Source organism: Delftia sp. (assembly GCF_059499305.1).
On record NZ_JCABYI010000022.1, the window covers coordinates 56,805 to 112,784 of the forward strand.

Consider the following 55,980-nt stretch of genomic DNA (forward strand, 5'->3'; position numbering starts at 1 on the left):
TGGAGCCGGCGGATTCCAGAGAACGCGCCTGCGAAACCGCCATGGCTTGATCCAGGGTCTTGACCCTGCCCCTTGGGGCAAGGCGAACATGGCCGCCATGTTTCCAAGCACCACGCACCCCCATCATCCCCAGCGCATCCTGATCATCCTCGGCCACCCGTCGGCCGGCAGCCTGTGCGCCGGCCTGGCCGATGCCTACGCCCAGGGCGCACGCGACAGCGGTGCCCAAGTGCGCACGCTGCGCCTGGGCGAACTGGAATTCGACCCGCTGCTGCGCGCCGGCTATCGCCAGGATCAGCCCCTGGAGCCTGACCTGCAGCAGGCCCAGGCCGACATCCTGTGGGCCAGCCACCTGGCCTGGGTCTATCCGACCTGGTGGGGCGGCCTGCCGGCCTTGCTCAAGGGCTTCATCGACCGCATCTTTCTGCCGGGCTTCGCCTTCAAGTACCGCAAGGGCTCGATGCTGTGGGACCGGCTGCTGGCCGGCCGCACCGCCGATCTGCTGGTGAGCATGGATTCCCCGCCCTGGTATTACCGCTGGCTGGCGCACATGCCGGGCCATCACCAGATGCGCCGTGCCATCCTGGAGTTCAGCGGCATCCGGCCCGTGCGCATACACAGTTTCGGACCCGTGCTCGGCGCCGATGCCGCACGCCGCCAGCAGTGGCTGGAGCAGGCGCAGGCAGCGGGCCGGCGCACGGCAGCACGTCCGGTCAAGGCCGCGACTTGAGCAATGCGTCAATGGCGGCTCGCCCCACCGACGGGTCGTCGGTGAAGATGCCATCGATGCCCGTGCGCAGGAAATCGTCCATGTCGGCGCGCGCATTGCCACGCCGGGCGCCGTCCTGTGCGGGCGGAGATTTCAGGCTCAGGGGAAGGAAGGCGTTCTCGGGCCGCAGCGTCCAGGGATGGACCAGCAGCCCCGCGCGATGGGCATCGGCCACCAGCGCAGTGGGCGCGGCATTCGCACCCTGCACCACAGGGATCACCATGCTTTTGCTCGGCCCGATGCCGTTGGCGTAGCGCGCAATCTCGGCCAGGCCTGCGGGCGTGACCATGTCGGCATAGCCGGGGCCCGTGCCGCGTGCCACGCTGTCATAGGGCTTGCCCTTGGGCGCCAGCAATTGCACCAGGCGCAGGCTGCTGCGCGCACGGATCCAGCGCAGGTTCTCGACCTCGAAGGACTGCACGAACACCGGCGCCTGCGCATGGTTCCAGCCGTTGTCCGCGAGCAGCTTGAGCAGCGCGGGCTCCAGCGGCAGGCCGATGGACTGGAAGTAGCTCGGGTGCTTGGTCTCGGGATAGATGCCGATGGTGCGGCTCGTGCGTGCGCTCTCGGCTCGGGCCAGGTCGATGACCTCCTGCAGCGTGGGCACCTCGAAACGGTCATTGAACTGCACATTCGCCGGGCGGATCGCCGGAATGCGTTCGCGCGCACGCAGCGTCTTCAGCTCGGCCAGCGTGAAATCCTCCACGAACCAGCCCGTGATCGCCTGCCCGTCGATGGTTTTGGTGGTCTTGCGCGCCGCGAACTCGGGGCGGTCGGCCACATTGGTCGTGGCCTCCTTGAGGCTGCCGTCGGCCGCGAGGATGGCGATGGCGTTCTCATGCCGCGCCACCAGCACGCCATCGCGCGTGATGACCAGGTCGGGCTCGATGAAGTCGGCGCCCGCGCGTATGGCCTCGCGGTATGCCTCCAGCGTGTGCTCTGGCCACAGCGCCGATGCGCCGCGATGGGCGATCAGCGCGGGCCGGGGCGGCCAGTCGGCAGCGGCATCGCTTCGGGCGGGCGCCTGCGGTGCGGCGCAGCCGGCCACCAGCAGGCCGGCGGCCGCGCCGGCCAGGGCCAGCGCGCGGCGGCGTGGGAGGTTGTCCATGTCTGTCTCCGGGGTCTCGGGGCATTCGATTGTGCGCGCCGGGGATGACACGGGCATGGCCCGCCTGCGCTCAGGCGTGCTCGAAATGGAAGACCGCCGTGCCCGCCATGAGATTGGGCAGGGTACGCACGCTGCGGCCATCCTGCAGGCCGAAGGAGTCCAGTATGCGCAGCCGGTTCCGGGTGGCCAGCACCTCGAAGTCCTTGTAGGTGCCCACGCGGATGTTGGGCGTGTCATACCACTGGTAGGGCAGGCGCCGCGTCACCGGCATGCGCCCGCGCAGCACGGACAGGCGGTTGGGCCAGTGCGCGAAGTTGGGGAAGGCGACGATGCCCGCGCGCCCTATGCGCGCCGTCTCCTGCAGCATGGTCTCGGCATTGCGCAGATGCTGCAGCGTATCGATCTGCAGCACCACGTCGAAGCTGTTGTCCTGGAAGATGGCCAGGCCGTCCTCCAGGTTCAGCTGCAGCACGTTCACGCCCCGGCGCACGCAGGCCAGCACGTTGGCGTCATCCAGCTCCACGCCGTAGCCGGTGCAGCCACGCTCGCGCTGAAGGTGCGACAGCAGGGCGCCATCGCCGCAGCCCAGGTCGAGCACGCGCGAGCCCTTGGGGATCAGGCGCGCAATCGCCTGCATGGTGTTCAGCTCGGTCATGCGGCCTCCTTGGCGACTGTCGTGGTTTCCTGGGCGATGCCGTCGAAGTAGGAGCGCATCACGTTCATGTAGCGGGGGTCGTCGAGCAGAAAGGCGTCATGGCCGTGGGGCGCGTCGATCTCGGCATAGCTGACGTCGCGGTTGTTCTCCAGCAGCGACTTCACGATCTCGCGGCTGCGTGCGGGCGCGAAGCGCCAGTCGGTGGTGAAGCTGACCAGCAAAAAGCCGGCCTTGGCCACCGACAGCGCCTGGGTCAGGTCGCCGCCATGCGTGCGCGCCGGGTCGAAGTAGTCGAGCGCGCGCGTGATCAGCAGGTAGGTATTGGCGTCGAAGTAGCTGCTGAACTTCTCGCCCTGGTAGCGCAGGTAGCTCTCGATCTGGAACTCCACGTCCTGCGTGCTGTACTTCAGGTCCAGGCCCTCCCTCAGCTGGCGGCCGAACTTCTGGTTCATCACGTCGTCGCTCAGGTAGGTGATGTGGCCGATCATGCGGGCGATGCGCAGGCCGCGCGCCGGCACCACGCCATGCTGGTAGAAATGCCCGCCATGGAAATCCGGATCGGTGACGATGGCGCGCCGCGCCACCTCGTTGAAGGCGATGTTCTCCGCATTGAGGTTGGGCGCGCTGGCCACGACCACGGCATGGCGCATGCGGTCCGGATGGCGCAGCGACCAGGACAGCGCCTGCATGCCGCCCAGGCTGCCGCCCAGCACCGCGGCCAGCTGCGCTATACCCAGCCGGTCCAGCAGCCGGGCCTGGGCGTCCACCCAATCCTCCACGGTGACTACGGGAAAGTCGGCGCCATAGATCCTGCCGGTGTCCGGATGCGCGTGCATGGGGCCCGTGGAGCCAAAGCACGAGCCCAGGTTGTTCACGCCGATCACGAAGAACCGGTTCGTGTCCACGGGCTTGCCGGGGCCGATCATGTTGTCCCACCAGCCCTCGCTCTTGGGCTGGCCCTCGTACACGCCGGCCACATGGTGGGAGGCGTTGAGCGCATGGCAGACCAGCACGGCATTGCTGCGGTCGGCGTTGAGCTGCCCGTAGGTCTCGTAGGCGAGGTCGTAGTCACGGATCGAGCCGCCGCCCTGCAGCGGCAGCGGCTCGTCGAAGTGCATGGATTGTGGTGTGGCGATGAAGGACATGAAAAAACCCGGCATCGCTAAAAACGAGGCCGGGTTCTCTGGTGTCGTCTTTAGCTGGATTTATAAAGCGCCCGCAAGCAGAAGCAAATCGGCGCATGAAGAATCATTATGCCAAAACGCCTGCCCCCGGAAGGAACAGGGCCAGCACGCCCAGCACCAGGAAGATCACGGCCGAGATCACATGCACCAGCCGGATGGGCACGCGCTTGACCAGCTTGTCGCCCAGCCACACCACGGGAGCGTTGGCCAGCATCATGCCCAGCGTGGTGCCCGCCACCACCCACAGGTAGGCGTTGTACTTGGCCGCCAGCATCACAGTGGCAATCTGCGTCTTGTCGCCCATCTCGGCCAGGAAGAAGGCCACCAGCGTCGTGCCGAAGACGCCCCAGCGCGAATGCCCGGAGACCTCGTCCTCGTCGAGCTTGTCGGGGATCAGCATCCAGACCGCCATGGCGATGAAGGACAGGCCAAGAATCCAGCGCATGGCGTTCTCGCCAAGATAGCTGGTGATCCAGGCGCCCACGGCACCGGCCAGCGCATGGTTGACCAGCGTGGCCACGAAAATGCCCGCAACGATGGGCCAGGGTTTGCGAAAACGCGCGGCGAGCACCAGCGACAGCAGCTGGGTCTTGTCCCCCATCTCGGCAAGCGCGACGACGGAGGTTGAAATCAGGAAGGCTTCCATGGTGTGGGGATTTATCCGGCCGGATAGAGCACGCATTGACCACGCTCCGACTCCGGCCTTTGGATCGGTGCGCGGTCAATGGTCTCGATCGGTCACACGCAGCATTGCACTGCGCGCCGCATACGCCATAGGCCAGCGAAGGCCCAAGTTTGTTGACGCATGCATCCGGCTGCTGAGCCGAACGATCTACTCCCCAAAGACTGAGCCGGCGATCATAGCAGCCCTCGGATCTGCATGCCGGCCCCCACTGCCGCCAAGGCACTTGCTTATGCGCTGCCGCAATTTCAGGGTAACTCCCAGGGGCATTCTGTGGCGGGCACGACGAATTTTTGCGAAACAGTAATAACGTGCGAAAACTTCTGCCACATAATGGGCGAGCTTTCGTTCGGGCTTCGGCTCAATGAGTGCTAGTGCGTTTGCGTCTCTAACGTTGTCATCCCGTGTTGACTCCCTAGGGCTCCATCGCGTTTTCCAGTTTTTTCAGGAGTCCTCCATGGGCAACAAGCTTTACGTCGGCAACCTGCCGTACACCTTCCGTGACAGCGATCTGGAGCAAGCCTTCAGCGAATTCGGCGCCGTTAACAGCGCCAAGGTAATGATGGAGCGCGACACCGGCCGTTCCAAGGGTTTCGGCTTCGTCGAAATGGGCAGCGATGCCGAAGCACAAGCTGCTATCCAAGGCCTGCACGGCCAAAACCGCGGCGGCCGTGACCTGGTGGTCAACGAAGCCCGCCCGATGGAGCCCCGCGCTCCCCGTAGCGGCGGCTTCGGCGGCGGCTTCGGTGGTGGCGGCGGTGGCGGCTTCGGCGGTGGCAACCGCGACGGCGGCTACGGCGGTGGCCGTCGCAACAGCTACTAAGCTCTCGCTTAGAGCATGCGTTAGCAAAAAAAGGGGCCCTCCGGGCCCCTTTTTTGTTGCCAAACGTTATCAGCTTGTGTTTTCGAGCATTTATCTTTTTGATTTTTGTGCTTCATAATTTAGTTTCGGGCAGACCCGTTCGAACGCTATGTGTTTAGGAAGGTTGGCCAGGCTCTTGTATACAAGGAACCTGATGTCTGTGCGTCCTGAAGCCGAGCGCAAACCAGTGAGCATTGAGGAGTTGAGGAGTTTTTGATGGGCAATAAGCTTTACGTCGGCAACCTTCCCTATGGTGTGCGTGACAACGACTTGGAGCAGGCATTCAGCCAGTTCGGCGCTGTCACCAGCGCCCGGGTCATGATGGAGCGCGACACAGGCCGCTCCAAGGGATTCGGGTTTGTCGAGATGGGCAGTGATGCCGAGGCTCAGGCTGCCGTTCAGGGCATGAATGGCCAGCCATTGGGCGGACGCAGCCTCGTGGTGAACGAAGCACGTCCCATGGAGCCTCGTCCCCCGCGTTCGGGCGGCTTTGGCGGCGGTGGCGGCGGCTATGGCCGTGGTGATGGTGGCGGCGGCGGCGGTTACGGTGGCGGTGGCCGCGGTGATGGCGGTGGCTACGGACGCGGTGACGGTGGCGACCGTGGCGGCTATGGCCGTGGCGACGGCGGCGGTGGCGGCGGCTACGGCGGTCGTGGCGACGGCGGATTCCGCAGCCCTTATGGCTCCGGCCCCCGCAATGGTGGCCGTGGCGGCGGCTGGGGAAACAACAATAACAACGGGGAATGAGATCCACGGTTCTCAGTGTTACCCCGAATCAAAAAGGCTCCTTCATGGAGCCTTTTTTACGCACAAGATGCGTGCATGAACATATTCAGAACGGCAATGGGCATCAGGGATTTTCCAAATGCCGATGTTTGCGCTTCCGTCCTACAAGCAGCCTGTCGAATATCGCGTTGGGGAGAATTTTCATCAACCGCCCCACCCAGGCCATTTGCCATGGAATGATGACCAGACTGCGGCGAGCTTCAATGGCACGCCAGGCCCTTGCGGAAAACTCCTGCGGCTCCAATAGGAATGGCATGCCATAGCGGTTACCACGCGTGAGGGGTGTATCCACATAGCCAGGAAGCAATGTCGTGACTTTTACGCCACTACTGCGCAATTCACCGCGAAGGCTTTCGCAATAGGCAATGACTGCAGCCTTGCTGGCGCAATAAGCGCCGTGTCCTGGCAGGCCGCGCAGCCCGGCCACACTGGAAATTCCGACCAGTTGCCCGCTTCCACGCTGCACCATGGGTGCGATGAAGGGGTGGAAGCTGGCCACAACCCCCATCGTGTTGACGGCCAGCACCTGCTGCATGGTGTCGAGGTCCTCGCGCATCGAGGTGTCCACGCCCCAGCTGACGCCAGCATTGGCGATCACGACATCGGGCAGGCCCTGCTGCTGCTCGCAGCGCCGGGCGGCGGCGATGATGCTGTCAGGCACGCCCACATCAGCCTCGTAGAGGGCGAAACGCGAGGAGTCCAGGCCCTGTTGCGCAGCCCATTGCGCCATCACGTCGCCGCGCCGAGCCACCAGCGCCAGCGACCAGCCTTGCTGGTAGGCGTGCCAGGCCAGGGCCTGGCCTATGCCGCTGGATGCGCCGGTGATGAAGGCCAGGGGTGCCGGGCTGCGCGAGGATGTCGTCATGGCTTGTTCTCCATCGGCACGCCTGCGCTTGCGCTGGCGCCTTACTTGGTCCTGGAAGGCTGCAGGGTGCCGCGCACGCGGCCCTGCAGTTTCATGACCAGATCCAGGTTGCTGTACTGCATGCTGTCGGCCGTGAAGCGGTCCTTGCCACGGGTCAGCACCACGGGCTGGTTGGAACTCACGCGCTCCTCGTTGGGCCAGGCGTGCAGGAATTCGCCCTGGAATTGCAACTGCGGCTGCGGCTGTTTACCTGCTGTCACAAATGGCTCGCGCGTGACGATGGCATTGCCGAACATCTGCACCTCGGAACCATCGGCATTGCTCAGCGCCCGGTTCGCACTGCCGCGCGTGATGCGGCCTTCGGGCGAGACCGCGAACATGCGGACGTTGTCGATTTCAAGCGTGTCGGTATCGGGATAGTGGCGGCCCATGCTGCCCTCGATCTGGCTCTTCAGACGCCCCGTGGCATCGAAGCTCTTGATCGAGAAATCCTTCATGAAATAGTCGGGCTCGTGCGCCACGGCCTTTTCGGTGCCGCTGGCCAGGGGCTGCGGCGCATTGCGCACCAGCCACCAGGTGCCCAGCGCCAGCAGGCCCATCAGCAGCACGGGCAGGTACAGGGAAAGCCGGTCACCGACGCGGCGCCAGGCCTGGGTCATGATGCGTATTCCGCCAGCAGCCCGGCATAGGCGCCACGCGCGGCCAGCAGCAGGTCGCACAGCTGGCGCACCGCTCCTTCACCGCCGCTGCGCGGCGTGACCCAATCGGCCACGGCCAGCACTTCGTCATGGGCGTTGGCCGGTGCGCAGGCGAAGGCGGAGCGCCGCATCACGGGCAGGTCCGGCCAGTCGTCGCCCATGGCTGCCGCCTGGTGCCATTGCAGGCCCAGCTCCTTCAGGATGGCCTCGGCGGCAGGCACCTTGTCTTCCGTGCCAAAGCGCGCATGCGTGACGCCCAGATTGCTCAGCCGCAGGCGAAGCGCGGGCGAATCGCGGCCCGTCACCACGGCGGGCGTGATGCCAGCCTTTTGCAGCAGTTTCAGACCATGGCCGTCCAGCGTGTTGAAGCGCTTGAGCACTTCGCCTTCGCCAGAGAACAGCAGGCCGCCATCGGTCAGCACGCCATCGACATCGAAGAATGCCACCCGCACATCCTGCGCCAGCAGCAGCAGTGGTGCGTCCCAGTTCTGCACGGGCGTCAAGGGAGCGCGTGCCATCAGATTACCTTGGCGCGCATCAGGTCGCGGATATGGACCACGCCGCGCAGCTGGTGCTGCGCATCGGCCACCAGCACGGCGGTGATGCCGTGCTCCTCCATCATGCTGGCGGCGTCGACGGCCAGCGCGTCTTCGGCGATGGTGCGGGGGCCCTTGTGCATGACATCGCCGGCCTGCAGCGCGCGCAGGTCGGTGCCGGCCTCGACACGGCGGCGCAGGTCTCCGTCGGTGAAGATGCCTTGCAGCACGCCTGCCGCATCGACGATGGCCGAGCAGCCCAGGCCCTTGGCGCTCATCTCGCGCATCAACTCGACAAAGCTGGCATCGGCCCCGACCTTGGGCAGCTCTTTGCCGCTGCGCATGACATCGCGCACATGGGTCAGCAGCTTGCGGCCCAGCGCGCCGCCCGGATGGGAGCGCGCAAAGTCCTCGGCGCCAAAGCCGCGTGCATCGAGCAGTGCCACGGCAAGGGCGTCGCCCATGGCCATCTGCGCGGTGGTGCTGGCCGTGGGTGCCAGGTTCAAAGGGCAGGCCTCGCGCTCCACACGGGTGTCCAGCACCCAGTCGGCATGGCGGGCCAGCGTGGACTGCGCGCCGCCGGTCATGGCCACCAGGGGTATGCCCTGGCGCTTGATGGCAGGCAGCAGCACGGTGAGTTCATCGGCCTCGCCGCTGTTGGACAGCGCCAGCACCAGATCGATGCCGGTCACCATGCCCAGGTCGCCATGGCTGGCCTCGCCCGGATGCACGAAGAAGGCGGGAGTGCCCGTGGATGCCAGGGTGGCCGCCACCTTGCGCCCGACATGGCCACTCTTGCCCATGCCCATCACGACGACGCGGCCGGACAGGCTCAGGATGCGCTGCACCACTTCACCGAACACGCCATCCAGGCGCTGCGACATGGCAAGAAGGGCATCGGCCTCGATGCCCAGGGTGTCGCGGGCCAGGCGCAGGACCCTGGACGTATCCAGCGCATTCAAGGTGGCAGCATCAGAATTCATCTGGAAGATTTTAGGCGGTCTGGCTACCCGGCGGCGGCGGCCCCCATCGGGCGTCTGGGTACACTGGCCCGTTCTTTCCAGCCCCCGATCCAGCGCCATGCACACCACCCTCAGCGTCAACGACTACCTGCGATCGCACATACGCACCGTGCCCGACTGGCCGGCGCCCGGCGTGCAGTTCCGCGACATCACGCCGCTGCTGCAGGATCCCCAGGTCTTTCGCGTGATGACCGACGCCTTCGTGCACCGCTACATGCAGCGCGGCATGCGCCCCGACGTGGTGGCAGGGCTAGATGCACGCGGCTTCATCCTGGGTGCCGTGGTGGCCCACGAGCTGGGCGTTGGCTTTGTGCCCATCCGCAAGAAGGGCAAGCTGCCGTTCACCACGGTGGAGGAAACCTATGAGCTCGAATACGGCAGCGCCACGGTGGAGCTGCACACAGATGCCGTCAAGACCGGCGATCGCGTACTGCTGATCGACGACCTGATCGCCACCGGCGGCACCATGATGGCCGGCAAGAGATTGCTGGAAAAGCTGGGCGCCACGGTGATCGAGGGCGCGGCCATCGTGGATCTGCCCGAACTGGGCGGCTCCACCCTGCTGCGCGGTGGCGGCCTGCCGCTGTTCACGCTGGTGGATTTCGCCGGCCACTGAATCAGGCCGGCGCCCGGTCAGCGCAGTTCGCCGTACTGGGTGACACCCAGGTCCAGATGGTCCAGCGTGCTGTGGTGAAAGTCCGCGCCGCGTTCGCCTGCGCCCGGCCCGAGCAAGGGGCCCGAGCGGCGCACGCCGGCGGGCGCCGCAGCTGCAGAGCCCGCACCACGGGCTGCAGCGGGCATGGCCGCCACGGCCATCTTGAAGGCGGCCATTTCCTGATCGTCTATGGGCTCGAACGGCGCCGTGTCCTGCCTGCGGCGCTGGGGCGCCACGGCCTCCATCGCAGCCACGGCGGGGACGGCCACGGGCTGGACGGGACGCGGTGTGCGCACGGCCACGGAATGCACCTGGGCCTGGGCGGCGGCGTTCTGGTCGCTGACCCGCCAGTACACGGCTGTCACGACCGCGCCCATGCGGGCCTTGGCCGCCTGGGCCAGCATGGCCTCGATCTCGCTGAGCCGAGCGGTTTCGCTGGCATAGGCCCGTGCCAGGTCCATCATCACCACGAAGCGCTGGCCCACGCTGTCCAGCGAGAGCACCTTGAACTTGTAGCTGGCCGACAACACCCCGGCACGCACCATGACATCGCGCACCACGCCGTAGAGCTGCTCACGGCGCTCGGACCGCTCGCTGCGGCGCCCGGCCGCGACGGCATCACGGCGTGCCGCGGGGTTGGCCTGGCCATCGTTTCCAGGCGAACCACGGCCCTGTTCGGGCAAAGGCTTGCGGGAAAACCAGTTGAACACAGACATGGGGGCTCTCATTGTCACGAATAGTCACAAACTCGCGGCATTGTGCCTGCAACTTGGCGACATTTTGAGCACAGGTGTTGCAAAAACCGCTGTATCAATTTGTCGCAGAGCAAAGCCCGGTCTGTAATCCCACCCGGCCCCCCGAGAGCCTTCGCCCAAGTGCCGTTCAGGTGCTGCTCAGGTGCTGCTCAGGTGCTCGCCACCCGGCGGCGGCTGTCCACCGCGCGTCGCGCCAGGACCTGGCCGGCGGCCATGACCAGGGCCAGAGCCACCCCGGGCTGGCGGTTGCTGAGTTCGGCGAAGCGCATGGCCGTCAGGCACCACAGGCGCCCCGGCGCGGCAGCCTGCACCGTGGCGTGGCGCGCGCGGTGCGCAAAGAAGGCGCCCTCGCCCAGGATGGAGCCCGGACCGACGATGGCCAGGCGGATGCGCTCCTTGGCATCCTGGTAGTGCACGCTGAGGCTGCCGGACTCCACGAAGTACAGATTGCGGTCCAGCGAACCTTCGGCAAACAGCAGCTCGCCCGCGGCCAGAGTGACGGGCACCAGGTAAGGTGCCAGCAGATCCCACTGCTCCGAGGTCAGCGCGTTCTGCACACCGTCGACAGCCACGGCCGACGACATGGCCTGGGCCAAGGGCCGCAAATCATTGTGGGAGGAAGAAGACATGGCGGATCCGGTTCGAAGTGGGCCGCGTACCCGCTCCGGGACGGCACCCGGCGACAGGCAGCGGCAAGGGCCGCTGCGGCACGCCGCATGCTAAGCGACGGCAGCGGGCACGCCAATGCCGGCGCGTGGGTTTTCGACGGCAAATTTTGTAGCAAAAGATAAATATTGCCGCCATCCCATCAGCCGTGCTGGGCATGCCGCGCTCAGCCCGGATCCCCTCCGTCACTTGCCAATGCAAAAGCTCGAGAAGATCACACCCAGCAGGTCATCCGAGCTGAATTCCCCGGTGATGGAGTTCAGCGAGACCTGGGCCAGGCGCAGTTCCTCGGCCAGCAGGTCCAGATGGGCGGCCTGGGCCGCCAGCTGCAGCTCGGCCTCTTCCAGGCGCGCGGCCACGGCCTGCAGCGCCTCCACATGGCGTGCGCGCGCCAGGTACAGGCCTTCGGGGGCGGACTGCCATCCGGCCACATCCAGCAGGCGCCGGCGCAGCGCATCCAGGCCGTCGCCGGTGCGTGCCGACAGCGCCACGCTGCCTTCGCGCCCGCCATGCGCCTGCAGCTGGGCCGGCTCGGCGCGATCGGTCTTGTTCCAGACATCGATCACGGGCACCTGGCCCGGCAGCTTCTGGGCCAGGGTTTCGGCGATGGCCGCGTCTGCGGCCAGATAGTCGTTGTCGCCCATGCGCGTGAGGTCGTGCAGGAAGAGCACGGCATCGGCCGCAGCGATCTCCTCCCAGGCGCGGGCGATGCCGATGCGCTCGACTTCGTCACTGCTCTCGCGCAGGCCGGCTGTGTCTATCACGTGCAGCGGCACGCCCTCGATCTGGATGGTCTGCTGCACCTTGTCGCGCGTGGTGCCGGCGATGGGCGTGACGATGGCCAGCTCGGCACCGGCCAGCGCATTGAGCAGCGAGCTCTTGCCCGCATTGGGCTGCCCTGCGATCACGACCTTGATGCCTTCGCGCAGCAGCGCACCCTGGTGGGCGCGCGACAGCACCTGGTCCAGCTTGCCGCGCAGCCGCGCGAGCTGGCCGCTGGCATCGGCCTTTTGCAGGAAGTCGATCTCTTCCTCGGGAAAGTCCAGCGTGGCCTCGACCAGCATGCGCAGGTGCACCAGCGCATCGCGCAGGCCATGAATCTCCTCGGAGAAGGCTCCCGACAGCGAGCGGCTCGCGCTGCGCGCGGCGGCCTCGGTGCTGGCGTCGATCAGGTCGGCAATGGCTTCGGCCTGGGCCAGATCGATCTTGTCGTTGAGAAAGGCACGTTCGGTGAATTCCCCAGGCTGGGCCAGGCGCAGGCCAGGCAGTACGCTGCGATGGCCTTCGAGAGGCTCTTGCGCCGCCTCCAGGCAGCGTGCCAGCAGCAGCTGCAGCACGACCGGGCCGCCGTGGGCCTGCAGCTCCAGCACGTCCTCGCCGGTGTAGCTGTGCGGCGCCGGGAAGAACAGGGCCAGGCCGTGGTCTATGGGTCCGCCTGCGGCATCGCGCAACGGCAGGTAGGTGGCCTCGCGCGGCTTGAGGTCGCGCCCGCACAGCACCCGCACCAGCGGCGCCACCCCCTTGCCGGAGACGCGCACGATGCCCACGGCGCCGCGCCCCGGAGCGGTGGCGATGGCGGCAATGGGGTCGTTGTGGCGGGGCAGCATGGATGGAGCTTTCTTGGGAAGGGATTTCAGGCCGCCGATGATAGGCCGCCCATGAAAAAAGCCCGCCGAAGCGGGCTTTGGAGCCAGGGCCTTCGCAGGCTTACTTGGCAGGCTTGGTCTTGCCGAAGTTGGGCAGATTGAACTGCGGCGGCACGCCCATGCGGGTGTTGATGATCCACTGCTGGGCAATGGACAGGATGTTGTTCGTCAGCCAGTACAGCACCAGGCCGGCCGGGAAGAAGAAGAACATCACGCTGAAGACCAGGGGCATGATCCACATCATCTTGGCCTGCATCGGATCCGGCGGAGCGGGGTTCAGCGCGGTCTGCAGCAGCGACGACAGGGTCATCAGCACGGGCAGGATGAACAGCGGGTCCTTGGCCGACAGGTCGGTGATCCAGCCGATCCAGGGCGCGTTGCGGATTTCCACGCTGGACAGCAGCACCCAGTACAGCGCGATGAATACCGGGATCTGGATGATGATGGGCAGGCAGCCGCCCATGGGGTTGACCTTTTCCTCGCGGTAGATGCGCATCATCTCCTGCTGCATCTGCTGGGGCTTGTCCTTGAGGCGCTCGCGCATTTCCATGATGCGCGGGTTGATGGCCTTCATCTTGGCCATCGAGGAGTAGGCCTTGGCATTGAGCCAGTAGAAGGCGATCTTCAGCAGCAGCACCAGGGCCACGATGGACCAGCCCCAGTTGCCCAGGAAACCGTGCAGCTTGTCCAGCAGCCAGTACAGCGGCTTGGCCAGGATGGTCAGCCAGCCATAGTCCTTGACCAGTTCCAGGCCGGGGGCCAGAGCCTCCAGGCGCTTTTCGATCTGGGGTCCGGCAAACAGGCGCGCTTCCACGCTCTTGCTCTGGCCGGGCTCGATGGTGCCCACGGGCGTGATCATGCCGACGGCGTAGAGGTTGCTGTCCACCTTGCGCAGGAAGTTCTCGCGCTGCACGCCTTCGGCCAGCAGCCAGGCGCTGGCGAAGTAATGCTGGACCATGGCCACGTAGCCGCCCGAGGACGACTTCTCGACGCTGGCCTTGCCGTTTTCGATGTCCTTGAACTCGACCTTCTGGTACTTCTTCTCGTCGGTGTAGACGGCCGGGCCCGTGAAGGTGGAGTACATGGTGGACTCTTCGCCTTCGGGCTTGTTGCCGTCGCGCACCAGCTGCAGGTACAGCTGCGGGTTCACGGCAGTCGTGCCGGTGTTCACCACTTCATGGCGCACGCCGATGTCGTAGGCACCGCGCTTGAGCGTCCAGATCTTGACCAGCTTCACGCCGCCCATGTCGGGCGACTCGAAGCGAAGCTCCATCTGGTCCTCGCCGTCCTTGAGCTCGCGTGCACCGGGCAGCGCGGTCATGGTCGTCTTGTGCGTGGGGAAACCGCCGCCGATCAGGCCCGACTGGCCCAGATACACACGGTGCACGCTCTCGTCGAACAGCACGACCGGCTTGTCCTTGTGGGCGGAATCGGCGTACTTGAGCAGCTCGGCATGGCGCAGCGTGCCGCCCTGGCTGTCGAAGGTCAGGCGCAGCACGTCGGTGCTGATGGTCACGTTCTGGCGCGGAGCAGCCTCGGGCGCGGCAGCGCCGCCAGGCACTTCGCCGGCACCGGCCGTTGCCGCAGTCGCTGCCGAGGGCACGCTGGCGTCGCCGGGCGCCTTGCCCGTTTCAGGTGCCGGGGCCGTGGCCACGGCCGGCGCGGGGAAGAAAGTGGCCTTCTTGCCGTTGTGCACTTGCCATTTGTCCCATAGCAAGACCAGCGAAAAGCCAAATATCACCCACAGGATGGTGCGGCGAATATCGTTCATGAAGACTTCTTAGGTGAGGAAGGTTGGGTGTTTTCGGGCGCAGCCGTCAGGCTGGTGAACAGCCTGGGCTTGTGCTCTGGCACAGGGTCATGCCCCCCGTCACACCACGGATGACAGCGCGCCAGTCGGCGCAGTGTCAGGTAGGAGCCTACCGCAGCGCCGTGTTGCTCCAGCGCTTCAAGGGAATAGGCAGAGCAGGTCGGCGTGAAGCGGCAGGCCGAGCCCAGCCAGGGACTGAGCATCAGCCGATAGCCACGCACCAGCGCCATCAGCAGCCGCTGCATCATGGCGTGGCTCCGGCAGGCTCGCCAGCGGCAGCGGCCGGCTCCTGCGCTGGCTGAGGCAACCCGGGTGCCGGCTGCGACAGGCGTTTCGCGGCATGGGCGAACAGCTGCTGCAGCTCGGCACGAACCGCCTGCTTGAGCACATCGGACGTGGCGCTCACGAACTGGCGCCGGTCAAAGCCCGAGCGCAATCGCACCACATGCGCGCCATGGAGCATCAAGGCCTCGTGCTCGCCGCCCACGGCGTAGATCTGCCGCTTGATGGTGTGGCGTGTCACCGATCGGCGCGCCCAGCGCTTGGGCACCATGGCACCCAGCCAGGCATCCCGGCGCACCGCGCCAACGCCGAACAGGGCCTGCGGATCTTGCGATCCGGGCCCTGTCGGTGGCGGCATGGCAGCGACCTGCTCCGTCAGAACGAGACGGTGCAGGGCGAAGTGCGCGGTACGCGAAATCGTACCAGCAGCCATGGCGGCCTGAAACTGCGGACGTGTTTTCAGCCGTTGCATTCCAGCACCCCTTTCAGGGGTTCAGTGCAGCGAGCAAACCGCCCAGCAATGGCTGGCCTTAGACGGCCAGACGCTTGCGGCCCTTGGCGCGGCGAGCGTTGATCACGGCGCGGCCGCCCTTGGTCTTCATGCGGACCAGAAAGCCGTGGGTGCGGGCGCGACGGGTCTTGGAGGGTTGGTAAGTACGTTTCATGTTGGTTCCTAGAGAAGGTTCAGTTTTGCACCGGTCCCGTATCCGGCACGCTACACGCAGTGCAGCCAGCAGCCGCCACAAAGGCAAACCGCCAGGCCACCTGCCAAAAATCTGCACGATGCACTTGCCATGTGCGGCCAGGAGCGCGAACCGGGAAGGTTTCGCCCAAGGCAACCAGCAGCAGCATGCAGACCCGATGCAGACGGGCGGGACATATCACCCTGAACACATTCAGGGAAACCCGCGATTATCACAGCGTTGCCCACTTGATGCAATGCCCTTCGAACCCGAAGGATGCCTGCCCATTTTGCGACAGGGCAGAGGACAAGCTCCTGATATTTTGTGGATAACTTCCGCAAAAGCTACAATGGCAGCCTCGCAACAGTTCCTCCTATCCACAACTAGACTTCGACAATGACAGAGGAACCTACGAACGATGCAGGCCAGGGCCTGTGGCAAGTCTGCGTTGAGCAACTGGGGCAGGAAATGCCTGAGCAGCAGTTCAACACCTGGATCAAGCCCCTGACCGCGCACGTCGCCGAAGACTTCTCCAAAGTCACCGTCTACGTGGCCAACCGCTTCAAGCTCGACTGGATCCGCGCCCAATATGCAGGTCGCATCTCGGCCATGCTGGAGTCGCTCTATGGCCAGCCGGTGACACTTGAGTTAGCGCTCGCTCAACGGGAAAGCGTTGTGCGTACTTATGTTCGCCCATCTTCCAGCGAGCGCTCGGCCCCACCGGAAACCATTGTCACCTCGGTGCCCACGGTCACTGGCGAAGACGCGGCAGCGCCGGTCTTCCGTACGCGCCTGAACGCCGCGCTGACCTTTGAAACCCTGGTGGAAGGCACGGCCAACCGCATGGCACGCTCGGCCGCCATGCATGTGGCGGGCTCGCCCGGCCACCTGTACAACCCGCTGTTCATCTACGGCGGCGTGGGCCTGGGCAAGACCCACCTGGTGCATGCCGTGGGCAACAAGCTGCTGGCCGACAAGCCCGACGCGAAAGTTCTCTACATCCACGCCGAGCAGTTCGTCTCGGATGTGGTCAAGGCCTACCAGCGCCGCACTTTTGACGAATTCAAGGAGCGCTATCACTCGCTGGATCTGCTGCTGATCGACGATGTGCAGTTCTTCGCCAACAAGGACCGCACGCAGGAGGAGTTCTTCAACGCCTTCGAGGCCCTGCTGGCCAAGAAGAGCCACATCGTGATGACCTCGGACACCTATCCCAAGGGCCTGGCCAACATCCACGAGCGGCTGGTCTCGCGCTTCGACTCCGGGCTGACGGTGGCCATCGAGCCGCCCGAGCTGGAGATGCGCGTGGCCATCCTGATCAACAAGGCCCGCGCCGAGAACGCCGAGATGCCCGAGGAAGTCGCCTTCTTCGTGGCCAAGAACGTGCGCTCCAACGTGCGCGAGCTCGAAGGCGCGCTGCGCAAGATCCTGGCCTATTCGCGCTTCAACCAGAAGGAAGTCTCCATCCAGCTGGCCCGCGAGGCCCTGCGTGATCTGCTGTCCATCCAGAACCGCCAGATCAGCGTGGAAAACATCCAGAAGACGGTGGCCGACTACTACAAGATCAAGGTGGCCGACATGTACAGCAAGAAGCGCCCGGCCAGCATTGCCCGGCCGCGCCAGATTGCCATGTACCTGGCCAAGGAATTGACCCAGAAGAGCCTGCCCGAGATCGGCGAGCTGTTCGGCGGACGCGACCACACCACCGTGCTGCACGCGGTGCGCAAGATCGCCGGCGAACGCCAGCAGCTGACCGAGCTGAACCAGCAGCTGCACGTGCTGGAGCAAACTCTCAAAGGTTGATGAAAACTCCCCCGTTCAGGCCCTGCGTACGCGGCAAAATGGGGGATTCGAGCGGCAAGAGGGGGCTCATGTGTGAGCCGCCGCTCCCACCGAGACCCGCATCCTTAAATCAGAGGTTGACATGATCGTCCTGAAAGCCACACAAGACAAAGTTCTCGCGGTCCTGCAATCGGTGTCCGGCATCGTCGAACGCCGCCACACGCTGCCCATCCTGGCCAACGTGCTGATCAAGAAGACCGGCAACGCATTGCAGCTGACCACCAGCGACCTGGAAATCCAGATCCGCACCACCGCCGAACTCGGCGGCGACACCGGCGACTTCACCACCACCGTGGGCGCGCGCAAGCTGATCGACATCCTCAAGACCATGCCCGGCGACCAGACCGTGAGCCTGGAGACCCAGCAGGCCAAGATGGTGCTCAAGGGCGGCAAGAGCCGCTTCACGCTGCAGACCCTGCCGGCCGAGGATTTCCCGCTGGTGCAGGAGGCTGCGGCCTTCGGCCCGTCGTTCAGCGTGCCGCAGAAGGTGCTCAAGGACCTGCTGGGCCAGGTCTCCTTCGCCATGGCCGTGCAGGACATCCGCTACTACCTCAACGGCATCCTGTTCGTGGCCGAGGGCAAGCAGCTGTCCCTGGTGGCCACCGACGGCCACCGCCTGGCCTTTGCAAGCAGCCAGCTGGACGTGGAAGTGCCCAAGCAGGAAGTGATCCTGCCGCGCAAGACCGTGCTGGAGCTGCAGCGCCTGCTGTCGGATGCCGGCGGCGAGAACCAGCCCCACATCGAGATGCAGTTCGCCAACAACCAGGCCAAGTTCACCTTCGGCGGCATGGAGTTCGTGACCAAGCTGGTCGAGGGCAAGTTCCCCGACTACAACCGCGTCATCCCGCGCAACCACACCAACAGCGTGACCCTGGGCCGCGCCCCGCTGCTGGCCAGCCTGCAGCGCACGGCCATCATGACCAGCGACAAGTTCAAGGGCGTGCGCCTGACGGTGGAGCCCGGCACCTTGCGCGTGGCCTCCAACAACGCCGAGCAGGAAGAGGCCATGGACGAGCTGGACATCGACTACGGTGGCGACACCATCGAGATCGGCTTCAACGTCACCTACCTGATCGACGCCCTGTCCAACATGGGCCAGGACATGATCAGGATCGACCTGCAGGACGGCAACAGCTCGGCGCTGCTGACCATCCCCGAGAACGACAGCTTCAAGTACGTCGTGATGCCGATGCGCATCTGAGCGCGCGCCACACCTACCCGATGCCTGACACATTGCGCAGCCCCTGCACCCGCCGCCCGGTGGCACAAGCCGGTGCAAGGCGCGCAACCACCCTATCCGACTCGTAGCCCGCAGCGCGCGTCCCTACGCACCGCGCCAGCGGCCGAATCGAACATTTTCAAGCGAAGCGACAGCTTCCGACGGAACTACCCCAGGGCCTTCCATGACCGACGAGAACAAGCCAGAAAACCAGACCATTGCCCCCGAAGGCTCAGACTCCAGCGGCTATGGCGAAGGCGCGATCCAGATCCTCGAAGGCCTGGAGGCCGTGCGCAAGCGCCCCGGCATGTACATCGGCGACACCTCCGATGGCACGGGCCTGCACCACCTGGTCTTCGAAGTGGTGGACAACTCCATCGACGAAGCCCTGGCCGGCTACTGCGACGACATCCTGGTCACCATCCATGCCGATGGCTCCCTGTCCGTCATCGACAACGGCCGCGGCATCCCCACGCGCGTGAAGATGGACGACAAGCACGAGCCCAAGCGCTCGGCAGCCGAAATCGCCCTCACCGAACTGCACGCGGGCGGCAAGTTCAACCAGAACAGCTACAAGGTCTCGGGCGGCCTGCACGGCGTGGGCGTGTCCTGCGTGAACGCACTGTCCATCTGGCTCAAGCTCAGCGTGCGCCGCGACGGCGAAGTCTACGAGATCGACTTCTCGCGCGGCCAGGTGCAGAACCGCCCCATCGAGATCGTGGACGGCGTCGAGGTCTCGCCCATGCGCGTGGTCGGCAAGAGCGACAAGCGCGGCACCAAGGTCCACTTCCTGCCCGACACGGAAATCTTCACGCAGAACCATGAGTTCCGCTACGAGATCCTGGCCAAGCGCCTGCGCGAACTGTCCTTCCTGAACAACGGCGTGCGCATCCGCCTCAAGGACGAGCGCGACGGCCGCGAAGACGACTTCTCCGGCGCCGGCGGCGTCATGGGCTTCGTGCAGTTCATCAACGCCAACAAGAAGGTGTTGCACCCCACCGCCTTCCACGCCAACGGCACGCGTCCTGCGGAAAGCTACGGCGGCATCCCCGGCACCGAGATCGGCGTCGAAGTCGCCATGCAGTGGAACGACAGCTACGCCGAGCAGGTGCTGTGCTTCACCAACAACATCCCGCAGCGCGACGGCGGCACCCACCTGACGGGCCTGCGCGCCGCCATGACGCGCGTGATCGGCAAGTACATCGAGCAGAACGAACTGGCCAAGAAGGCCAAGGTCGAGGTCAGCGGCGACGACATGCGCGAAGGCCTGTGCTGCGTGCTGTCCGTGAAGGTGCCCGAGCCCAAGTTCAGCAGCCAGACCAAGGACAAGCTGGTCTCCAGCGAAGTGCGCGCGCCCGTGGAGGACATCGTCGCCAAGGCGCTGACCGACTACCTGGAGGAAAAGCCCAACGACGCCAAGATCCTGTGCAGCAAGATCGTCGATGCCGCGCGTGCCCGCGAGGCCGCGCGCAAGGCCCGCGAGATGACGCGCCGCAAGGGCGTGCTCGACGGCATGGGCCTGCCCGGCAAGCTGGCCGACTGCCAGGAAAAGGACCCGGCGCTGTGCGAGATCTACATCGTCGAGGGTGACTCCGCCGGCGGCTCCGCCAAGCAAGGTCGCGACCGCAAGTTCCAGGCCATCCTGCCGCTGCGCGGCAAGATCCTGAACGTGGAAAAGGCCCGCTACGAGAAGCTGCTGTCCAGCAACGAAATCGTCACCCTGATCACGGCCCTGGGCACCGGCATCGGCAAGGCCACGGCCGAATCGGGCAAGAGCGGCAGCGACGACTTCGACCCCAACAAGCTGCGCTACCACCGCATCATCATCATGACCGACGCGGACGTGGACGGCGCCCACATCCGCACCCTGCTGCTGACCTTCTTCTACCGCCAGATGCCGGACCTGGTCGAGCGCGGCCACATCTACATCGCCCAGCCGCCGCTGTACAAGGTCAAGAACGGCAAGGAAGAGCTGTACATCAAGGACGGCCCCGCGCTCAACCAGTACCTGCTGCGCATCGCGCTGATGAACGCCAGCGTCAGCACCGGCGGGGCCAACCCGCGCACGCTGGACGGCGAGGAACTGGCCAAGCTGGCCAACATGCACCTGGCTGCCGAGACCGTCATCGACCGCCTGTCCAACTTCATGGATGCCGAGGCCCTGCGCGCCATCGCCGACGGCGTGCAGATCACGCTGGACAGCATCGAGGCGGCCCAGGCCTGCGCCCCCATCCTGGAGGCCAAGCTGCGCGAGTTGACCACCACGGGCGTGCCCGCCGAGGTCACGGCCGAAATCGACCCGGTCTCCGAAAAGCCCGTGCTGCGCATCAGCCGCCACCACCACGGCAACATCAAGAGCTCCATCCTCACCCAGGAGTTCGTGCGCAGCCACGACTACGCCGCGCTGGCCGACGAAGCCCAGAACTTCAACGGCCTGCTGGGCGAAGGCGCCAAGGTCACGCGCGGCGAAGGCGAGAAGGCCAAGAGCGACAAGGCCACCGACTTCCGCCAGGCCATGCAATGGCTGCTGCACGAGGCCGAACGCACCACGGCCCGCCAGCGCTACAAGGGCCTGGGCGAAATGAACCCCGAGCAGCTGTGGGAGACCACCATGGACCCCACCGTGCGCAGCCTGCTGCAGGTGCAGATCGGCGACGCCATCGAGGCCGACCGCGTGTTCACCATGCTCATGGGCGACGAGGTGGAGCCGCGCCGGGACTTCATCGAGACGAATGCGCTGCGGGCCGGGAATATCGACGTGTGATACCCAGACGCTGGGCGTGGAGGGCGACGGCAGGCCTACCGGCCTGCATGCCGAGCACCGCAAACTGGCGGGACTGACTACGGTGCCCAAGGTGCCATCGATGGTAGCCACGGCAGTCGGCGTATACCTGCGCGCGGCAGCATGGGCAAATCCGCCGAGCAGAGATCATGGGCTTGTGCCACCTGAGTGAAGGGCAGGCCAGGGACTTGCTGAAACGGATGCAGGGATCGGAGCTGCTGCGGCTGGAAGGTGCAGGGCGTGGAGCCTTCTATCGGATGGGAGAGCGCGGGCAAAAACGGATGAAAACGGATGAAGAGCATCCGATTGTGGCGACGCGAGAGCGCTAGCGGGCATGTGATCCTTCCTCGCTTGCTCGCACACGATGGGTCAAAACGCCCGCAGCTCAGGCAGCCATTTGCTCTATGGCAATACTGGCGGGCTGCCTGAACAGCAACAACTGATTCACGGGTGACTGCATCAGCTCCAGCAGCTTGGGCTTGTTTTCCATGAACGCCCTCTCCCCGCTGGAGCCCAATGCACCAGCAACCGCTTCTCGGTGAAGCTGATTCATCAGCGCCCGGTAGCTGCCCAGCACCCGCTCGTACTTCATGGCGCCGGTCTGCAAGATCTGCTGTGCCAGACGAGGTTTGCCCACACGTGCGGCCAGCAGATGTTCCGTATGCAGTGCGGCCGGCAGCACATCCACCAGCAGGTGAATGAAGTCCAGCATCAGCTTGAAGTTCTTGCTCTCATTGCGCTCCTTGCTGCTTGAGCGCACATAAGCTGCAATATTGTCCACAAGCGAGATGATGTGATTGCGCTTGGCGCCCATCTGTGGCAGCAGCTGGGCAGCCACATCGCGGATTTCAGGCACCAGTGCGCGGTCCTGCAAAAGCGATCGCGCATATTCCACGCCGCCCATGTAGTCGCCAATCTTGTCCATGTAGAACACCAGATTCTGCTCGTGCTGCGAGGCGCCTATTTCATCGACCGTGCTCTGGATCGCATCCAGCTTGCGGCCCAGATACTGCGTCTGCACCACAATCGCGCCCACCACAGCCACCGTGCTGAGCACCTGTGCCGCCATCAGCACATTCTGCATATGCTGTATGGCCTGCGCCGCAGATGCCACGGACTTCAGCTGCTCCAGAATCTCCTTGCTCGCATCCACCGTGCGTTCGGTGAATTTCAGGTGCTGGATGACGCCCGTCTTGCCACTGCCCCGCGCCCAATACGCCACACCGTCATAAATCACGGCCTGGCCCTTTTGCAGGGCTTCCACCAAAGTCGCACCAATGGAGGTTTCATCCAAGACCCAGATCTTGGTCACCAAATCTGCAATGTTGTTGATCAAAATACGTCTCTCTGAAGATACTTCTTGCGCATATAGGCGATCTGAATCACTGCAGGCATGGTCACGCGATAGGCGGCACCGGAAAGCATGGGCACCGTCAGCGCCACACCCAGGACCACGGCAAATGGCCCGGCAAAGGCCGCTGTACCCAAACGCGTACCAATGAACTGCGCAGCCATGGGGCCAGCAAAACGTGCAGCCAACCCAGCCCCCAGCGAAGCCAACATGGCCCCCGCGACATACTCATAGAGCAGCATGGCAGCGGCACCACCCGTAGCCAATGCCAGGCGCACGGGCGACAGGCCGCTGGCCTGCTTAAAGCGCTCCAGCAGATTGATCTTTTGCAAGAACTCTGCGCGCTGCGCCTCATTCATCTTTTCCCAGGCCTTGTCAGCCAGAAATTCGATGAGCTTTTCTTCCTTCCGGACAGCCTCGGTATCCTCTGCGCCCAGTTTCACCCCTACGCGCTCGCACACATCGGACAGGATTTCCTCGTACAACACCCCGTTGCCACGGAAAAAATTCACCACCGAATCACCACCGTACAGTTGCAACTCGCCCGCCACCGCCTGCCAGCTCCTGAGCCATTTGTCGGGCATATCCAAGTGCGCGGTAAAGCCGGGGTCTGTCAGGATGCTGCTGGTACGGCGCATCTCGCCATCCGTGTCATAAATCAGGATCTGCGCCAGATTCGACACATCATCGTTGTCGCACAATGCCAGAAATTTCAGACCTGGATCTTCACGGTACTTGATTGCCATAACGGCTTGCCTCTTTCTCAGAAATATGGAATGCCTGCTCCGCCAGCGCGGCGCATTTTCGCAGTGCTGGCGGAGCAAGTGTTGGTCATCAAAAATCAGACCACCTGCGCCTTGCGGCCACGCACTTTTTTGTCAGCGACTTCAGCTGCGCGCGCCTCGCGCAGGCGGCGCAGCAGCTCGGCGGCCGGTTCGTCATTCGGGTCTTGTGGCACCAGCTCACCGCGAAAGGCTTTGGCCAGCAGCGCGGGGGTGAGGCGTTCGGCGGCAGTGCGGGCGGTTTGCAGACGGGATTCCAGCCGATCGGCATAGGCAAGAAGGATTTCTACGCGGCGGACGATTTCGGTTTGTTCTTCTTTTGTTGGAATAGGTACCTGCAAGGCTCGAACATCGCCAATATTGATACCACGCACTGCTACACCACGTATCGCGTTGGCCATACGTCTTTGGGTATCTGGTGCTAGTAGTGCAAAGTAAATATACCTAGAACTAAGTCGCTTACTTATCGAAAGTCGCGCAGTATCTTGAGTAATGTTCGCACCTTCAAGATTTGCAGGGATTTCAATCAATCGCCCTACACTTCCTCTAATTGACAACAAGAGATCGCCACTAGCGAGACGTGCCCGCTTGTACTGCAGATCAATTTCCGGACTAGTTTTTTTGATTTTTTCCGGGTTCAAGCAATTTCCCGGAAAGTCAGCAACACGAATGTAGGGAACTCCTATTTCTAGCTCAGGCCCCGGCTTCAGGATGCCGTATGTAATCGGACGGCCTGGTATGCAGCAATCCCTCAAATTACCGACTTGCCAACCACTCGGCAATTTATCAGAACTCAAGTCATGAGCTTCCTTGGTCGGCTCAGATGCATTTCCTCGCTCATGACCGCCCTGCGCAATGTGATCGTTAGTCAATTCTTTAAGAAGAGCGGCGGCGCCCGTTAAACCGACTGCCTTGATGCGCCAATCCTCCGTCAACCGCCCCGAAGTGGCTGCAGCCAAGACGGACTGCCGAAAGCGTTTGAGCAAGGGTGTAATGCGATCGAGACGATCGTTCAGGGCATCGACTCGGGTCAGGATGGTGTCGAGTTTTTTGGCGATGCGGCACTGTTCATTTTCTGGCGCCAATATCGTTTCAAGATTTTGTATATCTTCAATCCGAATACCTTTGACTGTTGTTCCAGTACCTTTGGACTGAATTAGGTCAGATTTTGAACGCCAAAAATATTCAAGATAAGTTTTATCAATCCCTTGAGAAGGAAAAAGTGCTTTTAAGTCTTGATTAATAGCAACCTCCACAGAGGGCCGAACAATCTTCCCCAGCGACATGCGGGTTGCGACAACCAAAGTATCTGGAGGAATTTTGACTGTCGAACTAGATGCAACTGCACCCTCTGAAATGTGATCGACCGTATCCTTAACAAAGCGCACCTTCATGTCTTTCACAGTCATGAAAGGCACAGCCCCCATAAAGTTGGCAGACACAGCTTTACTTGGCGTCCCTCCACCCACAATCTTATCCAGCAGATTGCTGAGTGGTGTAACGGTCCACGATATCGGCAAGTTCATTCGACGGCCTCCCCCAGCTCCGCCAAAATCCCTTCCAATTCCTCCAGCGCTGCATTCAACTCATCCGTAATCTCTCGCGCCAGCACAGCTGGCTCGGGCAAGTCGGCCGCGTTCTCCACGCTGTCATCCTTGAGCCAGGCAATGTCCAGGCTGTCCTGCTTTTCGGAGCGAATCCATTCGCGTGAAAAATTGCGCCAGCGGCTTTGTTCGCCTTCATCGGTGCGCGGGCTCTTGCCATTTGCATCGTCGCCATAGGCGGCAATGAATTCGTCAAAGTGCTTACCGGTCAGCGGAGTACGCTTGCCAAACTTGGGGGCGTTGGCCCGCATGTCGTACACCCACACGTTCTTCGTACTGCCCGTGGCGGCTTCGCCCACCTTCTCGAAGAACAGCACATTGGTCTTCACACCCTGCGCGTAGAAGATGCCTGTGGGCAGACGCAGGATGGTGTGCAGGCGGCATTTGTCCATCAGGGCGCGGCGAATGTCGGCGCCCACACCGGCTTCAAACAGTACGTTGTCCGGCAGCACCACGGCGGCGCGGCCGCCGTCCTTGAGGTGCTTGACGATGTGCTGCACAAATGCCAGCTGCTTGTTGCTGGTGACGTAGGTCAGGTCGTCCCGCGTGGGGCCGCCTCCGCCCTTGGCCGTGCCAAAGGGCGGGTTGCTGAAGATGATGTCGCTCTTGGGCAGGCGCTGACCGGCAGTGCCCAGGGTGTTGCCCAGATGGATGGCACCTTCGTTATCGCCCTCGATGCCATGCAGCAGGCAGTTCATCAACGCCAGTCGCCGGGTGTTGGGCACCAGTTCCATGCCGGCGTAGGCCTTGCGGATCTGGTAGGCGCGCTGGGCCTCGGTCAGATCCAGCAGATCATCGGTCTGCGCGCGGATGGCACGGTCTGCGGCAATCAGAAAGCCTGCGGTGCCAGCGGCCGGGTCTTGAATGGTCTCGCCGACCTGTGGGCGCATGACGGCAATCATGGCGTCGATCAGCGGGCGCGGGGTGAAGTACTGGCCTGCGCCGCTTTTGGTCTCGGAGGCGTTCTTTTCCAGCAGGCCTTCGTACAGGTCGCCCAGGCCGTCCTTGTCGGTGTCAAACCAGTCGATGCGGTCAAGGTCGCTGATGAGCTGCTCCAGATGGCGCGGCTCGCTCAGACTGGTCTGGGCATTGGCGTAGATGGCCGCAATGCGGGGGCTGGTGGACTCTGACAGTTGCTGCAGCGTGCGGCGGTAGGTGTTGAGCAGGTTGATGCCGGAGAGGCCCCGCAGCTGGTTCCAGCGCGCGTACTCGGGCAGCAGCGGCTGTTTGATGACGCCGGACTTGAGATTCTCGTGCTCCATCTTGATGAAGAGCAGCAGCACGAGTTCGGTGACGTAGTCGCTGTAGTTGATGCCGTCGTCGCGCAGGACGTCGCAGAGGTTCCAGAGTTTCTGGACGATGTCGGAGGTGGTCATTGGAGATGAGAGTTGTCTGTCTTTTGATCGCTGTTAGCGCCTGATAGAGCCTGGTTTCGGTGCAGTTCATACCTGAAATCGGCGTCTATCGTGCGCAAGCGACTATTTTTTGGATGCCACCAGCTTGTAGTGATTGCAGCGCTGGAGGCAGAGCATAGTGGCAAGCACTGGTGCGTCAGGCCACCTTTTGCCAGAGGGCTTCTGCCAGGTGGATGACAACGGTATCGAGCTGTCCGCCCAGCACCTTGTCCACCTGCTTGGTACCGCCTTGCTGGCGGAAAGCCTCATTCAGAAAACTGCTGTCCACCACGGTTTCATGCTTGAGCTGCCTCGCAATGCGGTCCAGCCAGCTGCGCTGCGCCGTCGTCCAGCTGTGCAGGCTGTAGATACGCTGCATGGCACGGTTGACGCGGTCCTCAAAAGGCAGCAGTGCTTCACCCAGCGCCGCCTTGCGAATGTGGGCCACGATGCCTGCAGCGATGTCCTGGTTGCTCTGGTTGCGCCAGGCCGCCTTGAGGGCGGCCTCCGAGAAGCCCGCGCCGTCCAGCAGCAGGCGCACTTCGCGCAGCTGCTCGCGTGTGAGATCTTTGGGACGGTTGACGATGACGGACAGTGCCACCGATTGGTTGAGCTGCTCCTTGATGAAGCTGGCAAAACCATCCAGATAGTCTTCAGGCCTGGCGTAGTAACCCCAGCTCTGCTCGCGGGCTACGAGTTCATCATGGTGATCGGACAAGACAGGGCGGTAGGCCGTCCCCATGAGTTCCTGCACCTCGCCCAGTTGCTGCAGCAACCGGGTGTTGTCCTTCAGGAAATTGGCGGCGGCCTGTGTTCCTTGCGTCTTGGCGACTTCATGCAGGTGCTTGTGCAGTTGGGCCGGCGGCACCCCCCAGCTTTGTTCGAGCTGCTGCAGGCGCTCCTTGAGCACGGGCTTTTTCTCGGCCTTGTGCTCGGCCTTGCGCAGCACGCGCATGAGCTTCTGGTTCAACTGGTCGAGCACGTCGTCGGCGTGCTTGCGCTCCGGCGTGCTGCCCGGTGCTTCGTAGGCAGCCGGGCTGTTCAGCTCATCCACCAGCTGCTCGATGGTGACGTTGGGATTTTTGACCAGCGGCTGCATGGTGTTGACCTTTTGCAGCGCGGCGTACAGGTCTACCGGGTCATAGATGCGAAAGACGGTTTTGCCAATATCGTCGCAACGGCGTGTGGCGCGGCCGATCATCTGCTCGTACAAGATGCGTGAACGCACGCGGCGCATGAAGACCAGATTGCAGATGGGTGGCACATCGATGCCGGTGGTGAGCAAATCCACCGTGACTGCCACCTTGGGATAGGCCTCGTTCTTGTAGTTGCGGATCATTTGGCTGACCTTGTCGGTCTTGCCCGTGATCTTGGTGACGGTGGCCTGGTTATAGACATCTCCGTGCAGTTCCTTGAACGCTTCTCCGAGCATGCGCACCACAGTGTCTGCATGGGTGTCGGTCGCGCAGAAGATCATGGTCTTCTCGTCACTGAACGGGTCCAGTTCCTGTGCCAGCTGGTTGCAGATGACACGGTTGAAGTTGTCGTTGAGCACGCCCTTGTTGAAGCTGGTCACGTCAAAGTGCAACTCATCTTCCAGCTCGGCCTTGTCTATCTCTCCGGTTTGCAGGTGAATGCTTTCCACCGCATCCCCTTTGTCAAAGTGGATGCCGTTTTTGGATAGCAGCGTGGTGTAGCGAATCGGTGGCTCGTGATCGATCAGCCAGTCATCAGCCACGGCTTCGCGATAGCTGTAGGTGTAGATAGGATGGCCAAAGATATCGCTGGTGTGCTTGGCAGGCGTGGCCGTGAGTCCTACTTTGACGGCATCAAAGTAGTCCAGCACACGGCGGTAGGTGGACAGGTACTGGGACTGATCACGCAGCTCTATTTCGCCTTCGGTCATCTCCTGATCCAGCGTGTAGCCACGGTGGGCTTCATCGATGATGACGCAGTCAAACAGGTCTACGGGTGGCGGGCTGTCGCTGCCAAAGACGCGCTTGACCATGGCTTGCACCGTGGCGACCTGTACACGGTCTTCAGCCTCGGCCGCCATATCACCGAGTTCGGCAATGTTGTAGAGCTTGGACAGCGGCATGTTCTGCTCAAGCAGCATGTCGCCAAAGGCTTCCAGTGCCTGATCGCCCAATGCCGTGCGATCAACCAGAAACAGAATGCGCTTGAAGCGCTCGGCTTTGAGCAGGCGATAGATCAGCCCGATGATGGTGCGCGTTTTGCCCGTTCCCGTGGCCATGGCCAGCAAACAGTTGCGCTGACCATTGGCAAGACTCTGCTCAACGGCCTGGATCGCGTCGAGCTGATAGTCACGCAGGCCCAGATAGATTGCAGCCTCGGCCTCCAGCTTTTCCTGTGCCTTGGCAGTATCTCGTCGAAGCAGATCCAGCAAGCCCTCTGGCGAATAAAAGCCCTGCAGCGGCTTGGCCAGATTGGCCGTATGACGCAGGTCGCGAAACCACGTTCCACTGGACTGCTCATGCTGCTTGACGTAGGGACGGCCATTGCACGAGTAGGCAAACGGAATCTGGAACAGACCCCCTTGCCCATCTTTCCACGGCTGCGAAGGCGGCTGCTCTTTCCAAGCCATCTCACAGTCACCCGCCAGGGCAAAGCTGCGTGCATAGCGCTCCGCCTGACCAATCTTGCCAGCTACGTTTTGGTTGATTCGCTTGGCTTCGACCACCCCCACGGGAATCAGGCCGGCAAACAGCACGTAGTCTGCGCTTTGCATGCCTTGCATGGGCCATTCGGCAATGGCCAGGTTCTGCCCGCGCACAGGACGGGCGCCTTTGGCATGGGTCAGCTTGACGGTATCGGCCTTCCAGCCTGCATCGCGAAGCATCTGGTCAATGATGAGTCGGGTAGCCGCCTCGTCCATCGTCACCAGACTGGCTGCCTTGCGAGAACGCTCACTCCAGGCTCGCACAGACTCTGCGCTGGGGGCTTGCGCTGTTGCTGCTGCCGCCTGCGCTTTGGCCAGCTCTGCCTTGAGTTGCTCGATGGTGGCGCTGGCTTCGCTGGCCAGCTGCTCATAAATGTCGCGCTCTTGCAGAGCCTGAGCCGCCAGGGACTTTTCCTGATCGGCCTGCTGATGCAAAAGCTTGGCCAGCGCTTCACGGTCTGAAACCAGCGCTTGCTCGCTGCTCAGTCGCACATGAAGCGCTTCAATTTGCTTTTGCAGTGCATAGAGCTTCTGGCTTGGGTCATCCGGCAATTGGAATGGCCCTGGCTTGAATTGAGGGTTGGCTCCAAAGGTTCGATGAAACCAGAGCGCGACTTCTCGGGCGACCTTGAGGCTTTCCAGGGCCTCGCGATAACCGATGATGGCGCCCGCTTCATGCACAGCATCATTGCCGCGCGTGCGCAGCAGATGAAACATTTGACGCAGTTGCGGATCGAGGCTCAGGCGGCTGTCAATTGCACGTAGAAGCTCGGCCTGTGTAGGCTGCAGCAATTGAAGCCCGATACGGTGACCCACATCCTTGGCAATGGATTCCGCCAGCAAGCGCAGCTTTGCAACGCAACTGGGGGGGTCATGAGGAAAGATCTTCTCGGCAGCCAGGCCCAGAGCAGCCAGCGACTGGGAATGTGCGCTCAGAAAGTCAAAATTGCTCACTCTCCATTGCCTCTATTTCTTTACGTATAGATACATTATGGACTGCAGCCAGTTCCGTTCTGAATCGCCCCGGGCTTTGCGGAGGATGTTTGGTCTAAGCCCGCCCCATCATCACGGAGGGCCGACGGAAAACCAAGCCGGCTATCGCCATCCGGAAAGCCGGGCCAACTCCTCATCCTTCCACATACGCCCGCTCCAGCAACGCCTTCGCCCGCTCAAGATCCCCCGCACTACGCAGACACAGCTCCAAATCCCCTGTCCCCCAGTGCCCGGTCTGCCGCACGTCGCGGCTGAAACCTTCCTCCAGCGTCACGGTGTCGGGGTCCAGTTTCAGCATCACCAGCATCTTGTTGGGGTACATCACCACGCTGGCAAAGTTTTTGAGCTTGCGGAAGGCGACGTAGAGCTTGAGCTGCTTTTCCGTCACATCGTCGCCCAGCGCAAACACGAATGAGCGCACATCGGCATACAGGGCCTGAATGTCCGCAGTCGCGCCTTGCAGCTGTTCGGCAAAGCTTTTGTCTTTGCCTTGCGGCTTGGAGGTGATGGGGCTGGCATCCACCGAAGAAGACTTGGCAGTTTCCGTAGCCGGTTCGACCACCGTCTGCGTGTTCACCAGCTCCAGCAGCAACAGGTCTTCGCCAAAGCGTTTGTAGCGGATCAGCTCGATATTGCGTGGGATCTGCTGCACCGCGTGCTGGTCGTAGCGCGTGAAATCCGCAGCGATGCACAGCAGCCGGGTGCCCGACCATTCCACGCTGTCCGCCACGTCCTTACCCAGCCTTTCCATCACCAACCAACGGAATTCGGCCTTGTGGTCCAGCAGCCAGTCCAGGTAGAACAGCCCCTGGTTGATGACGTTCTCGTTGCTGTGCCGCTTGTATTCGATGATGACGGGGCAGTTGTTCTCGTCCAGCCCCAGCGAGTCGATACGGCCGCGGTGCGTCTTGCCGGTGGCGTATTCCGTGGCCAGGAAGCGCACGCCCAGGAAGGTTTCCATTTGGCCTTCGATCAGTGTCTGCAGATTGCGCTCCAGCGCTACCGCCGTGGCGGCCAATTCGGTGGCGGTGCCGCCTTGCAGACGGAAAAGCTGGATATCGCTCATGCAAAGACCTTTGGAGCCAAGCAGCAGGCACTGGTATTGATCTGGCCGATCAATGACAGTTGCTGCATTGGCGATGACTTGAAGGGAAAGGCCATTGCGTCAATGGCGGGACAAGTCTACAAGAGGCACTTGCACAAGGGCGACACGCCCAGCTACCCCTGCCCAAACTCCTCAACCAGGGCAGCGACACCCGACCGGCTCGGGTTCTCGTTCAGCCTGATCTTTGATGAGAGCGAATGAGAGCCAGATAAGAACCCTCGCTCAGACTTAATAAAAATCAATGACTTAGCCTCTTTTTGCAGATGCATGCTCACATCAATTGAAGAGAGCTGCCGACGAGAGCGCATGCACGCTTGACCGATCCATGCGCAGACAGCAACGCTGCGCCCCAGCACCTGAGCGAAGCCATGACGCAGAAGATGCAAAATCCCCAGCCAGATGAACCCTCTATTTTTCACATCGTCTGCCACCCCGCACCTCGGCTCACAAAGGTACCGGCATGGATGAGGACCCGCAGGACGAGCACGACGCAGCGCTGCCCTTTGTCGAGGACTACCTGCCGGCGCTGCTGGCACAGGCCAGCAAGCTGATTTCGGCGGAGTTCCATGCCGTGGTCGAGGCCGAGGGCTTTTCGGTCACGGAGTGGCGCATCCTGGCCTCGCTGACCGGTTCGCAGGGCATCAGCACCGGGCGGCTGGCGCAGATCTCGGTCACCAAGCAGCCCACGGTCACGCGGCTGCTGGACCGCATGGAGGCCAAGGGCTATGTGGAGCGCTTCGCGCACGAGAGCGACCGGCGCCTGACCATGGTGCGCATCGCGCCGGCCGGCCAGGCCACCCTGGCCGACCTGATCCGCAAGGCCAAGGAGCACGAGCTGCGCGTGCTGCAGCCCTTTGGCCTCAAGCGCGCTGAGGCCCTGAAGGTCACGCTGCGGCGCATCATCGAGCTGCACCTGCCGCCTGGCTGAACCGCTGTATCGACAGCTACAGCGCGAGGCTGCCGACGCTGGTGCCGCCGCAGACATACAGCACCTGGCCGGTCACGAAGCCGCTGGCCTCGTCGGCAAAGAAGGCCACCGCACGCGCCACATCGGCGGCCTCGCCAAGCCGGCGCACGGGTACGGAGGCGGCCAATTGGCGCTCCTTGTCGCTGCCCTGCTCCACCACGTCATAGAACATGTCGGTGCGGATCGGCCCCGGCGCGACCACGTTGACCGTGATGCCCTCAGGCGCCAGCTCCAGTGCCCAGGTGCGCGCCATGCCCAGCATGCCGGCCTTGGTGGCCGAGTAGCTGGTGCGCGTGGCCAGACCCAGCGCCGCCCGCGAGGACAGCAGCACCACGCGGCCGAACTGCCGCTGGCGCATGGCAGGCAGCGCGGCCTGCAGCATCTGAACCGCACAGCCCAGATGCAGGTCGACCAGGGCATCCAGATCCGCGAGTTTCACCTGCGGCAGCAGCGCAGCGCGGATCACGCCAGCGTTGTGCACGATGGTGGTGACCTCATGCTGCTGCACCATGGACTGCACGGCCTGGGCCGTGGCGGCACGGTCAGCCAGGTCGACCTCGATGCTGTGCAGCCGTGGATGGTCGATTCCGGCACGCCGCCGCGCCAGCGATACCACCTCGTAGCCCTGGTCCAGCAGTTGCTCGCAGACCACCTTGCCGATGCCCGCACTGCCGCCCGTCACCGCCGCCACCTTGTTCGTCTTCATGCCCTGACCTCCACCAGCGCCAGTACCCGCAGCGGGCTGCCGCTGCCGTTTTCTATCTTCAGTGGCGCAGCCACCACCAGCGCGCCTGTAGGCGGCAATTGGTCCAGGCGGGTCAGGCATTGCAGGCCGTACTTGCCCGCACCGTGCATCAGCGAATGGCAGGGATAGGGCGGGCGCAGGTGATAGCCCTGCCCCGCGTCCGTGCCTATGGCCTCGGAGCCAAAGCCCAGCACGTCGCGCTGCTCGACCAGCAGGCGCACCGCCTCCGTGTCCGGCCCTGGCGTGTGCTGCCCGGTGGCGTCGAAATTCTGGAAGGCCTGGGCATCGCGCGCCTGCGACCAACGCCTGGACCAGTCGGTGCGCATCAGCACCCAGCTGCCGGCCGGAATGCGGCCATGCGCAGCCTCGAAACGCTCGATGTCTTCCACGCCCATCAGATAGTCGGGATCGGTTGCGACCTGCGCGCTGCAATCGATCACGCAGGCCGGAGCGATGAAATGCTGCGCGGGAATGCTGTCCACGGCGTTGTTGGGCAGGTCGCGGCCCGAGATCCAGTGGATGGGCGCATCGAAATGCGTGCCCGTGTGCTCGCCACAGGAAAAGTTGTTCCAGTACCAGCCCGGCCCGCGCTCGTCATAGGCCGATATCTGCTCGATGCGAAAGGGCTGGCACTGGCCCACTTCAGGGGGCAGGGCAATGGTAGGGAAATCAGGGCTCAGCGTCTGGGTCAGGTCGACGATGCGGATGCGTCCGGTGGCCAGGGCCAGCGCCAGGCCGGCCAGCAGATCGGGGGAAGTGGTCATGTCAGTGTCCTCCTGCGGCAAGTTCGCGTTCCAGTACCTTGGGGTCGTGGCGCCAGCGCTGGTGCCACTCCTGGGCCACGTCGCCGGGATAGAGGTCCTCCACGCCACTCTGCAGCGCGCGCACGATGGCCGAGGCCAGTGCGGCTGGCGCCAGCTTGGGTGGTGGCAGGTTCTGGTTCCATTCATCGTCGATAGGCCCAGGGAACACATTGACCACGCGGATGCCCGCGGGCTGCATTTCGGCGCGCAGGCACTGTGCCAGCGACAGGGCAGCAGCCTGGGACGCCGAGAAGGTGCCGTGCGCGGGGAAATTGGCCAGCGCATAGACCGACAGCAGATTGACCCATGCCGTCGCATGCACGGCACCATCGGCCGAGCGGCCCCTGAGCGCCGGGCCGAAGCACTGCGCCAGCCGCAGCAGGCCGAAGTAGTTGACCTCCATCTCGGCCTTGGCCACGTCGGTGCCACGCCGCGCAGCGATGCCAAAGCCCCGGTGCAGTTCGGCCGTGTTGACCACGATGTCGACCTTGCCGCCGATGCGGCCTGCCAGGGTGCTGACCGAGCGCTCATCGGTCACGTCCAGCGGCACCAGCGTGACCTGAGGCAGGGCCGCCAGTTGGGCCAGTCCCGGCAGTTGCTTCCAGGGTTCGGCATGGCCGACCCAGACCAGGTCGGCACCGGCTTTCACCAGGGCATGCACCAGGGTCTGGCCCACGGCAGACTTGCCGTCCGTCACCAGGACCTTGCGGTACTTCGGGTCGCTGGCCATTTCGCGCAGCAGGGGGTCGTCAGCCATGTGTTCCGTTCCTTTCTCGGGACATCCGATCAGCACCGCCTGGCCAGCACGGTCCAGCCGGGCCTGCACCTGCACACGGCAGGGTTCGGCTCGGACTTCACCATGCAGATGGACCATGACGCTGGGCCCGGCATCCAGCTTCACCATGCCCAGGCGCCAGGGCAGGCGCTCGCGGAAATACAGGTCGTTGCTGTGGGCCAGCGTGGTGGAGGCCAGCAGCACGCCTGCGCCGTCCTGCGGCTGCCAGGGCAGATCGGGCGACAGGCAGCGGTGGCAGGCCTCGCGCGGCGGGTACTGCACGGCGCCGCATTCGGCGCAGACCTGCAGCGCAAAACGCCCTTCGGCGGCAGCGGCCGTCAGCCCCAGCGCCACGCGGCCGCGCGCGGACGGCGGCAGATTGATCTGCGGGGTGCGCAGCACAGGGTTCTTGCGCGCGGGCTTCGTGAATGGCGTTGTCATTCGCTGCTCCCGAGGATCACGGCGCCCGTGCACAGGCAGCGGTCGTAGGTCACCATGCCAAAGCCGCCCACGAGCGCCGTGCACGCACCGGGCACGGCGCGTTCCCCGGCCTGTCCGGTGAGCTGGCGCAGCGCCTCCGTCAGGCCCAGAAAGCCGCCGGCCGCACCCGCCTGGCCGCAGGACAGCTGACCGCCACCGGTGTTGTGCGGAAAATCTCCGGCATGGGTCAAATCATGGGTACGCACGAAGTCCGGCCCTTCGCCCTTGCCGCAAAAACCCAGATCCTCCATCTGCATCATGGCGATCACCGGGTAGTCGTCATAGGTCTGCAGCAGGTCGATGTCCCGGGGCTGGATGCCCGCCTGGGCGTAGAGATCGTCGCGGTCCACTGCCCAGCCGCCACGCAGCATCACCGGGTCGTCTGCATAGGCGTTGTGGCGTTCGATGGCGCCGTGCAGCAGCACATGGGGCAGGCCCAGGTCGCGCGCGCGCTCGGGCGCCATCACGAGAAAGGCCTCAGCCCCCGCGCAGGGCATGACGCAATCGAACAAATGGATGGGCTCGGCAATGGGCCGTGCCGCCATGTAGTCATCGAGCGTCAGGGGCTTGCGGAACAAGGCTTTGGGATTGCGCAGCGCGTTGGTGCGCTGGGCCACGGCGATGCGCCCGAAATCCTCGCGCCGCGCGCCGTGGGTGCGCATGTAGTGCGCGGTGATGAAGGCGAACATCGAGTTCGGCCCACCAGCGCCATAGGGATAGCTGGCATCGCGCGCGAAATCGCTGAACGCACCCAGCGTCTGGCGGAACGAGTCCACATGGTTGGTATCGGCCGCCACGCAGGCCACGACCTGGGCATCGCCGCACTGCACGGCCCGCGCGGCGCGGCGCAGCGCCATCACGCCCGAGGCGCCGCCTGTAGGAATGTGGTCCAGCCAGCGTGGCGACAGGCCGAGGTGCTGGGTCACGCCCACGGCGGTGTCGGGCGCCAGCGAAAAGCTGCTGACCGTCAGGCCGTCGATCTGCGCCTTGGCCAGCCCGCTGCCGGCCAGCAGGCCGCGCATGGCCTGGCCCAGGAAGCGGTGCGCACCATGGAGGCTGTAGCGCTCGTAGGGCACGGTGACGGGCACGGCCAGCGCCACGCCCTCATAGCCTTTGCGTTGCAGGTAGGCGGCCATGCTCAGTCCAGCCGGATACCGGCCGCCTCGATGATGCGGCCGAACTTGAGGGCGTCCTCCGCGATGGTCTGCGCAAACTGCGCGGGCGTGCCGGCCACCACCGTCATGCCCATGCCGGTCAGCAACTCGCGCGTGCCCGGCATTTGCAAGATGGCTGTCAGCTCACGGTGCAGCCGGTCGATGATGGGCAGGGGCGTGCCGGCCGGCACCACGAAGCCGATCCAGGTCTGCAGGTCCACGCCGGGCAGGCCCGATTCGGCCAGGGTCGGCACCTCGGGCAGCAGCGGGCTGCGCGCGGCACTGGTCACCGCCAGCGCGCGCACCTTGCCGCCCTGAAGGTAGGGCATGGCCGGCCCCAGCGCATCGAAGATCAGTGGAACCTGGCCCGCCACCGTGTCAGTCATGGCCGGGGCACCTCCCTTGTAGGGAACGGCCAGCAGGTCCACGCCAGCTGCGCGCTTGAACACCTCGCCGGCCACCTGGGCCGGCAGGGCGCCATGCGCATAGGCCAGCCGGCCGGGCTGGGCACGCGCCGCCGCCAGCAGCTCGGCCATGCTGCGCGCGCCCACCGACGGGTGGGCCGCGAGCACCATGGGCATGGTGATGGCCAGCGTGACCGGCGCGAAGCTCTTGACCGGGTCATAGGGCAGCTTGCGATACAGGCTCTGGTTCATGGCCAGCGTGGCTTCTATGGCCACGAACAGCGTATGCCCGTCCGGCGCCGCCCGGGCTGCCGCCTCGGCCGCGATGAGGGTGTTGCCCCCGGGCCGGTTGTCCACCAGAACGGGCTGCTTCCAGCGCTCGCCCAGGCGAGCCGCCACCGTGCGGGCCACGAGGTCGCTGCCGCCTCCCGGCGGAAAGGGCACGATGATGCGGATGGGCTTGCTGGGGTAGGCATCTTGCGTCCCCGTGCCTGCGGCCGCACCCAGTGCCAGGCAAGCGGTGCACAGCAGCGCGGCCAAAGATCGCGCCAGGCGTCGCAAGGTTTGCATGGTGGTTTCTCCCAGGGGTCAGCGCTTGAGTTGGAAGCCGGCCGCCTCGCGGTCCCAGGTCTGCGCGGTGATGCCGCGCTCGCGCAGCTTGAATTTCTGCACCTTGCCGTTCTCGGTCGAGGGCAGAGCGGCCATGAATTCCAGGTAGCGAGGCACGGCGAAGTACGCCATGCGCGGTTCGCAAAAGAGCAGCAGTTGCACAGGGTCCGGCGCAACGCCCTCGCGCGGCACGATGGCGGCCATGACCTCGTCCTCGGCCAGCTCGCTGCGCACAGGGAACACCGCCGCCACGGCCACGTCCGGGTGGCTCAGCAGCACCTGCTCGACCTCATAGGAGGAGATGTTTTCGCCACGCCTGCGGATCGCATCCTTGAGCCGGTCGAGGAAGGTGAAGAAGCCGTCGGCATCGCGCACCACGCGATCGCCGGTGTGGAACCACAGGTTGCGCCAGGCCTGCACGGTCTGCTCGGGCATGCCGAAGTAGCCGGTGGCGAAGGCAAAGGGCTCGTCGGCGCGCAGCAGCAGCTCGCCGGGCGTGCCGGGCGGCACCTCCCCGTCATGCGCGTCGGCCACGCGCGCGGTGAAGCCCGGCACCACGCGGCCCATGCTGCCGGGGCGCTGCTCGGCACCCAGGCCGATCACGAAATTGGTCTCGGTGGAGCCGTAGCCGTCCAGCAGCCGCATGCCGAAGCGCTCGCCGAACTGCGCATGAAAGCGCGGCGGCACGCCGGGTGCCAGCGCCATGCGCACCCGGTGCGCGCGGTCCAGCGGCGAGACCGGCCGGGACAACAGGATGGGTACCATGGCGCCCAGCACATAGGTCACCGTGGCCCGGTGCTGCGCCAGCGCAGCCCAGAAGCCCGACGCCGAGAAGCGCTTTTCCACCACCAGCGTGGATCCCGTCAGCAAGGCCTGGAAGAAGGCATTCAGGGCATTGGTATGGAACAGCGGCAGCGTGGTCAGCAGTACCTCGCCCTCCCCCGAGCCCGACAGCTCCAGCAGTTGCGCGGTATGGCGGCCCCACCAGTAGAACTGCGCATGCGGGCAGCACACGCCCTTGGACAGGCCGGTCGTACCCGAGGTGTAGAGGATGGCCAGCGTGTCGCCAGGCTGCACGGGTGCAGGGTCTGCGATGGCGTCGGCCGGCACCTCATCCGGTGCCGGAAAAGGGCCGGTGTCTGGCACGGCACCAGGCGGCGGCGGCGCATCGATGCACCACACGCGCTCCAGAGCCAGGCTGTCACGGTCCTCCAGCCCTTGCAGTGCCGCCAGCCCCTCGGCCTCAGCCACGAACAGCCGCGCGCCGCTGTTGGCCAGCATGTGCCGCAGCGAGGGGCCACGCGCAGCGGTGTTGATGGGCACGGTGATGGCGCCTATCCAGGCGCAGCCCAGCAACGCCTGCAAAAACTCGGGACGGTTGCCGCACATCAGGGCCACGCGGTCGCCGGGGCCTATGCCGGCGCCCCTCAGCACCGCGCCCAAGGCACGGGCGGTGCGCAGTGCATCGGCGTAGCTCCAGCGGGTGTCGCCGGCCACGAGCAAGGTGCGGTCGGCAAAGCGTCGGCATTGCTGCTCCAGCATCGCCGGCAGGGTGCGCGCAGCGGGCGCGAAGCTGTCGATCCAAGGGTTGGCACAGGGCATCGCAAGCCTCACATGAACAGTTGCATGTTGCCGAACGCGGCATCGCAGTTGACCAGATCCACGCGCTTGAGCCGCATGCGCAGCGCGCCATCGCCTTGCCGCACCAGTTCGTGGCTGGCCCAGCCCGCATACAGCGTCTGCTCGTCCTGCCGCGTCTCGATGTAGTGGAAGGCCGTGCGGCAGTGGTAGATGCCGGTCGCGTCGTCGCGCGCCGTCACGCGTGGCGTCTGCAGCAGGTGGTGGCAACGGCTGCCGGGCTGTTGCGAGAAGGTGCGCGCCCCGTGCAGGCGCTCTATGCGCACCTGCAGCAGCAGCCGGTCTTCGTACAGCAGCGAGGCATGCAGGCGGGCATCGGTCTGGCCAGGGGCCAGCGGCATCCAGTAGTGGCCGTCGTCGGTGAACAGGGCCAGCCAGTCGTCGTAGCGCAATGCGTCGAGCAAGGCGGCTTCGTCGAGCACGAAGTCGATGAGCTGCTGATCGGTGGGTTGGGCGGGGTTCATGGCCGGGCCTCCTGCGCGTGCATGGCGTCGTGCATGCCGTCCGTCATGAAGCGCACCCAGGCACGCATCTGGCTGCGCATCTGCCATTCGCTGGTGCCGTTGGTCACGGCTTCGCCCTGGTCCTTTTCGGCGGGGTCGAACAGGCGGCCCACGTTCACCCATTGCGAGCCGCGCGAGGCCAGGCCCTGCTGGGCACGCTCGTACATCTCCAGGTCATCGTGGCCCACCACCGAGGTGGGTGCGTTGACGAGCCGGTTGTACATGAGCGTGCGCTCCAGCAGCAGGTCGGGCGCCCCTGCCAGGCGGAAGGTCCAGCTCTCCACCAGCGTCCTGTCGGCCGCCAGCGGCTTGAACAGGCGCAGCGTCTGTATCGGCCCCTTGACCATGAGGTTGGGAAAGTAGACGGTGTTGTGCCGCACCTCGCCCAGAATGCCGCGCGCACGCTCTTCGCCGTAGGCCGCGACCATGCTTTCCCAGTAGCCGGGCGCGGGCGAATATGCCGCATGGATGGAGTCGCTGACACCCGTGTGGCCATGGCCGTTGGGCCATACGCGAATGCCCATGTTCTCGAAGAACTCGTAGGGGCTCACGAAGGGCGCGAACAGCTCCACCGCCATGGGCCGGGGCGTGCCCTCGGGGGCCTGCTGCCAGACCTTGACCGCCGTGCCGGCCGACGACTCGTGCGCCACCATGGGATGGCAGGTGTCGGTCTGGTTGTCCACCAGCATCTTCCAGTTGCAGCGGTGCAGGTAGCGCATGACGCCACCGGCCACCTCAAGGCGCCCCTCGGGCGAGCGCTCGACCATGTTGTCCAACGTGGACAGCGAGGGGCCGAAGAATTCTGCAAAACCTATGCCCTGCGGCCGGAGACGGCAGAAGACGAAGTCTCGGTACACCTCGACGGCGCCCACGGCCACCATGCCCTGGCTGGCCTCGCACGCCTCGAAGCCCGTGTTGTCGTATCCCTTCTTCAGGGGAATGGACAGCAGCCGGCCATCGGTGCGGTAGGTCCAGGCGTGGTAGGGGCAGCGGAAGAACTTGCCCGTGTGGCCGCAGCCCTCGGGGGCGATCTGCACGCCCTTGTGCGCGCAGCGGTTGTAGAGCACCTTGATGCTGGCATCGGTGTGGCGCACCATGACCACGGGTTGGTCGCCCACGGTGGTGGCATAGAAGTCGCCGGGCTTAGGAATCTGGCTGCCATGGCCGACATAGATCCAGGCGCTGGCGAACAGCTGCTCCATCTCCAGGGCGAAGACTTCTTCGCTGGTGTAGCAGTCCTTGTGCACTTCGGTATCACGCACGAGGGCGGCCACCGCCTCGGGCTTGTCGTGGTAGCGGGGGTTGCGGTCCATGGCGTCAGTCCAGGCGGATGTGGGCGTTGCGGATCACGCGGCCCCAGCGCTCGCGTTCCTGGGCGGCGTAGTGCGTGGCCTCGGCGGGCGTGGTGGGCAGTGGCTCGATGCCCAGCGTCTGCATGCGGGCCTTCACGTCGGCGGAATTCAGCGCCAGGTTCAGCGCCTTGTTCAGGGCCTGCACGGTGGCGGGCCGTGTGGCGGCCGGTACCACCAGGGCCTGCCAGGCATAGGCCTCGAAGCCGGGCAGGCCCTGTTCGGCCAGGGTCACCAGATCAGGCATGGACTGCATGCGCTGCGGGCTGGCGACGCCGATGGCGCGTACCTTGCCCGTGCTGATGAAGGGGCCGCCGCTGGAGGTATCGACGAACATGAAGGGCAGCTGGCCACCGGCCACATCGGCCAGGGCGGGCGCGGCGCCGCGGTAGGGCACATGGGTCAGTTGCAATCCCGACCGGCTGCGCAACAGCTCCATCGCCAGGTGGTGGGGGCTGCCCAGGCCCGGGCTGCCGTAGCTGGTGCCTTCGGGCGCATTGCGGGCCCAGGCCAGGAACTCCGGCAGGCTTCTGGCCGGCACGTGAGGCCCCACCACCAGCACCAGTGGAAAGCGCGCGATCATGCCGGCCAGCGCGAAGTCACGTTCGGCGCTGTAGCCCAGCTTGCCGTAGAGAAAGGGATTGGCCGCCAGCACGGCCGAATCCACCGTGGAGACGATGTGCTCCGGGCTGCGCGTGCGCGCCACGTATTCGGCGGCGATGTTCGCGCCCGCGCCCGGCTTGTTCACCACGATGAAGGACTGCTGCATGCTTTTGCCCATGGCATCGGCCAGCATGCGCGCCACCACGTCGGAGCCGCCGCCGGGCGCATAGCCCACGACCCATTCGACGGGCTTGCCGTCATTGGCCAATGCAGCCAGTGCGGCCAGCGGAAGCAGGGCCAGCACAGCCAGCCGCCTCAAGGTTGTGAGCATCATCGGTGTCTCCTCGCATGGGGTGGGTGGGGCCTCAGAGGTCCAGCACCAGGCGCGGTCCCCTGGCGCGCGAGATGCAGATCTGGATCACGTTGCCCGCGGCCTTTTCGCTGGCGCTGAGCACATGGTCGCGGTGGTCTATCTCGCCTTCGAGCACGGGCACGGCGCAGACCCCGCATTCGCCGCGCCGGCAGTCGAACAGCGGATCGCACCCTTGCTCGACCAGGCAATCGAGAATGCTCTGGTCCGCCGCCACGGTGCAGCGCCGGCCGCTTTGCGCCAGCACCAGCTCGAAGGCGTGGTCGCCGGCCTGCGGCAGCGCGGCCGTGAACAGTTCGAACTGCACGCGCTCCATGGGCCACGCACGGGCCTGCGCACCCTGCAGCACGGCATCGAGCAAGGGCTGGGGGCCACAGACATACAGGTGGTCATCGGCCTCGCAGTGGTCCAGCAAGGCGCCCACGTCCAGCGGCGCGCCCTGCTCGTCGTCGGCATGCACATGCAGCGCGTCGCCCAGCAGGGCCCGCAGCTCGGGCAGCAGAGCCATCAGCGCGTGGCTGCGGCCGGCGTAGACCATGCGCACAGGCCTGCCCTGGGCGCGGCAGCGCGCCGCCATGCTGGCCAGCGGCGTGACGCCGATGCCGCCCGCGACCAGCACCGCGCAGCCCATGTGCTCAGACAGGGGGAAATCATTGCGCGGCGGCTCGATGGTGATCTCCTCGCCCTCCTGCAAGGCGTGCATGAAGCGCGAGCCACCGCGGCCTTCGGCGTCCAGCCGCACGGCGATGCGGTATTGGGCCGGTGCGGCGTCGGCGCCGTGGTCCAGCTCGATCAGCGAGTACTCGCGCCAATCTTGCATGCCACTGCCCGGGCCCACCCGCACGCGCAGGTGCGATCCGGCCTCGAACCCGGGCAGCGGCACGCCATCGGCCGCGCGCAGCACCAGCATGCGGATCAGCGGGTTGAGCGGCACGGCCTGCGCGACGCGCAGCGTGAGCGTGGGGGCAGGGGAGGTGGAGTCGGTCGGCTGGGCCATGGGGTACTCCATCAGTCCGCCTTGATGTTTGCGGCCTTCACCACGGCGGCAAATCGCAGGGCCTCGGCCTGTACGGCGGACTTGAACGCGGCCGGGCTGGCCGGCAGGGGCTCGGCGCCCAGCTCGGCGAACCGCAGCTTGATGGACGGCTGCGCGAGCAGCTTGTTGATCTCGCCGTTGAGCCGGTCCACCACCTGGGGCGGCGTGCCGGCAGGGCCGTAGACGCCGAACAGCGTGTCGACGGCCACGTCGCCCAGGCCTTGTTCGGCAAAAGTCGGCGTGTCGGGTGCCTCGGGCACGCGCGCCGGCCCCACGACCGCCAGCAGCCTGAGCTTGCCGCCGCGCACCCAGGTCAGCGCCGTGCCGGGCACGAAGGCATAGTCGATCTGGCCCGACAACAGGTCCTGCAGCACCGGCTGCGCTCCACGGTAAGGGGCGTGGGTGGCGACGATGCCGGCAGCCTGCTTGAAGATTTCTGCGGCCAGGTGCGGCGTGCTGCCTGTGCCCGGAGAACCGTAGCTGAGCTTGCCGGGATGGGCGCGTGCGTGTTGGACGAAAGCCTTCAGATCGCGCGGCGGCAGGTCGGGCCGCGTGACGAGAAACAGACGGCTGTTGGCAAGCAGCGCCACATGCACCAGATCCTTGCCCGGATCGAACGACATGCTGGAGAACATGTAGGGATTGACCGACTCGACGGTGGAGGTGGTGACAAGAAAGCTGTGCCCGTCACCGCCTTTGACCACCAGGTCCGCAGCCAGGTTGCCCGAGGCGCCACTGCGGTTGTCGATCAGCACAGGCTGGCCCAGGGCTTCGGCCAGTTGCGGTTGCAGCAACCGTACCATCACATCGGCCAGGCCACCAGGCGAGAACGAGACGACCAGGCGCAGCGGCTTCGTCGGCCAGGCGTGCGCGGCGGTCACTGCGCCGACTGCGCACAGCAGCACGGCCAGGGCCTGCCGGCAGCCGCGCAGCAGCAGGCGGCGGCGCCTCCGTGGGGCTGGCAGGCATTTCTCGCGGGATGACTCGTGAAATGAGGTGGTGCGGGCATGACTCATGGAAGGGCTCCCGGTGAGGCAAGGGTCAGGTCGGCCGCCGGCCGCCAGAGGCCGGCGTTGCGCAGCTGGGCGAGCGTGCGCGCCAGCACGTCCTCGCGGCAGGCGGCAAGGTCCTGTCCCGCGTAGTCATAGAAGCCGCTGCCCGACTTCAGGCCCAGCAGGCCCTGCTCGACCATGCGGCCAAGGATGGCGGGGGCCGCATAGCGCTGTGCATCGATCGAGGCAGACATCTCGCGGCTCGCGTGGTGCAGGATGTCGCAGCCGCCGAAGTCGATGAACTCCACGACGCCCATCGCCGCGAAGCGCAGGCCCAGCCCGTGGCGCGTGGCCTTGTCGATTTCCTCGGCGGTGGCGATGCCCTCCTCGATCATGCGGGCCGCCTCGTTCATCACCAGTGCCTGCAGCCTCGGCACGATGTAGCCCGGTGCCTGCGCGCACAGCACCGGCACCTTGCCTATCGATTCGAGCATCGCCGTCGCGCGGCGCACGACGTCCGGGTCGGTGCCTGCGTGCGCGCTCAGCTCGACCACCGGGATCAGGTAGGCCGGGTTGAGCCAGTGCATGTTCAGAAACCGTTCAGGCCGGTGCACGAAGCCGGCGATCTGCGTGACGAGAATGCTGCTTGTCGTGGAGGCCAGGATGGCTTCTTCATGGCAATGGCGGTTGAGCTGTTCAAAGGCCTCGCGTTTGGCCTCCAGCGTTTCCGGGACACCTTCGAGCACCAGGCCCGCGCCCGCCAAAGCCCTGCTCGCGGCATCTGCCGCGAAAAATTCGATCCGCGCTTCGATGGCCTGGGCCTGCGCGGCCTGCAGCGCGCCCAGCCGGGTCAGCGCCTGCAGGCTGGCGCGGATTTCCTGGAAAGCCTCGTCGCGCAGGCGCTCGGCGGCCTGCGCTGCACGCGGCTTGAGGTCGATCAGCGCGACGCGGTGGCCCGCATAGGCGAAGGCGATGGCGATGCCGCGTCCCATGCGGCCGGCGCCCACGGCTGCGACAGGTGCCGGCATGGGCTCGGTCAGATGCGCTGTCATGGCCGCTCCCCGTCGTGCAGGCGCTGCTGCAATGCGGCGCGGTCAAGACCGGCAAGACCCAGAGCCTCGAAGGTGCGCGGGCCGTGGCGCAGGTCGCGCCCGAGAAAGCCACCCACGATGGCGAGCAGGCCGTGCGCAACAGGCGCATCCACCTGCGCCCAGCGCGCGGCCGAGGCAAGAAAGGCCAAGCCCAGCTCGGTGTCTTCGGTGATGTAGCGATGCCGGTGCAGGTCGATGTGCTCTCGCCAGTCACCGGACTTGACGAGCTGCTTGTGCGCGTCGCCATACATCCATTGGTCGTTGTCGTAGTGGTCGGCCAGCGGATAGTGGGGCGCGCCATAGCCCAGCGCCTCGCGCACAGCCATGCGTTCGCGGTCGAGACGGTCGGTCACGGCGCGCACTGCCGCCTGCGTGCCTTCGTTGTGGATGTCCCAGCGCTCGAAGTGCTGCAGCGGCGCGGCGTTCATCACCATCAATGGCGGATGGATGACCGGACCTGCATTCATCATTGCACCCGAAAGCGCATCGCCACAGGCATGCACGCTCGGATAGGCGGCGCGGATCACGGCGATGGCTTCGGTTGCCTTGCGTGCCGGGTACACGCCGGTGGGCAGGCGCAGTGCACGCACCGTGACGTTGACTTCGCGCTCCCCATGCTTGCGCGCCAGATAGGGCAGCGTTCCGGTTTCGGCCCAGGCGACGTCGGCCCGGCTGCCGGCAGCACGCACCAGCCGTGCCATCACATAGCTGCCGAAGGTGCCTGGCGGCAGGAAGACAACCTGCCCATCGGCCAGATGCGGAGCCATCGCGGTGGCGATGTCGGCCTGGGCGATCGCCGGGCTGGGGATCACGACCAGCTGTGTTCCGCTCAAGGCCTGGCCGATGTCGGGTGTCGCCATGGCAAGCGGCACTTCTCGGCTGCCCTTGGCATCCTTGAGGATGATGGAGCCCGCCGCCGCAAGCGGTTCGAGCGCCGCCGCATCGCGCCGCCACAGCCGGACTTCATGGCCCGCTTCGGACAAATCGGCCGCTGCCGCATAGCAGCCGTGGCCGCCGCCCAGGATGGTGATTTTCATGACGTTCCCTCCTTCATGCTTGTTGCTTGAAATCAGGCCAGTGCCTGGCCTTGCAGTGCGGCCCGCAGCGCGTGGCCATGCTCGTCCGCGAGAGCCGCCTCGCGCAGCGCACACAACGTGGCAGGCGCCAGCGCAGACCCGGCGCGGCGCACGGCCTGCATCAGCAGCTGGTAGTTCGCCAGGCCCCGCGCATGGGTGTCGCCATAGCCCTTGACCAGGCGCTGACAGCGGACCACCTCGGACGCCAGGGCCGGGTTGAAAGCGGCCGTCTCGGCGATCTGCGCCAGCCATTGCTCGATGCGCGCGTTCTCGTGCTGGAAGCGCAGAGAGCCGCGCCGCAGGCCGCGCAGCCGCGCCAGGCCCCACAGCAGCAAAAAGCCGCGCAGCGAACTGGTGGAGACCGTGCGCCCCTGGCGCGTGAAGCGCGCCACCAGCCGGTGCACCGCATGCGGCCTGGCCAGCCAGCGGCCCAGGCCTGCGGGCAGGGTGTCGCAGATTTCTTCGATGCGCGGGTGCATGAACTCCTGGATTGCGATCTGCTGGCCGGCCTGCAGCCGCACTTCGGCCTCGACCCGTGCGAAGCGGCTGCCGCGCGTCTTGAGGTCGGCCACGCGCACCGTGTCTTCGTAGGCCATCCACAGCGCGAGGTGGCGCGCAGCGTCGCGCAGCAAGGCCCCCGTGCCATCGCTTGGCAGGGCCTGTACCTCGGCCAGACGATCGAGGTAGAGCGCGGCGTAGGCCGGATCCTGGTAGTCGATCAGACGGCGTATGCCTTCGGTGATGAGCGGCTGTGCGTCGCCGGGGAATGCCGCCACGCGCGCCAGCAGGGCTGCTACGGCTGGCTCGCGCGCGGCCGGAGGCTGGACGGGGTCAGCCGTCTGCGCTTGCGTTCGTGGCGCAGGCTCAGCCACATGCTCATAGGCCGCACCAAAGGCCTTCAGGCTGGACTGCACGCCCACGCCGCCGCGCTCGATGGTGGCCTCGAACTGCGCCCGGCTCCAGGGCAGTACGCCGGTCGCCGCCAAGGCACCGAACAGCGCCGCGCTGACCACGCTGCCGGCCTGTTCGGCCACCTGGGCCATGTCCATGCCCACGAAGCGCCGGGCCGCCTGGCGTGCATGGGACAGCAGGGCGGCGCTGTCCACGCGGCCATCGCCCATGGCAGATTTTTCCGCGATGGAATAGACACGGTGCGTGGACGTCACCAGGGTGGTGCGCTCGTGCGTGACCAGGCCGCGCTGCACGGCCCGGCCCGCCTCCATGAGTTCGGAGGCCAGCACCACGTCCACGTCGCCGGGCAACGGCATCAGTGCCAGCACGGGTTGGCCACCGTCGTGCTGCGCCCGCTCCAGCGCAAACAGCTCGACGTAGTAGATGGTGGCGCCGGTGCGCTGTGCCACGCCGGGCACCGAGGTGCTCTGGGCAATGAAGCCATTGGCCTCGCCGAGATCCACCAGCCAGTCGGCCAGCACGCCGCCACCTTCCCCCCCCATGGCGAGAATGGCGATCTTGATGGGTTGGGGACTTGCCATGCCAGGCCCTCAGAACGCGTAGCGCGCACGCCGCTGCTGGTCCCGCGCCTGCAGCCAGCCGATCACGGCGCTGCGCAGACGCTGGCGCAGGCGGTCCCAGCGCGTGGGATTGCTGACGATCTGCGCACGGTAGAAGGAAGGGCACAGCACGGCCGCGTGCGCCACCTCGCCGCACAGGCCGCAGCCCACGCAACTGTCGAGCACGGTGGCCACCGGGTCGGTGCGCAGCGGGTCGGGGTTGGGCTTGATCGACAGCGAGGGGCAACCCGACAGGCGGATGCAGGAGTGATCGCCCGTGCAGGTGTCCGGGTCCACGCCGAAACGCTCGCGCACCACGCGCTGGCCGCTGGCGATGGCCTGGCGGACCCTGGGCTTTTCGCGGCGCTGCAGGTTCAGCATGCACTCGCTTTGCGCGATCAGCACCTTGGGGCCCTGGGCCGTGGTGGTCAGCGCCTCGCGCAGCGTACCCACCACGGCCTTGAGGTCGTAGGTGCGGCGCACGGTCCTGACCCATTGCACGCCCACGCCGCGCACCGCCTTTTCGATGGCGTGGTTGGTGCTGCGCGTGGGGTTGGAGGCCTTGGAGGAAAGAATGTCCTGCCCTCCCGTGGCCGAGGTGTAGCTGTTGTCGACGACGATGGTCAGGTTGTCGCTCTTGTTGAACACCGCGTTGGCGATGCCGCTGGTCAGGCCGTTGTGCCAGAAGCCGCCGTCGCCCATGACCGACACCACGCGCTTGACGCCCTCGCGCGGCTGCGCGGGATGGAAGGCCGCGGCCCCCGCTGCGCCCAGCCCGTAGCCCATGGTGGTGTTGCCCAGGTTGAAGGGCGGCAGGATGGAAAACAGGTGGCAGCCGATGTCCGCACTGACATGGTGCTCGCCCAGCTCGCGCTGGACCAGCTTCATCGCGGTGAAGATGGGCCGCTCAGGGCAACCCGTGCAAAATCCCGGCGGGCGCGCCTGCACGCTGGCCTCGACCGGGGGCAGGGAAGGCACGGAGGCCAGCGGGATGATCCTGCGCGGCACCGGCTGCGGCGCCAGCCGGCCCTGCGCCTGCAGAAAGGCGCGCACCCCCTTGAGCAGGGCGGCCGTGGTGTACTCGCCGAAGGCGGGCAGCACGTTCTTGCCATGCAGCGCAGTGGCCGATCCGGCCTGGCGCAGAACAGCCGCCACGTTCTGCTCGACGAAGTTCGGCTGGCCTTCCTCCACCACCAGCAGGGCGCGCTTGCCCGCGCAAAAGCGCAGCAGCTCGCTGTCCACCAGCGGATAGGCCACGTTCATCACGTACAGCGGGATCTGCGTGTTGCCGTAGGCATCGGCCAGGTCCAGCGTCTGCAGTGCACGGATCAGGCCGTTGTAGCTGCCGCCCTGGCAGGCAATGCCGATGTCGTCCGCATCCTCGGCAAAGAATTCGTTGAGCCCGCGCTCCTCGATGAAGCGCACGGCGGCGGGCCAGCGCTGGCTGAGTTTTTCCTGCTCGTGCACGAAGCTGGCGGGCGGCAGCACGATGCGGCCCACGTCGCGCTGCGGCTGCGCCATGGCCTGCTCGATGGTGTGGGCAGGCCGGCGGTTGTCGCTGGCGATGAACTGGCCATGCACATGGCAGGCGCGTATGCGCAGCTGCAGCATCACGGGCGTATGGCTGGCTTCGGAAAGATCGAACCCATTCTTCACCGCCTGCACGATGCTGGGCAGATTGGGGCGCGGGTCCAGCAACCAGATCTGGGACTTCATCGCAAAGGCGTGGCTGCGCTCCTGCATGATGGACGAGCCCTCGCCATAGTCCTCGCCGACGATGACCAGCGCCCCACCCTGCACACCGCCCGAGGCCAGGTTGGCCAGCGCATCGGAAGCGACGTTCGTGCCCACCGTGGCCTTGAAGGTCACGGCGCCGCGCAGCGGGTAGTTGACCGAGGCGGCCAGCGTGGCGGCCGCCGTGGCCTCGCTGGCGCTGTTCTCGAAGCGTATGCCGTGCTCGACCAGGATGTCCTGCGCATCGGCCAGCACATCCATCAGGTGCGAGATGGGCGCGCCCTGGTAGCCCGCCACATAGTTCACGCCCGACTCCAGCAGCGCCTTGGTCACGGCCAGGATGCCCTCGCCACGGAACACCTCACCGGCGCCCAGGCGCAGCTTGCGGACCTCTTCGACAAACGAGCGTTCTGCCATTCGGAACCCTTCGCATGAACCGCGTGGGGAGCGGTAATCCATGAATTTGGATGAAATATGACATGCATCAACTTCAAAGTAAATGCATCCAAAATCATGGTTTTCCCAGGCCTTCAAACCGGTATCCGCAGATGCCTGCAGACAGGCTCTGACGAAAAAAAGCGCTCCGGGGGAGCGCTTTGCGGTTTCAAGAATTCCTCAGAACTTCATCGCCATCGAGACCCGCAGATTTCGCACCTCAACGGAATACGACAAGGGCGACACGATGGGCGTGCAATGCGTGCAGAAGAAGTGCGGGCCGCCCAGGCTCAGTGCAGCCCGCCAAACTCCTCCCACAGCGCCTGCGTATGCTCGCCCAGCGCGGGCACGGCGCCCATGGCGGCTTCGGCATCCGACAGCGTGGCCGGGGGCAGCAGGGCCTGGATGCTGCCGGTGGGCGTGGCCACCTCGCGCCAGCGTTCACGCGCCTGCAGCTGGGGATGGTCCCAGACCGCGTGCATGTCGTTGAGCGGCGCGTTGGCGATGCCGCCTGCATCCAGGCGCTGCATGGCCTGTTCGCGGCTCAGGGGGGCCAGCACGGAGGCGATCACCGCGTCGAGTTCCTTGCGGTGCGCCACGCGCTGCAGGTTGGTGGCAAAGCGCGCGTCCTGCGCCAGCGCGGGCTGCTGCAGCACATGGGCGCAGAAGCTGTGCCATTCGCGGTCGTTCTGCAGGCCGAAGATCAGGCTCTGGCCGTCACCGGCCGTGTACTGGCCATAGGGCGCGATGGAAGGGTGGGTCAGCCCGCTGCGCGCAGGCGCCGCGCCGCCGTAGTGGGCGAAATTCAGCGGGTAGGACATCCATTCGGCCAGCGCCTCCAGCATGGATACCTCCACGCGCAGGCCCCGGCCGGTGCGGGCGCGCTGCAGCAGGGCAGACAGCATGCCCGAGTAGGCATACATGCCGGCCGCGATGTCGGCGATGGAAATGCCCACGCGCGCGGGCTGGTCGGGCGTGCCCGTGACCGAGATCAGGCCGGCTGCCGCCTGGATCAGCAGGTCATAGGCCTTTTTGTCGCTGAGCGGTCCGCCTTCGCCATAGCCCGATATATCGCAGACGATGAGACGCGGATATTTCTCATGCAGGCTGTCGAAATCCATGCCCATTCTCTGCATGGCACCGGGGGCCAGGTTCTGGATCAGGATATCGGCGTTTTCCAGTATTTTCCCGACGATATTCTGCCCTTCGGCGGTCTTGATATCTGCAGCCAGGCTTTGCTTTCCCCGATTGGCCCAGACAAAAAAGGATGATTCACCATGGACCTTGTCGTCATAGCCCCGCGCAAAATCCCCATCGGGCAATCGCTCCAGCTTGATGACCCTGGCGCCCAGGTCCGCCAGCTGCCGGCTGGCAAAAGGCCCTGCCACGGCGTGTTCCATGGCCAATACCGTCAAACCATCCAATGGGCGTGTCTGCATTTTCTTGAACGAGGCGAATATTCGATTCGCCGCATTCTAGAAGTGCGACCATCACCCAGCCAGTCGGCATTTTCTAAGCGGAATTTCAAATCTTCTAAGACAGGGATTCCTGCACGGCGCCTTCCTCGGGCAAAGGCTGGGCCGCCACATAGGCCACGAAATCGCGGGCATAGGCGGGCAAGGTTTCGGGTTCGCGCGTGACCACCTTCTGCTCGCGCTGCGCCCAGGCCTCGTCCAGGCCCACGGCAGCCAGCCTGCGCGCCTGCAGCGCCGGCCGGGCAATGGAGCGCGGCACCAGCGCAATGCCCACGCCTTCCTGCACGCACTGCAGCACGGCCTCGAATGTTGGTGCGTGCACACGTACTCTGGGATTCATGCCCAGACTGGATGCCATGCCTTGGAGGTAGAGAAAGTTGCTGGTCTTGCGGCCGATCGAGACCAGGTCGTAGGTCAGCGCAGTTTCCAGCGGCACCCTGCTGCTGGCGGCCAAGGGGTGGCCAGCGGGCACCACGAACACCAGTTCATCGCGGCCATAGGTGATGGCGTGCAGGCCATGCAGATCGATCTGGCCGGCCACCAGACCCACGTCGGCACTGCCGTCGAGCACGGCGCGCACCGTGTCTTCGCTCAGGCGCTCCTCCAGGTCCACATTGACGTTCGGATAATGGGCCAGATAGCGGCTGAGCACGGGCGCGATTCCCGTCAGCGTGCTGCTGTTGGCAAATACGCGGATATGGCCTGATATTCCGTTGATGTGTCTTTGCATTTCTCCGTGCAGGCGGTCCACGCTGCCGAAAATGGAATCGGCGTATTTCTTGACCGTCATTCCCGCCGGGGTCAGCACCATGCCTTTGGACGTTCTTTCAAACAGCGATGCGCCCATGGCCTGCTCCAGATTCTTGAGCCGGTAGCTGGCCGATGGCGCCGTCAAATGCATTTCAGCCGCGCCTGCGCTGAGGCTTTTGGCCTGGGCAATCGCAAGGAAAACCCTGAGATCCGTCAATTCATATCGCATCCGTTGCATGCCCGCTGGGAGCATTTCCTTGGTGTTAGACGGTTTCTAACCGCCCTATCAATGATTCGACTGGCCGCATTGGCAGCGCATTTCTATAGTCGGCGCCAGGAGACAACGGAGAAAATTATGGACTTCAAGACGGCAAGACGCCAAACCCTGATCACCGCCTTGCTGCTGGCCGCCGGCGCGGCCGCAGCGCAGGACTATCCGGCGCGCCCCATCAAGCTGGTGATTCCCTACGCGGCAGGCGGCCCCACCGACACCTTCGGCCGCGCCATGGCCGATGTCTGGAGCCAGAAGCTGGGCACGCCCGTGGTGATCGAGAACCGCACGGGCGCCGGCACCCTGGTGGGCACGGAGGCGGTTGCCAAGGCAGCCCCTGACGGCTACACCCTGCTGCTGACCACGGTGGCGCATGCCGTCAATCCCTATATCCACGACAAGCTGGGCTACCGCACGGAGGAAGACTTCGCGCCTGTGGGACTGCTCGCCAGGGCGCCGCTGGTGCTGGTGGTGGACAAGCGGCTGCCCGTGCAGAGCCTGCCGGATTTCCTGGCCTATCTGCGGGCGCGGCCCGGCCAGGTCAGCTATGCCTCGGCGGGCGTGGGCAGCGCACCGCACCTGGGTGCAGAGCTGCTGAACCTGATGGCGGGCACCCGGGCCCAGCATGTGCCCTACCGGGGCAGTGCGCCAGCCATACAGGACCTCATCGGCGGGCACCTGGCCTTCATGCTGGACAGCGCGCCCACGGGCCTGGCCCAGGTCAAGGCGGGCACGGTGCGCCTGCTGGCCACCACCATGGCCCAGCGCCTGCCGCAGACGCCCGACACGCCTGCCATTGCCGAGCAGGTGCCCGGCTACGAGGCCTATACCTGGAACGCCGTGTTCGCCCCCGCAGGCACGCCGCCAGCGCTGATTGCCCGCCTGCAGTCCAGCCTGCAGGCCACGGTGGACGATGCCGGGCTGCAGAAAAAGGCCTACGACATGGGCCTGGTGCTGGAAAAGCAGCCGCGCCCCCAGGCGCTGGCCGCCTTCCTCAAGCAGGAGCTGGACAAATGGGGCAAGGTCGCCCGGGCCGCCCACATGAGCGCGAACTGAGGAGAGTCGCCATGCCACGCCACCCATCCCTGTGCGCCCAGCGCTACTTTGAAGACTTCGCGCTGGGCGAGGTCTTCGCCCTGCCCTCGCGCACCATGACCGATGCCCTGTTCGCCGCCTTCCAGCTGGCCAGCGGCGACAACCATCCCGTGCACTACGACGTGGAGTACTGCCGTGCGCGCGGCATGCCCCATATGCTGGCCCACGGCTACCAGGTGGCCATACAGACGGCGGCAGGCGCCGGCCTGTTCCCGCACATGGTCGAGGAATCGCTCAAGGGCTTTCTGGAGCAGGGCAGCCGCTTCCTGGCCCCCGTCCATGTGGGCGACACGCTGTACTGCACGCTGACGGTGTCCGAGCTCAAGCCCGGCAACACCACGGGCGTGCTGACCCTGGCGACCGAGGTGCTGAACCAGCGCGACGAGCGGGTGTCGGACGGGTTTCAGAAATACCTGTTGAGGAAGCGGCCGGCCTGAGGGCCAGGGGATGGATGCAGGGGCGGCGTCCCCCAAAGACCCGCCCCGTCGCTTGGCTACGCCGGCGCGGCAACCGCCGCCGGGCTTTCTGGCGAAAAATAGCGGCCCTGCACACGCCCATCGCCCACCATGAGATCCCCCATCAGCATCGTCGACGTCGACCGCCTCGACTCCTGGAGCAAATACAAGCCCGGCATGTGCGACAGCTGTGCGGCCAACTGCTGCACCATGCCGCTGGAGGTGCAGCTGCCCGATCTGGTGCGGCTGGAGCTGGTGGATCCGTTCGAGGTGGACAACGTGGAGCCCAAGCTCATCGCCAAGCGGTTGATGAAGATGCGGCTGATCGACCACTACAACCCCAAGCACAACATCTTCACCATGGCGCGGCGCGCCAGCGGGGACTGCAATTTTCTGGATGCCAAGTCGCGGCGCTGCACGGTCTACGACAAGCGGCCCGAAACCTGTCGCCTGCACCCCAAGAAGGGCCCCAAGCCCGGCTTTTGCGCCTACGGTCACAAGGACCGCTGAAACGGCTTCAGGCCGTGGGCAACCCGGGCAGCCAGATCCTCGCCTGCAGGCCCGGATGCATGTTCTCGAAGCCCAGCTTGCCGCCATGCAGCTGCACGATGGCCAGCACGCTGGCCAGGCCCAGGCCGTAGCCTTCGCGGTCCGATTCGGCGCGGTAAAAGCGGGTGCTCATCTTCTCGCGCGTCTGCGCGTCCACGCCAGGGCCGCGGTCCTGCACGATGATTTCCACGCCCCAGGCGCCGCCGTCCATGCCGTGTTCGTGGGCCACGCCCGCGCGCAGCAGCATGTCGGCGCCGTGGTCGCTGTCGGGCAGTGATCCGTACTTGATGGCGTTGTCCACGAGGTTGGCCACGGCGCTGGCCAGCAGGTCGCCGTCGCCCAGCGCCATGGGCGTGCCTTCGACCTGCAGCCGCAGCACGCCGCCTGCGTCCTCGACCAGCGGTTCGTAGAACTCCACCACGTCGACCAGCAGGGCGCGCAGGTCCACGGGCGCGAAGTTCTTGCGGCTGGCGCCGCTTTCCACTTCGGCAATCTGCAGCAGCTTGTCGAAGACCACGCCCAGCTCGGCCACTTCCTGGGCCACCAGCGCCAGCGTCTCGTTCTTTTCCTCGGGCGTGGCCTGCTGGGCATTGCGCAGGCGCAGCAGGATGCGCGTCAGCGGCGTGCGCAGGTTGTGGGCGATGGTGTTGGAGACATGGCGTATGCCGTCCATCAGCAGTTCCAGCCGGTCCAGCATGGTGTTGATGTCGCGGTTGAGCAGCGTGAACTCATCGTCGCGGCGCGTGACCGGGATGCGCTGGCGCAGGTCGCCCGTGGCCACGCGCGCCATGGTGCTGCGGATGTCGGCGGCACGCTCTTCCACCACGCGCCGGAAGGCCCCGGCGCCCAGTACGGCCATGCCCAGGGCCACCAGGCCGGCCAGCAGGCTGGCGCGGCCGAACAGCTCCTCCACATCGCTTTGCACCTGCATGTCGCTGCCCACGGCCAGCAGCTTGCCGTCGGACAGCTGGGCCACGGCCACGCGGCCCGCGATGATGCGGCCGTTGCGCCGCACCTTGAGATCGCGCACGCCCATCTCCGTCAGGCGGCGTGCGGGCACCACGTCGGCGTTGCCGATGATGGGATTGCCGTCGCCATCCATGAGGATGAGGATTTCGGTATCGGTGTTGACGCCGTCCAGCAGGGTCTGCTGGATCTCGGCCTCCAGCGCGGGCTCGCCGTACTTGTCGCGGTGCTCGACCAGGCGGCGCATGTGGTTCTCGGCCTGCCGGTCCATGCGCATGCGCAGCACGCCCACGGTCTGCACGTAGAACACCGACAGCACGATGGACATGGTCAGCACCAGCAGCACGCCGTAGGTCAGCGCCAGCCGGAAGGCCGTGGAGCTCCAGGGCTTGGCCAGCGACATGGGATCAGGCCACCTGCGGCAGGTCCTGCGGCCGGTCCGACAGGCTGTAGCCCACGCCGCGCACGGTGTGGATCAGCGCAGGCTCGAAGCCCTTGTCCACCTTGCCGCGCAGGCGGCTGATGTGCACGTCGATGACATTGGTCTGCGGGTCGAACCGGTAGTCCCACACCGACTCCAGCAGCATGGTGCGCGTGACGATCTGGTGCGCGTGCTGCATCAGAAAGGCCAGCAGGCGGAACTCGCGCGGCTGCAGGGCCAGCGGCTGGCCCGCGCGCTCGGCGCTGCGCGTGAGCAGATTCAGCCGCAGGTCGGCCAGGCGCATCTC

Annotated in this window: 52 protein-coding genes (2 of these 52 running past the window's edge); 12 read left to right on the forward strand and 40 right to left on the reverse strand. The window is 65.2% G+C overall.

Annotated features, from left to right (window positions below; genetic code table 11):
- Positions 1-50: the 3' portion of a MerR family transcriptional regulator gene (locus tag AC5I49_RS12860; protein WP_016447240.1), read on the forward strand. The gene continues 340 nt to the left of window position 1, outside the view; the window shows 50 of its 390 coding nt (coding positions 341-390); its start codon lies beyond the left edge, outside the window; it ends in the stop codon at positions 48-50.
- A 38-nt stretch (positions 51-88) separates the two neighbouring features.
- The gene (locus AC5I49_RS12865) at positions 89-730 is read left to right on the forward strand and encodes an NAD(P)H-dependent oxidoreductase (RefSeq protein ID WP_046984813.1); all 642 of its coding nucleotides are present in this window, start codon (positions 89-91) and stop codon (positions 728-730) included.
- Here AC5I49_RS12865 and AC5I49_RS12870 read toward each other — a convergent pair.
- The 4 genes from AC5I49_RS12870 to AC5I49_RS12885 all read right to left on the reverse strand — a co-directional run bounded on the left by AC5I49_RS12870 (position 714) and on the right by AC5I49_RS12885 (position 4,362).
- Positions 714-1,877: a glycerophosphodiester phosphodiesterase gene (locus AC5I49_RS12870; protein WP_495789463.1), complete on the reverse strand. Its 1,164-nt coding sequence runs from the start codon at positions 1,875-1,877 to the stop codon at positions 714-716. The genes AC5I49_RS12865 and AC5I49_RS12870 overlap by 17 nt on opposite strands.
- 70 nt (positions 1,878-1,947) lie before the next feature.
- Complete coding sequence (gene metW / locus AC5I49_RS12875) at positions 1,948-2,532, reverse strand: methionine biosynthesis protein MetW (protein ID WP_012207840.1); 585 nt, start codon at positions 2,530-2,532, stop codon at positions 1,948-1,950.
- Positions 2,529-3,677 carry a homoserine O-succinyltransferase MetX gene (metX, locus tag AC5I49_RS12880; RefSeq protein WP_495789464.1) on the reverse strand — a complete coding sequence of 383 codons (1,149 nt, stop codon included), beginning with the start codon at positions 3,675-3,677 and terminating at the stop codon, positions 2,529-2,531. Before metX ends, metW begins: the two co-directional genes overlap by 4 nt.
- Positions 3,678-3,783: 106 nt before the next feature.
- On the reverse strand, positions 3,784-4,362 hold the full coding sequence (locus AC5I49_RS12885; protein WP_034348253.1) for a TMEM165/GDT1 family protein: 579 nt from the start codon (positions 4,360-4,362) through the stop codon (positions 3,784-3,786).
- A gap of 493 nt (positions 4,363-4,855) precedes the next feature.
- Between AC5I49_RS12885 and rbp (AC5I49_RS12890) the strand changes: the two genes are divergently transcribed.
- Positions 4,856-5,221, forward strand: coding sequence for an RNA-binding regulator (gene rbp, locus AC5I49_RS12890; protein ID WP_016447246.1), 366 nt, complete (start codon positions 4,856-4,858; stop codon positions 5,219-5,221).
- A gap of 255 nt (positions 5,222-5,476) precedes the next feature.
- Entirely contained in the window at positions 5,477-6,007 is a 531-nt protein-coding gene (gene rbp, locus AC5I49_RS12895) for an RNA-binding regulator (protein WP_074921147.1), read from the forward strand.
- Between the two features lie 103 nt (positions 6,008-6,110).
- On the opposite strand, the gene AC5I49_RS12900 is transcribed toward rbp (AC5I49_RS12895), so the two are convergent.
- From AC5I49_RS12900 to AC5I49_RS12915, 4 genes are read right to left on the reverse strand one after another with little or no spacing between them, the layout of a single operon-like run.
- Positions 6,111-6,911: an SDR family oxidoreductase gene (locus tag AC5I49_RS12900; RefSeq protein ID WP_126312538.1), complete on the reverse strand. Its 801-nt coding sequence runs from the start codon at positions 6,909-6,911 to the stop codon at positions 6,111-6,113.
- A gap of 41 nt (positions 6,912-6,952) precedes the next feature.
- Positions 6,953-7,570 (reverse strand): LPS export ABC transporter periplasmic protein LptC, encoded by a 618-nt coding sequence (gene lptC / locus AC5I49_RS12905; RefSeq protein WP_016447249.1) that lies wholly within the window; start codon positions 7,568-7,570, stop codon positions 6,953-6,955.
- Entirely contained in the window at positions 7,567-8,127 is a 561-nt protein-coding gene (locus tag AC5I49_RS12910) for a KdsC family phosphatase (protein ID WP_016454196.1), read from the reverse strand. Before AC5I49_RS12910 ends, lptC begins: the two co-directional genes overlap by 4 nt.
- Positions 8,127-9,128, reverse strand: a complete 1,002-nt coding sequence (locus tag AC5I49_RS12915) for a KpsF/GutQ family sugar-phosphate isomerase (protein ID WP_016447251.1) — start codon at positions 9,126-9,128, stop codon at positions 8,127-8,129. The genes AC5I49_RS12910 and AC5I49_RS12915 overlap by 1 nt, the downstream gene beginning before the upstream one ends.
- A 97-nt stretch (positions 9,129-9,225) precedes the next feature.
- Between AC5I49_RS12915 and AC5I49_RS12920 the strand changes: the two genes are divergently transcribed.
- Positions 9,226-9,783: an adenine phosphoribosyltransferase gene (locus AC5I49_RS12920; protein ID WP_016447252.1), complete on the forward strand. Its 558-nt coding sequence runs from the start codon at positions 9,226-9,228 to the stop codon at positions 9,781-9,783.
- A 17-nt stretch (positions 9,784-9,800) separates the two neighbouring features.
- On the opposite strand, the gene AC5I49_RS12925 is transcribed toward AC5I49_RS12920, so the two are convergent.
- The 7 genes from AC5I49_RS12925 to rpmH all read right to left on the reverse strand — a co-directional run bounded on the left by AC5I49_RS12925 (position 9,801) and on the right by rpmH (position 15,646).
- Complete coding sequence (locus AC5I49_RS12925) at positions 9,801-10,538, reverse strand: hypothetical protein (RefSeq protein WP_016447253.1); 738 nt, start codon at positions 10,536-10,538, stop codon at positions 9,801-9,803.
- A 188-nt stretch (positions 10,539-10,726) separates the two neighbouring features.
- The gene (locus tag AC5I49_RS12930) at positions 10,727-11,206 is read right to left on the reverse strand and encodes a Crp/Fnr family transcriptional regulator (protein WP_016447254.1); all 480 of its coding nucleotides are present in this window, start codon (positions 11,204-11,206) and stop codon (positions 10,727-10,729) included.
- 222 nt (positions 11,207-11,428) lie between these two features.
- Entirely contained in the window at positions 11,429-12,850 is a 1,422-nt protein-coding gene (gene mnmE / locus AC5I49_RS12935) for a tRNA uridine-5-carboxymethylaminomethyl(34) synthesis GTPase MnmE (protein ID WP_279493754.1), read from the reverse strand.
- A gap of 100 nt (positions 12,851-12,950) precedes the next feature.
- Complete coding sequence (gene yidC / locus AC5I49_RS12940; protein ID WP_016447256.1) at positions 12,951-14,660, reverse strand: membrane protein insertase YidC; 1,710 nt, start codon at positions 14,658-14,660, stop codon at positions 12,951-12,953.
- On the reverse strand, positions 14,657-14,947 hold the full coding sequence (gene yidD / locus AC5I49_RS12945) for a membrane protein insertion efficiency factor YidD (RefSeq protein ID WP_016447257.1): 291 nt from the start codon (positions 14,945-14,947) through the stop codon (positions 14,657-14,659). The genes yidC and yidD overlap by 4 nt, the downstream gene beginning before the upstream one ends.
- A complete protein-coding gene (locus tag AC5I49_RS12950; protein WP_017407041.1) occupies positions 14,944-15,453 on the reverse strand; it encodes a ribonuclease P protein component in 510 nt (169 codons plus the stop codon). The genes yidD and AC5I49_RS12950 overlap by 4 nt, the downstream gene beginning before the upstream one ends.
- A gap of 58 nt (positions 15,454-15,511) precedes the next feature.
- Positions 15,512-15,646 (reverse strand): 50S ribosomal protein L34, encoded by a 135-nt coding sequence (gene rpmH, locus AC5I49_RS12955; protein WP_012207856.1) that lies wholly within the window; start codon positions 15,644-15,646, stop codon positions 15,512-15,514.
- A gap of 414 nt (positions 15,647-16,060) precedes the next feature.
- Here rpmH and dnaA point away from each other — a divergent pair, with 414 nt between their 5' ends.
- The 3 genes from dnaA to gyrB all read left to right on the forward strand — a co-directional run bounded on the left by dnaA (position 16,061) and on the right by gyrB (position 21,489).
- Positions 16,061-17,467 carry a chromosomal replication initiator protein DnaA gene (dnaA, locus tag AC5I49_RS12960; protein ID WP_016447259.1) on the forward strand — a complete coding sequence of 469 codons (1,407 nt, stop codon included), beginning with the start codon at positions 16,061-16,063 and terminating at the stop codon, positions 17,465-17,467.
- A gap of 121 nt (positions 17,468-17,588) precedes the next feature.
- Entirely contained in the window at positions 17,589-18,707 is a 1,119-nt protein-coding gene (gene dnaN / locus AC5I49_RS12965) for a DNA polymerase III subunit beta (RefSeq protein ID WP_016447260.1), read from the forward strand.
- A 202-nt stretch (positions 18,708-18,909) separates the two neighbouring features.
- Entirely contained in the window at positions 18,910-21,489 is a 2,580-nt protein-coding gene (gyrB, locus tag AC5I49_RS12970; RefSeq protein WP_016447261.1) for a DNA topoisomerase (ATP-hydrolyzing) subunit B, read from the forward strand.
- Positions 21,490-21,892: 403 nt separating this feature from the next.
- Here the strand turns inward: gyrB and AC5I49_RS12975 are convergent, their stop codons facing one another.
- The 6 genes from AC5I49_RS12975 to AC5I49_RS13000 all read right to left on the reverse strand — a co-directional run bounded on the left by AC5I49_RS12975 (position 21,893) and on the right by AC5I49_RS13000 (position 31,377).
- Positions 21,893-22,843, reverse strand: a complete 951-nt coding sequence (locus tag AC5I49_RS12975; protein ID WP_495789465.1) for a hypothetical protein — start codon at positions 22,841-22,843, stop codon at positions 21,893-21,895.
- Positions 22,840-23,604: a DUF3944 domain-containing protein gene (locus AC5I49_RS12980; protein WP_495789466.1), complete on the reverse strand. Its 765-nt coding sequence runs from the start codon at positions 23,602-23,604 to the stop codon at positions 22,840-22,842. Before AC5I49_RS12980 ends, AC5I49_RS12975 begins: the two co-directional genes overlap by 4 nt.
- Positions 23,605-23,699: 95 nt before the next feature.
- Positions 23,700-25,166, reverse strand: coding sequence for a restriction endonuclease subunit S (locus tag AC5I49_RS12985; RefSeq protein WP_495789467.1), 1,467 nt, complete (start codon positions 25,164-25,166; stop codon positions 23,700-23,702).
- A complete protein-coding gene (locus tag AC5I49_RS12990) occupies positions 25,163-26,620 on the reverse strand; it encodes a class I SAM-dependent DNA methyltransferase (protein WP_495789468.1) in 1,458 nt (485 codons plus the stop codon). The genes AC5I49_RS12985 and AC5I49_RS12990 overlap by 4 nt, the downstream gene beginning before the upstream one ends.
- 175 nt (positions 26,621-26,795) lie before the next feature.
- Entirely contained in the window at positions 26,796-30,272 is a 3,477-nt protein-coding gene (gene hsdR / locus AC5I49_RS12995; protein ID WP_495789469.1) for a type I restriction-modification system endonuclease, read from the reverse strand.
- A 172-nt stretch (positions 30,273-30,444) separates the two neighbouring features.
- The gene (locus AC5I49_RS13000) at positions 30,445-31,377 is read right to left on the reverse strand and encodes a DUF5655 domain-containing protein (RefSeq protein ID WP_495789470.1); all 933 of its coding nucleotides are present in this window, start codon (positions 31,375-31,377) and stop codon (positions 30,445-30,447) included.
- A gap of 499 nt (positions 31,378-31,876) precedes the next feature.
- Between AC5I49_RS13000 and AC5I49_RS13005 the strand changes: the two genes are divergently transcribed.
- The gene (locus AC5I49_RS13005; RefSeq protein WP_192368523.1) at positions 31,877-32,344 is read left to right on the forward strand and encodes a MarR family winged helix-turn-helix transcriptional regulator; all 468 of its coding nucleotides are present in this window, start codon (positions 31,877-31,879) and stop codon (positions 32,342-32,344) included.
- Between the two features lie 16 nt (positions 32,345-32,360).
- On the opposite strand, the gene AC5I49_RS13010 is transcribed toward AC5I49_RS13005, so the two are convergent.
- From AC5I49_RS13010 to AC5I49_RS13090, 17 genes are all read right to left on the reverse strand, one after another.
- Positions 32,361-33,089, reverse strand: coding sequence for an SDR family oxidoreductase (locus AC5I49_RS13010; protein ID WP_192368524.1), 729 nt, complete (start codon positions 33,087-33,089; stop codon positions 32,361-32,363).
- Entirely contained in the window at positions 33,086-33,892 is an 807-nt protein-coding gene (locus tag AC5I49_RS13015; protein WP_495789471.1) for a cyclase family protein, read from the reverse strand. The genes AC5I49_RS13010 and AC5I49_RS13015 overlap by 4 nt, the downstream gene beginning before the upstream one ends.
- A 1-nt stretch (position 33,893) precedes the next feature.
- Positions 33,894-35,147 carry an SDR family NAD(P)-dependent oxidoreductase gene (locus tag AC5I49_RS13020; protein ID WP_495789472.1) on the reverse strand — a complete coding sequence of 418 codons (1,254 nt, stop codon included), beginning with the start codon at positions 35,145-35,147 and terminating at the stop codon, positions 33,894-33,896.
- Positions 35,144-36,322, reverse strand: a complete 1,179-nt coding sequence (locus tag AC5I49_RS13025; RefSeq protein WP_192368527.1) for a thiolase family protein — start codon at positions 36,320-36,322, stop codon at positions 35,144-35,146. Before AC5I49_RS13025 ends, AC5I49_RS13020 begins: the two co-directional genes overlap by 4 nt.
- Before the next feature lie 2 nt (positions 36,323-36,324).
- Complete coding sequence (locus AC5I49_RS13030) at positions 36,325-37,314, reverse strand: Bug family tripartite tricarboxylate transporter substrate binding protein (RefSeq protein WP_495789473.1); 990 nt, start codon at positions 37,312-37,314, stop codon at positions 36,325-36,327.
- Positions 37,315-37,332: 18 nt separating this feature from the next.
- Entirely contained in the window at positions 37,333-38,955 is a 1,623-nt protein-coding gene (locus AC5I49_RS13035; protein WP_495789474.1) for an ATP-dependent acyl-CoA ligase, read from the reverse strand.
- An 8-nt stretch (positions 38,956-38,963) separates the two neighbouring features.
- Positions 38,964-39,455, reverse strand: coding sequence for an aromatic-ring-hydroxylating dioxygenase subunit beta (locus tag AC5I49_RS13040; RefSeq protein WP_192368530.1), 492 nt, complete (start codon positions 39,453-39,455; stop codon positions 38,964-38,966).
- Positions 39,452-40,807 (reverse strand): aromatic ring-hydroxylating dioxygenase subunit alpha, encoded by a 1,356-nt coding sequence (locus tag AC5I49_RS13045; protein WP_192368531.1) that lies wholly within the window; start codon positions 40,805-40,807, stop codon positions 39,452-39,454. The genes AC5I49_RS13040 and AC5I49_RS13045 overlap by 4 nt, the downstream gene beginning before the upstream one ends.
- Before the next feature lie 4 nt (positions 40,808-40,811).
- The gene (locus tag AC5I49_RS13050; protein ID WP_495789475.1) at positions 40,812-41,780 is read right to left on the reverse strand and encodes a Bug family tripartite tricarboxylate transporter substrate binding protein; all 969 of its coding nucleotides are present in this window, start codon (positions 41,778-41,780) and stop codon (positions 40,812-40,814) included.
- 31 nt (positions 41,781-41,811) lie between these two features.
- Entirely contained in the window at positions 41,812-42,813 is a 1,002-nt protein-coding gene (locus tag AC5I49_RS13055) for a PDR/VanB family oxidoreductase (RefSeq protein ID WP_495789476.1), read from the reverse strand.
- A gap of 11 nt (positions 42,814-42,824) precedes the next feature.
- Complete coding sequence (locus AC5I49_RS13060) at positions 42,825-43,868, reverse strand: Bug family tripartite tricarboxylate transporter substrate binding protein (RefSeq protein ID WP_495789477.1); 1,044 nt, start codon at positions 43,866-43,868, stop codon at positions 42,825-42,827.
- A complete protein-coding gene (locus AC5I49_RS13065) occupies positions 43,865-44,896 on the reverse strand; it encodes a 3-hydroxybutyryl-CoA dehydrogenase (RefSeq protein WP_495789478.1) in 1,032 nt (343 codons plus the stop codon). The genes AC5I49_RS13060 and AC5I49_RS13065 overlap by 4 nt, the downstream gene beginning before the upstream one ends.
- On the reverse strand, positions 44,893-45,972 hold the full coding sequence (locus tag AC5I49_RS13070; RefSeq protein ID WP_495789479.1) for an NAD/NADP octopine/nopaline dehydrogenase family protein: 1,080 nt from the start codon (positions 45,970-45,972) through the stop codon (positions 44,893-44,895). The genes AC5I49_RS13065 and AC5I49_RS13070 overlap by 4 nt, the downstream gene beginning before the upstream one ends.
- Before the next feature lie 32 nt (positions 45,973-46,004).
- A complete protein-coding gene (locus tag AC5I49_RS13075) occupies positions 46,005-47,504 on the reverse strand; it encodes an indolepyruvate oxidoreductase subunit beta family protein (protein ID WP_192368536.1) in 1,500 nt (499 codons plus the stop codon).
- Positions 47,505-47,513: 9 nt separating this feature from the next.
- A complete protein-coding gene (locus AC5I49_RS13080; RefSeq protein ID WP_495789480.1) occupies positions 47,514-49,673 on the reverse strand; it encodes a thiamine pyrophosphate-dependent enzyme in 2,160 nt (719 codons plus the stop codon).
- Between the two features lie 308 nt (positions 49,674-49,981).
- On the reverse strand, positions 49,982-51,130 hold the full coding sequence (locus AC5I49_RS13085; protein ID WP_495789481.1) for a CaiB/BaiF CoA transferase family protein: 1,149 nt from the start codon (positions 51,128-51,130) through the stop codon (positions 49,982-49,984).
- 94 nt (positions 51,131-51,224) lie between these two features.
- Positions 51,225-52,145, reverse strand: a complete 921-nt coding sequence (locus tag AC5I49_RS13090; RefSeq protein WP_495789527.1) for a LysR family transcriptional regulator — start codon at positions 52,143-52,145, stop codon at positions 51,225-51,227.
- 126 nt (positions 52,146-52,271) lie between these two features.
- On the opposite strand from AC5I49_RS13090, the gene AC5I49_RS13095 reads away from it, so the two are divergent.
- The 3 genes from AC5I49_RS13095 to AC5I49_RS13105 all read left to right on the forward strand — a co-directional run bounded on the left by AC5I49_RS13095 (position 52,272) and on the right by AC5I49_RS13105 (position 54,247).
- Positions 52,272-53,243, forward strand: a complete 972-nt coding sequence (locus tag AC5I49_RS13095; protein WP_016447264.1) for a tripartite tricarboxylate transporter substrate binding protein — start codon at positions 52,272-52,274, stop codon at positions 53,241-53,243.
- Between the two features lie 11 nt (positions 53,244-53,254).
- Complete coding sequence (locus AC5I49_RS13100) at positions 53,255-53,719, forward strand: MaoC family dehydratase (RefSeq protein ID WP_016447265.1); 465 nt, start codon at positions 53,255-53,257, stop codon at positions 53,717-53,719.
- Between the two features lie 129 nt (positions 53,720-53,848).
- A complete protein-coding gene (locus AC5I49_RS13105) occupies positions 53,849-54,247 on the forward strand; it encodes a YkgJ family cysteine cluster protein (protein ID WP_013799932.1) in 399 nt (132 codons plus the stop codon).
- Positions 54,248-54,254: 7 nt separating this feature from the next.
- On the opposite strand, the gene AC5I49_RS13110 is transcribed toward AC5I49_RS13105, so the two are convergent.
- Both AC5I49_RS13110 and AC5I49_RS13115 read right to left on the reverse strand, forming a co-directional pair.
- On the reverse strand, positions 54,255-55,655 hold the full coding sequence (locus AC5I49_RS13110; protein ID WP_046239392.1) for a sensor histidine kinase: 1,401 nt from the start codon (positions 55,653-55,655) through the stop codon (positions 54,255-54,257).
- A 4-nt stretch (positions 55,656-55,659) separates the two neighbouring features.
- Positions 55,660-55,980 carry the final stretch of a response regulator transcription factor gene (locus AC5I49_RS13115; protein WP_017407046.1) on the reverse strand. It continues 384 nt past the right edge of the window, so only the last 321 of its 705 coding nucleotides appear in the window; its start codon lies off the right edge, out of view — the gene reads right to left on this strand; its stop codon occupies positions 55,660-55,662.

What these genes read in the sequence shown, in the direction of transcription:
- AC5I49_RS12885 (WP_034348253.1), bottom strand. Translation starts at nt 4,362, where the DNA reads ATGGAAGCCTTCCTGATTTCAACCTCCGTCGTCGCGCTTGCCGAGATG.
- AC5I49_RS13075 (WP_192368536.1), bottom strand. Translation starts at nt 47,504, where the DNA reads ATGGCAAGTCCCCAACCCATCAAGATCGCCATTCTCGCCATGGGGGGG.
- AC5I49_RS13015 (WP_495789471.1), bottom strand. Translation starts at nt 33,892, where the DNA reads ATGACCACTTCCCCCGATCTGCTGGCCGGCCTGGCGCTGGCCCTGGCC.
- AC5I49_RS13110 (WP_046239392.1), bottom strand. Translation starts at nt 55,655, where the DNA reads ATGTCGCTGGCCAAGCCCTGGAGCTCCACGGCCTTCCGGCTGGCGCTG.
- AC5I49_RS12990 (WP_495789468.1), bottom strand. Translation starts at nt 26,620, where the DNA reads ATGACCACCTCCGACATCGTCCAGAAACTCTGGAACCTCTGCGACGTC.
- dnaN (WP_016447260.1), top strand. Translation starts at nt 17,589, where the DNA reads ATGATCGTCCTGAAAGCCACACAAGACAAAGTTCTCGCGGTCCTGCAA.
- gyrB (WP_016447261.1), top strand. Translation starts at nt 18,910, where the DNA reads ATGACCGACGAGAACAAGCCAGAAAACCAGACCATTGCCCCCGAAGGC.
- AC5I49_RS13000 (WP_495789470.1), bottom strand. Translation starts at nt 31,377, where the DNA reads ATGAGCGATATCCAGCTTTTCCGTCTGCAAGGCGGCACCGCCACCGAA.
- AC5I49_RS13055 (WP_495789476.1), bottom strand. Translation starts at nt 42,813, where the DNA reads ATGGCCCAGCCGACCGACTCCACCTCCCCTGCCCCCACGCTCACGCTG.
- lptC (WP_016447249.1), bottom strand. Translation starts at nt 7,570, where the DNA reads ATGACCCAGGCCTGGCGCCGCGTCGGTGACCGGCTTTCCCTGTACCTG.
- AC5I49_RS12950 (WP_017407041.1), bottom strand. Translation starts at nt 15,453, where the DNA reads ATGCAACGGCTGAAAACACGTCCGCAGTTTCAGGCCGCCATGGCTGCT.
- AC5I49_RS12900 (WP_126312538.1), bottom strand. Translation starts at nt 6,911, where the DNA reads ATGACGACATCCTCGCGCAGCCCGGCACCCCTGGCCTTCATCACCGGC.
- AC5I49_RS13085 (WP_495789481.1), bottom strand. Translation starts at nt 51,130, where the DNA reads ATGCAGACACGCCCATTGGATGGTTTGACGGTATTGGCCATGGAACAC.
- AC5I49_RS12915 (WP_016447251.1), bottom strand. Translation starts at nt 9,128, where the DNA reads ATGAATTCTGATGCTGCCACCTTGAATGCGCTGGATACGTCCAGGGTC.
- AC5I49_RS12910 (WP_016454196.1), bottom strand. Translation starts at nt 8,127, where the DNA reads ATGGCACGCGCTCCCTTGACGCCCGTGCAGAACTGGGACGCACCACTG.
- AC5I49_RS13095 (WP_016447264.1), top strand. Translation starts at nt 52,272, where the DNA reads ATGGACTTCAAGACGGCAAGACGCCAAACCCTGATCACCGCCTTGCTG.
- AC5I49_RS12980 (WP_495789466.1), bottom strand. Translation starts at nt 23,604, where the DNA reads ATGGCAATCAAGTACCGTGAAGATCCAGGTCTGAAATTTCTGGCATTG.
- AC5I49_RS12925 (WP_016447253.1), bottom strand. Translation starts at nt 10,538, where the DNA reads ATGTCTGTGTTCAACTGGTTTTCCCGCAAGCCTTTGCCCGAACAGGGC.
- AC5I49_RS13100 (WP_016447265.1), top strand. Translation starts at nt 53,255, where the DNA reads ATGCCACGCCACCCATCCCTGTGCGCCCAGCGCTACTTTGAAGACTTC.
- AC5I49_RS12920 (WP_016447252.1), top strand. Translation starts at nt 9,226, where the DNA reads ATGCACACCACCCTCAGCGTCAACGACTACCTGCGATCGCACATACGC.
- AC5I49_RS13030 (WP_495789473.1), bottom strand. Translation starts at nt 37,314, where the DNA reads ATGCAAACCTTGCGACGCCTGGCGCGATCTTTGGCCGCGCTGCTGTGC.
- rbp (WP_074921147.1), top strand. Translation starts at nt 5,477, where the DNA reads ATGGGCAATAAGCTTTACGTCGGCAACCTTCCCTATGGTGTGCGTGAC.
- rbp (WP_016447246.1), top strand. Translation starts at nt 4,856, where the DNA reads ATGGGCAACAAGCTTTACGTCGGCAACCTGCCGTACACCTTCCGTGAC.
- AC5I49_RS12865 (WP_046984813.1), top strand. Translation starts at nt 89, where the DNA reads ATGGCCGCCATGTTTCCAAGCACCACGCACCCCCATCATCCCCAGCGC.
- AC5I49_RS13005 (WP_192368523.1), top strand. Translation starts at nt 31,877, where the DNA reads ATGGATGAGGACCCGCAGGACGAGCACGACGCAGCGCTGCCCTTTGTC.
- metW (WP_012207840.1), bottom strand. Translation starts at nt 2,532, where the DNA reads ATGACCGAGCTGAACACCATGCAGGCGATTGCGCGCCTGATCCCCAAG.
- AC5I49_RS13080 (WP_495789480.1), bottom strand. Translation starts at nt 49,673, where the DNA reads ATGGCAGAACGCTCGTTTGTCGAAGAGGTCCGCAAGCTGCGCCTGGGC.
- AC5I49_RS12930 (WP_016447254.1), bottom strand. Translation starts at nt 11,206, where the DNA reads ATGTCTTCTTCCTCCCACAATGATTTGCGGCCCTTGGCCCAGGCCATG.
- AC5I49_RS13020 (WP_495789472.1), bottom strand. Translation starts at nt 35,147, where the DNA reads ATGACAACGCCATTCACGAAGCCCGCGCGCAAGAACCCTGTGCTGCGC.
- AC5I49_RS13070 (WP_495789479.1), bottom strand. Translation starts at nt 45,972, where the DNA reads ATGAAAATCACCATCCTGGGCGGCGGCCACGGCTGCTATGCGGCAGCG.
- AC5I49_RS13090 (WP_495789527.1), bottom strand. Translation starts at nt 52,145, where the DNA reads ATGCGATATGAATTGACGGATCTCAGGGTTTTCCTTGCGATTGCCCAG.
- AC5I49_RS13040 (WP_192368530.1), bottom strand. Translation starts at nt 39,455, where the DNA reads ATGAACCCCGCCCAACCCACCGATCAGCAGCTCATCGACTTCGTGCTC.
- AC5I49_RS13060 (WP_495789477.1), bottom strand. Translation starts at nt 43,868, where the DNA reads ATGAGTCATGCCCGCACCACCTCATTTCACGAGTCATCCCGCGAGAAA.
- rpmH (WP_012207856.1), bottom strand. Translation starts at nt 15,646, where the DNA reads ATGAAACGTACTTACCAACCCTCCAAGACCCGTCGCGCCCGCACCCAC.
- AC5I49_RS13010 (WP_192368524.1), bottom strand. Translation starts at nt 33,089, where the DNA reads ATGAAGACGAACAAGGTGGCGGCGGTGACGGGCGGCAGTGCGGGCATC.
- dnaA (WP_016447259.1), top strand. Translation starts at nt 16,061, where the DNA reads ATGACAGAGGAACCTACGAACGATGCAGGCCAGGGCCTGTGGCAAGTC.
- metX (WP_495789464.1), bottom strand. Translation starts at nt 3,677, where the DNA reads ATGTCCTTCATCGCCACACCACAATCCATGCACTTCGACGAGCCGCTG.
- mnmE (WP_279493754.1), bottom strand. Translation starts at nt 12,850, where the DNA reads ATGCTGCCCCGCCACAACGACCCCATTGCCGCCATCGCCACCGCTCCG.
- AC5I49_RS13105 (WP_013799932.1), top strand. Translation starts at nt 53,849, where the DNA reads ATGAGATCCCCCATCAGCATCGTCGACGTCGACCGCCTCGACTCCTGG.
- AC5I49_RS12870 (WP_495789463.1), bottom strand. Translation starts at nt 1,877, where the DNA reads ATGGACAACCTCCCACGCCGCCGCGCGCTGGCCCTGGCCGGCGCGGCC.
- AC5I49_RS13045 (WP_192368531.1), bottom strand. Translation starts at nt 40,807, where the DNA reads ATGGACCGCAACCCCCGCTACCACGACAAGCCCGAGGCGGTGGCCGCC.
- AC5I49_RS13035 (WP_495789474.1), bottom strand. Translation starts at nt 38,955, where the DNA reads ATGCCCTGTGCCAACCCTTGGATCGACAGCTTCGCGCCCGCTGCGCGC.
- AC5I49_RS13050 (WP_495789475.1), bottom strand. Translation starts at nt 41,780, where the DNA reads ATGATGCTCACAACCTTGAGGCGGCTGGCTGTGCTGGCCCTGCTTCCG.
- yidD (WP_016447257.1), bottom strand. Translation starts at nt 14,947, where the DNA reads ATGATGCAGCGGCTGCTGATGGCGCTGGTGCGTGGCTATCGGCTGATG.
- AC5I49_RS13065 (WP_495789478.1), bottom strand. Translation starts at nt 44,896, where the DNA reads ATGACAGCGCATCTGACCGAGCCCATGCCGGCACCTGTCGCAGCCGTG.
- yidC (WP_016447256.1), bottom strand. Translation starts at nt 14,660, where the DNA reads ATGAACGATATTCGCCGCACCATCCTGTGGGTGATATTTGGCTTTTCG.
- AC5I49_RS12985 (WP_495789467.1), bottom strand. Translation starts at nt 25,166, where the DNA reads ATGAACTTGCCGATATCGTGGACCGTTACACCACTCAGCAATCTGCTG.
- AC5I49_RS13025 (WP_192368527.1), bottom strand. Translation starts at nt 36,322, where the DNA reads ATGGCCGCCTACCTGCAACGCAAAGGCTATGAGGGCGTGGCGCTGGCC.